This window comes from Acidithiobacillus sp., assembly GCF_023229925.1.
Classification (GTDB): Bacteria; Pseudomonadota; Gammaproteobacteria; order Acidithiobacillales; family Acidithiobacillaceae; genus Acidithiobacillus.
On the sequence record NZ_JALNYM010000002.1, the window covers coordinates 57,672 to 113,425 of the forward strand.

The 55,754-nt window shown below is 59.2% G+C and carries 61 protein-coding genes and 2 tRNA genes (2 of these 63 cut by a window edge); 14 read left to right on the top strand and 49 right to left on the bottom strand.

The genetic code is table 11. The annotated features are described in order from the left end of the window. The 15 genes from purC to M0P56_RS06890 all read right to left on the bottom strand — a co-directional run. Positions 1 to 537, bottom strand: partial view of a phosphoribosylaminoimidazolesuccinocarboxamide synthase gene (purC, locus tag M0P56_RS06820; RefSeq protein ID WP_291509303.1) — the 5' portion only. The gene continues 186 nt to the left of window position 1, outside the view; only the first 537 of its 723 coding nucleotides appear in the window; it begins with the start codon at positions 535 to 537; its stop codon lies off the left edge, out of view. Then, positions 534 to 1,841, bottom strand: a complete 1,308-nt coding sequence (gene purB, locus M0P56_RS06825) for an adenylosuccinate lyase (RefSeq protein WP_291509304.1) — start codon at positions 1,839 to 1,841, stop codon at positions 534 to 536. The genes purC and purB overlap by 4 nt, the downstream gene beginning before the upstream one ends. After that, positions 1,838 to 2,995: a hypothetical protein gene (locus tag M0P56_RS06830; RefSeq protein WP_291509305.1), complete on the bottom strand. Its 1,158-nt coding sequence runs from the start codon at positions 2,993 to 2,995 to the stop codon at positions 1,838 to 1,840. The genes purB and M0P56_RS06830 overlap by 4 nt, the downstream gene beginning before the upstream one ends. Positions 2,996 to 3,032: 37 nt before the next feature. After that, entirely contained in the window at positions 3,033 to 3,908 is an 876-nt protein-coding gene (gene dapA / locus M0P56_RS06835; RefSeq protein ID WP_291509306.1) for a 4-hydroxy-tetrahydrodipicolinate synthase, read from the bottom strand. 152 nt (positions 3,909 to 4,060) lie between these two features. Continuing rightward, positions 4,061 to 4,136, bottom strand: a tRNA-Glu gene (locus M0P56_RS06840). 56 nt (positions 4,137 to 4,192) lie between these two features. After that, entirely contained in the window at positions 4,193 to 4,846 is a 654-nt protein-coding gene (locus M0P56_RS06845) for a hemolysin III family protein (RefSeq protein WP_291509307.1), read from the bottom strand. Between the two features lie 72 nt (positions 4,847 to 4,918). Continuing rightward, positions 4,919 to 6,247: an N-acetylmuramoyl-L-alanine amidase gene (locus tag M0P56_RS06850; RefSeq protein ID WP_291509308.1), complete on the bottom strand. Its 1,329-nt coding sequence runs from the start codon at positions 6,245 to 6,247 to the stop codon at positions 4,919 to 4,921. Positions 6,248 to 6,305: 58 nt separating this feature from the next. Further along, the gene (gene trxC / locus M0P56_RS06855; protein WP_291509309.1) at positions 6,306 to 6,740 is read right to left on the bottom strand and encodes a thioredoxin TrxC; all 435 of its coding nucleotides are present in this window, start codon (positions 6,738 to 6,740) and stop codon (positions 6,306 to 6,308) included. Between the two features lie 30 nt (positions 6,741 to 6,770). Next, complete coding sequence (gene grxC, locus M0P56_RS06860) at positions 6,771 to 7,052, bottom strand: glutaredoxin 3 (RefSeq protein ID WP_291509310.1); 282 nt, start codon at positions 7,050 to 7,052, stop codon at positions 6,771 to 6,773. 2 nt (positions 7,053 to 7,054) lie between these two features. Then, a complete protein-coding gene (locus tag M0P56_RS06865) occupies positions 7,055 to 7,480 on the bottom strand; it encodes a rhodanese-like domain-containing protein (RefSeq protein WP_291509311.1) in 426 nt (141 codons plus the stop codon). A gap of 3 nt (positions 7,481 to 7,483) precedes the next feature. Further along, complete coding sequence (locus M0P56_RS06870; protein ID WP_291509312.1) at positions 7,484 to 7,705, bottom strand: DUF2892 domain-containing protein; 222 nt, start codon at positions 7,703 to 7,705, stop codon at positions 7,484 to 7,486. 6 nt (positions 7,706 to 7,711) lie between these two features. Continuing rightward, a complete protein-coding gene (locus tag M0P56_RS06875) occupies positions 7,712 to 10,987 on the bottom strand; it encodes an efflux RND transporter permease subunit (RefSeq protein WP_291509313.1) in 3,276 nt (1,091 codons plus the stop codon). Beyond that, positions 10,980 to 12,062 carry an efflux RND transporter periplasmic adaptor subunit gene (locus M0P56_RS06880; RefSeq protein ID WP_291509314.1) on the bottom strand — a complete coding sequence of 361 codons (1,083 nt, stop codon included), beginning with the start codon at positions 12,060 to 12,062 and terminating at the stop codon, positions 10,980 to 10,982. Before M0P56_RS06880 ends, M0P56_RS06875 begins: the two co-directional genes overlap by 8 nt. Beyond that, positions 12,059 to 13,480, bottom strand: coding sequence for a TolC family protein (locus M0P56_RS06885; protein ID WP_291509315.1), 1,422 nt, complete (start codon positions 13,478 to 13,480; stop codon positions 12,059 to 12,061). Before M0P56_RS06885 ends, M0P56_RS06880 begins: the two co-directional genes overlap by 4 nt. 272 nt (positions 13,481 to 13,752) lie before the next feature. Next, positions 13,753 to 14,055 (bottom strand): helix-turn-helix transcriptional regulator, encoded by a 303-nt coding sequence (locus M0P56_RS06890; protein WP_291509316.1) that lies wholly within the window; start codon positions 14,053 to 14,055, stop codon positions 13,753 to 13,755. Positions 14,056 to 14,159: 104 nt separating this feature from the next. Here M0P56_RS06890 and M0P56_RS06895 point away from each other — a divergent pair. Further along, positions 14,160 to 14,233 (top strand) — tRNA-Gly (locus M0P56_RS06895). Between the two features lie 143 nt (positions 14,234 to 14,376). On the opposite strand, the gene ubiD is transcribed toward M0P56_RS06895, so the two are convergent. The 5 genes from ubiD to M0P56_RS06920 all read right to left on the bottom strand — a co-directional run bounded on the left by ubiD (position 14,377) and on the right by M0P56_RS06920 (position 18,777). After that, the gene (gene ubiD / locus M0P56_RS06900; protein ID WP_291509317.1) at positions 14,377 to 15,849 is read right to left on the bottom strand and encodes a 4-hydroxy-3-polyprenylbenzoate decarboxylase; all 1,473 of its coding nucleotides are present in this window, start codon (positions 15,847 to 15,849) and stop codon (positions 14,377 to 14,379) included. A gap of 24 nt (positions 15,850 to 15,873) precedes the next feature. Continuing rightward, positions 15,874 to 16,746, bottom strand: coding sequence for a phosphate/phosphite/phosphonate ABC transporter substrate-binding protein (locus M0P56_RS06905; protein ID WP_291509318.1), 873 nt, complete (start codon positions 16,744 to 16,746; stop codon positions 15,874 to 15,876). A gap of 12 nt (positions 16,747 to 16,758) precedes the next feature. Further along, on the bottom strand, positions 16,759 to 17,151 hold the full coding sequence (locus M0P56_RS06910) for an SCP2 sterol-binding domain-containing protein (protein ID WP_291509319.1): 393 nt from the start codon (positions 17,149 to 17,151) through the stop codon (positions 16,759 to 16,761). A gap of 109 nt (positions 17,152 to 17,260) precedes the next feature. Beyond that, on the bottom strand, positions 17,261 to 18,007 hold the full coding sequence (locus M0P56_RS06915; protein ID WP_291509320.1) for a tRNA threonylcarbamoyladenosine dehydratase: 747 nt from the start codon (positions 18,005 to 18,007) through the stop codon (positions 17,261 to 17,263). Continuing rightward, positions 18,007 to 18,777 carry a TatD family hydrolase gene (locus M0P56_RS06920; RefSeq protein ID WP_291509321.1) on the bottom strand — a complete coding sequence of 257 codons (771 nt, stop codon included), beginning with the start codon at positions 18,775 to 18,777 and terminating at the stop codon, positions 18,007 to 18,009. Before M0P56_RS06920 ends, M0P56_RS06915 begins: the two co-directional genes overlap by 1 nt. A gap of 175 nt (positions 18,778 to 18,952) precedes the next feature. Between M0P56_RS06920 and M0P56_RS06925 the strand changes: the two genes are divergently transcribed. Genes M0P56_RS06925 through M0P56_RS06940 form a run of 4 tightly spaced genes read left to right on the top strand, consistent with a single transcriptional unit; the run spans position 18,953 to position 23,149 of the window. After that, positions 18,953 to 20,182: an FAD-dependent monooxygenase gene (locus tag M0P56_RS06925; RefSeq protein ID WP_291509322.1), complete on the top strand. Its 1,230-nt coding sequence runs from the start codon at positions 18,953 to 18,955 to the stop codon at positions 20,180 to 20,182. Continuing rightward, positions 20,172 to 21,359, top strand: a complete 1,188-nt coding sequence (locus M0P56_RS06930; RefSeq protein WP_291509323.1) for an FAD-dependent monooxygenase — start codon at positions 20,172 to 20,174, stop codon at positions 21,357 to 21,359. The genes M0P56_RS06925 and M0P56_RS06930 overlap by 11 nt, the downstream gene beginning before the upstream one ends. Positions 21,360 to 21,370: 11 nt before the next feature. Next, positions 21,371 to 21,634 carry an accessory factor UbiK family protein gene (locus tag M0P56_RS06935; protein ID WP_291509324.1) on the top strand — a complete coding sequence of 88 codons (264 nt, stop codon included), beginning with the start codon at positions 21,371 to 21,373 and terminating at the stop codon, positions 21,632 to 21,634. A 3-nt stretch (positions 21,635 to 21,637) separates the two neighbouring features. Next, positions 21,638 to 23,149 carry a YifB family Mg chelatase-like AAA ATPase gene (locus tag M0P56_RS06940; protein ID WP_291509325.1) on the top strand — a complete coding sequence of 504 codons (1,512 nt, stop codon included), beginning with the start codon at positions 21,638 to 21,640 and terminating at the stop codon, positions 23,147 to 23,149. 19 nt (positions 23,150 to 23,168) lie between these two features. Here M0P56_RS06940 and M0P56_RS06945 read toward each other — a convergent pair whose 3' ends face one another. From M0P56_RS06945 to M0P56_RS06965, 5 genes are read right to left on the bottom strand one after another with little or no spacing between them, the layout of a single operon-like run. Further along, a complete protein-coding gene (locus tag M0P56_RS06945; RefSeq protein ID WP_291509326.1) occupies positions 23,169 to 23,612 on the bottom strand; it encodes a sel1 repeat family protein in 444 nt (147 codons plus the stop codon). A 27-nt stretch (positions 23,613 to 23,639) separates the two neighbouring features. Beyond that, positions 23,640 to 25,259 (bottom strand): peptide chain release factor 3, encoded by a 1,620-nt coding sequence (locus tag M0P56_RS06950; RefSeq protein WP_291509327.1) that lies wholly within the window; start codon positions 25,257 to 25,259, stop codon positions 23,640 to 23,642. 6 nt (positions 25,260 to 25,265) lie between these two features. Next, entirely contained in the window at positions 25,266 to 25,736 is a 471-nt protein-coding gene (gene rimI, locus M0P56_RS06955) for a ribosomal protein S18-alanine N-acetyltransferase (protein WP_291509328.1), read from the bottom strand. After that, positions 25,733 to 26,407: a tRNA (adenosine(37)-N6)-threonylcarbamoyltransferase complex dimerization subunit type 1 TsaB gene (tsaB, locus tag M0P56_RS06960; RefSeq protein ID WP_291509329.1), complete on the bottom strand. Its 675-nt coding sequence runs from the start codon at positions 26,405 to 26,407 to the stop codon at positions 25,733 to 25,735. Before tsaB ends, rimI begins: the two co-directional genes overlap by 4 nt. Beyond that, the gene (locus M0P56_RS06965; protein WP_291509330.1) at positions 26,407 to 28,323 is read right to left on the bottom strand and encodes an ATP-dependent DNA helicase; all 1,917 of its coding nucleotides are present in this window, start codon (positions 28,321 to 28,323) and stop codon (positions 26,407 to 26,409) included. Before M0P56_RS06965 ends, tsaB begins: the two co-directional genes overlap by 1 nt. A gap of 78 nt (positions 28,324 to 28,401) precedes the next feature. Here M0P56_RS06965 and M0P56_RS06970 point away from each other — a divergent pair, with 78 nt between their 5' ends. From M0P56_RS06970 to M0P56_RS06980, 3 genes are all read left to right on the top strand, one after another. Continuing rightward, complete coding sequence (locus M0P56_RS06970; protein WP_291509331.1) at positions 28,402 to 28,761, top strand: hypothetical protein; 360 nt, start codon at positions 28,402 to 28,404, stop codon at positions 28,759 to 28,761. A gap of 108 nt (positions 28,762 to 28,869) precedes the next feature. Next, positions 28,870 to 29,064, top strand: coding sequence for a hypothetical protein (locus M0P56_RS06975; RefSeq protein ID WP_291509332.1), 195 nt, complete (start codon positions 28,870 to 28,872; stop codon positions 29,062 to 29,064). Between the two features lie 12 nt (positions 29,065 to 29,076). After that, positions 29,077 to 29,298 carry a hypothetical protein gene (locus tag M0P56_RS06980; protein ID WP_291509333.1) on the top strand — a complete coding sequence of 74 codons (222 nt, stop codon included), beginning with the start codon at positions 29,077 to 29,079 and terminating at the stop codon, positions 29,296 to 29,298. 59 nt (positions 29,299 to 29,357) lie between these two features. Here M0P56_RS06980 and M0P56_RS06985 read toward each other — a convergent pair whose 3' ends face one another. After that, the gene (locus M0P56_RS06985; protein ID WP_291509334.1) at positions 29,358 to 30,233 is read right to left on the bottom strand and encodes a C40 family peptidase; all 876 of its coding nucleotides are present in this window, start codon (positions 30,231 to 30,233) and stop codon (positions 29,358 to 29,360) included. 741 nt (positions 30,234 to 30,974) lie between these two features. Here M0P56_RS06985 and M0P56_RS06990 point away from each other — a divergent pair. Then, a complete protein-coding gene (locus M0P56_RS06990) occupies positions 30,975 to 31,751 on the top strand; it encodes a polysaccharide deacetylase family protein (protein ID WP_291509335.1) in 777 nt (258 codons plus the stop codon). Positions 31,752 to 31,904: 153 nt separating this feature from the next. After that, positions 31,905 to 33,056 (top strand): putative glycoside hydrolase, encoded by a 1,152-nt coding sequence (locus M0P56_RS06995; RefSeq protein ID WP_291509336.1) that lies wholly within the window; start codon positions 31,905 to 31,907, stop codon positions 33,054 to 33,056. Positions 33,057 to 33,088: 32 nt separating this feature from the next. Here the strand turns inward: M0P56_RS06995 and M0P56_RS07000 are convergent, their stop codons facing one another. The 3 genes from M0P56_RS07000 to M0P56_RS07010 form a co-directional block, all read right to left on the bottom strand. After that, positions 33,089 to 33,613, bottom strand: a complete 525-nt coding sequence (locus M0P56_RS07000; protein ID WP_366110331.1) for an RNA pyrophosphohydrolase — start codon at positions 33,611 to 33,613, stop codon at positions 33,089 to 33,091. Positions 33,614 to 33,697: 84 nt separating this feature from the next. Then, on the bottom strand, positions 33,698 to 34,141 hold the full coding sequence (locus M0P56_RS07005) for an NUDIX hydrolase (protein ID WP_291509338.1): 444 nt from the start codon (positions 34,139 to 34,141) through the stop codon (positions 33,698 to 33,700). Beyond that, a complete protein-coding gene (locus M0P56_RS07010) occupies positions 34,138 to 34,851 on the bottom strand; it encodes a pseudouridine synthase (RefSeq protein ID WP_291509339.1) in 714 nt (237 codons plus the stop codon). The genes M0P56_RS07005 and M0P56_RS07010 overlap by 4 nt, the downstream gene beginning before the upstream one ends. Positions 34,852 to 34,935: 84 nt before the next feature. Between M0P56_RS07010 and M0P56_RS07015 the strand changes: the two genes are divergently transcribed. Then, a complete protein-coding gene (locus tag M0P56_RS07015; RefSeq protein ID WP_291509340.1) occupies positions 34,936 to 36,012 on the top strand; it encodes an agmatine/peptidylarginine deiminase in 1,077 nt (358 codons plus the stop codon). An 86-nt stretch (positions 36,013 to 36,098) separates the two neighbouring features. Next, a complete protein-coding gene (katG, locus tag M0P56_RS07020; protein ID WP_291509341.1) occupies positions 36,099 to 38,285 on the top strand; it encodes a catalase/peroxidase HPI in 2,187 nt (728 codons plus the stop codon). A gap of 81 nt (positions 38,286 to 38,366) precedes the next feature. On the opposite strand, the gene M0P56_RS07025 is transcribed toward katG, so the two are convergent. The 5 genes from M0P56_RS07025 to M0P56_RS07045 all read right to left on the bottom strand — a co-directional run bounded on the left by M0P56_RS07025 (position 38,367) and on the right by M0P56_RS07045 (position 41,397). Then, positions 38,367 to 38,987 carry a class I SAM-dependent methyltransferase gene (locus M0P56_RS07025; RefSeq protein ID WP_291509342.1) on the bottom strand — a complete coding sequence of 207 codons (621 nt, stop codon included), beginning with the start codon at positions 38,985 to 38,987 and terminating at the stop codon, positions 38,367 to 38,369. 92 nt (positions 38,988 to 39,079) lie between these two features. Continuing rightward, positions 39,080 to 39,493: a GFA family protein gene (locus tag M0P56_RS07030; RefSeq protein WP_291509343.1), complete on the bottom strand. Its 414-nt coding sequence runs from the start codon at positions 39,491 to 39,493 to the stop codon at positions 39,080 to 39,082. A gap of 157 nt (positions 39,494 to 39,650) precedes the next feature. Next, complete coding sequence (locus tag M0P56_RS07035) at positions 39,651 to 39,974, bottom strand: hypothetical protein (protein ID WP_291509344.1); 324 nt, start codon at positions 39,972 to 39,974, stop codon at positions 39,651 to 39,653. A 127-nt stretch (positions 39,975 to 40,101) separates the two neighbouring features. Beyond that, the gene (locus M0P56_RS07040) at positions 40,102 to 40,512 is read right to left on the bottom strand and encodes a hypothetical protein (protein WP_291509345.1); all 411 of its coding nucleotides are present in this window, start codon (positions 40,510 to 40,512) and stop codon (positions 40,102 to 40,104) included. Positions 40,513 to 40,671: 159 nt separating this feature from the next. Next, the gene (locus M0P56_RS07045; RefSeq protein ID WP_291509346.1) at positions 40,672 to 41,397 is read right to left on the bottom strand and encodes a CTP synthase; all 726 of its coding nucleotides are present in this window, start codon (positions 41,395 to 41,397) and stop codon (positions 40,672 to 40,674) included. A gap of 166 nt (positions 41,398 to 41,563) precedes the next feature. Between M0P56_RS07045 and M0P56_RS07050 the strand changes: the two genes are divergently transcribed. Beyond that, entirely contained in the window at positions 41,564 to 42,508 is a 945-nt protein-coding gene (locus M0P56_RS07050; protein ID WP_291509347.1) for an integron integrase, read from the top strand. Between the two features lie 21 nt (positions 42,509 to 42,529). Here the strand turns inward: M0P56_RS07050 and M0P56_RS07055 are convergent, their stop codons facing one another. The 10 genes from M0P56_RS07055 to M0P56_RS07100 form a co-directional block, all read right to left on the bottom strand. Then, entirely contained in the window at positions 42,530 to 42,910 is a 381-nt protein-coding gene (locus tag M0P56_RS07055; protein ID WP_291509348.1) for a hypothetical protein, read from the bottom strand. Positions 42,911 to 42,974: 64 nt separating this feature from the next. Beyond that, a complete protein-coding gene (gene ppa, locus M0P56_RS07060; protein ID WP_291509349.1) occupies positions 42,975 to 43,496 on the bottom strand; it encodes an inorganic diphosphatase in 522 nt (173 codons plus the stop codon). Positions 43,497 to 43,517: 21 nt separating this feature from the next. Continuing rightward, positions 43,518 to 44,279, bottom strand: coding sequence for a 3-deoxy-manno-octulosonate cytidylyltransferase (kdsB, locus tag M0P56_RS07065; protein WP_291509350.1), 762 nt, complete (start codon positions 44,277 to 44,279; stop codon positions 43,518 to 43,520). Beyond that, on the bottom strand, positions 44,276 to 44,452 hold the full coding sequence (locus M0P56_RS07070) for a Trm112 family protein (protein WP_196491171.1): 177 nt from the start codon (positions 44,450 to 44,452) through the stop codon (positions 44,276 to 44,278). Before M0P56_RS07070 ends, kdsB begins: the two co-directional genes overlap by 4 nt. Before the next feature lie 5 nt (positions 44,453 to 44,457). Next, entirely contained in the window at positions 44,458 to 45,456 is a 999-nt protein-coding gene (gene lpxK / locus M0P56_RS07075; protein ID WP_291509352.1) for a tetraacyldisaccharide 4'-kinase, read from the bottom strand. Further along, positions 45,453 to 46,598, bottom strand: a complete 1,146-nt coding sequence (locus M0P56_RS07080) for a glycosyltransferase N-terminal domain-containing protein (protein WP_291509353.1) — start codon at positions 46,596 to 46,598, stop codon at positions 45,453 to 45,455. The genes lpxK and M0P56_RS07080 overlap by 4 nt, the downstream gene beginning before the upstream one ends. Beyond that, positions 46,595 to 47,254, bottom strand: a complete 660-nt coding sequence (locus M0P56_RS07085; RefSeq protein ID WP_291509354.1) for a lysophospholipid acyltransferase family protein — start codon at positions 47,252 to 47,254, stop codon at positions 46,595 to 46,597. Before M0P56_RS07085 ends, M0P56_RS07080 begins: the two co-directional genes overlap by 4 nt. A gap of 30 nt (positions 47,255 to 47,284) precedes the next feature. Then, on the bottom strand, positions 47,285 to 47,689 hold the full coding sequence (locus M0P56_RS07090; protein WP_291509355.1) for a biopolymer transporter ExbD: 405 nt from the start codon (positions 47,687 to 47,689) through the stop codon (positions 47,285 to 47,287). Next, positions 47,686 to 48,306, bottom strand: coding sequence for a MotA/TolQ/ExbB proton channel family protein (locus tag M0P56_RS07095; RefSeq protein WP_291509356.1), 621 nt, complete (start codon positions 48,304 to 48,306; stop codon positions 47,686 to 47,688). Before M0P56_RS07095 ends, M0P56_RS07090 begins: the two co-directional genes overlap by 4 nt. Before the next feature lie 93 nt (positions 48,307 to 48,399). Then, positions 48,400 to 50,610, bottom strand: a complete 2,211-nt coding sequence (locus tag M0P56_RS07100; RefSeq protein WP_291509357.1) for a ComEC/Rec2 family competence protein — start codon at positions 50,608 to 50,610, stop codon at positions 48,400 to 48,402. Between M0P56_RS07100 and M0P56_RS07105 the strand changes: the two genes are divergently transcribed. Further along, entirely contained in the window at positions 50,595 to 51,155 is a 561-nt protein-coding gene (locus M0P56_RS07105; protein ID WP_291509358.1) for a DUF2062 domain-containing protein, read from the top strand. The two genes, M0P56_RS07100 and M0P56_RS07105, sit on opposite strands and share 16 nt — an antisense overlap. Here the strand turns inward: M0P56_RS07105 and M0P56_RS07110 are convergent. The 5 genes from M0P56_RS07110 to M0P56_RS07130 form a co-directional block, all read right to left on the bottom strand. After that, on the bottom strand, positions 51,152 to 51,847 hold the full coding sequence (locus M0P56_RS07110) for an ABC transporter ATP-binding protein (RefSeq protein WP_291509359.1): 696 nt from the start codon (positions 51,845 to 51,847) through the stop codon (positions 51,152 to 51,154). The genes M0P56_RS07105 and M0P56_RS07110 overlap by 4 nt on opposite strands. Next, a complete protein-coding gene (locus tag M0P56_RS07115; RefSeq protein ID WP_291509360.1) occupies positions 51,840 to 53,084 on the bottom strand; it encodes a lipoprotein-releasing ABC transporter permease subunit in 1,245 nt (414 codons plus the stop codon). Before M0P56_RS07115 ends, M0P56_RS07110 begins: the two co-directional genes overlap by 8 nt. Continuing rightward, positions 53,081 to 54,571, bottom strand: coding sequence for a lysine--tRNA ligase (gene lysS / locus M0P56_RS07120; RefSeq protein ID WP_291509361.1), 1,491 nt, complete (start codon positions 54,569 to 54,571; stop codon positions 53,081 to 53,083). The genes M0P56_RS07115 and lysS overlap by 4 nt, the downstream gene beginning before the upstream one ends. A gap of 36 nt (positions 54,572 to 54,607) precedes the next feature. Next, positions 54,608 to 55,706 (bottom strand): peptide chain release factor 2 gene (prfB, locus tag M0P56_RS07125; protein ID WP_291509362.1). Its coding sequence is split into 2 segments (ribosomal slippage): positions 54,608 to 55,630 and positions 55,632 to 55,706, totalling 1,098 coding nucleotides; the frame shifts between segments, so codons are not numbered across the junction. After that, positions 55,629 to 55,754, bottom strand: partial view of a hypothetical protein gene (locus M0P56_RS07130; RefSeq protein WP_291509875.1) — the 3' portion only. The gene runs 93 nt beyond the window's last position; the window shows 126 of its 219 coding nt (coding positions 94-219); its start codon lies beyond the right edge, outside the window — the gene reads right to left on this strand; it ends in the stop codon at positions 55,629 to 55,631. The genes prfB and M0P56_RS07130 overlap by 78 nt, the downstream gene beginning before the upstream one ends.

Consider the following 55,754-nt stretch of genomic DNA (forward strand, 5'->3'; position numbering starts at 1 on the left):
CTCCAGCTTAAAGTCCACCAGAATTAGATTCGCCTTTGCAAATAGTGCGGACAGCAACATATTGACCCGCATCGTCCAACGGCGCATGGCCTCTACTTCTTCTGCCGTCGCCCAACCAAAAGTGCGAATATGGGACGTGTTGATCATGGGATCGTGCAGCGCATCGTTCTTCAGAAAGAATTCCAGCGTCGGCGGCTCCAGAATCCGACCCTCCTCGATGCCCAGGCGCTTGGACAAGGACCCCGCGGCCCGATTCCGCACCACACACTCTACCGGGATCATCTCCAGACGGTGCACCAGACTTTCTCGCGCATTGAGGCGGCGGATAAAATGGGTCGGCACCCCCTCACCCTGCAAATACTCCATGATGAAGGCATTGAAGGCATTGTTTATCTCGCCTTTATGGGCAAGCTGCTCGACCTTTTCGCCGTCAAAAGCCGAAGTATCATCCTTGAAATACAGGACCAACTCATCGGGTGATTCGCTGGCATAGACAATCTTGGCCTTGCCCTCGTAGAGGACAGTGCGTTCACTCATCGGGGTTGTCCTTCCGGAAAGACACGGGCGAAAATGGCGTCGATATTGCGGGTGTGATAGGCGAGATCAAACAACGCTGCCAGTTCCTGCGCGCTCAGGTAAGGCTGGATCTGCGGGTCCGCTGTCAGCAGCGATTTAAAATCTGCATTCGCCTCCCAGACCTGCATTGCGTTGTGCTGCACCACCCGATACGCGTCTTCGCGCAGCATGCCCTTCCCGGTGAGCGCCAGCAGCACCCGCTGGGAGAAAATCAGGCCATGCATCTTGTGCAGGTTATCCAGCATCCGCTGCGGATAAACCACGAGCCGTTCCAGCAGAGCGCTCGCCCGATGGAACATGAAGTCCATGACGATGCAGGCATCGGGGCCGATCACCCGCTCCACACTGGAGTGAGAAATATCGCGCTCATGCCAGAGGGCGATGTCCTCCAGCGCCATACCCGCATAACCGCGCAGCAGGCGGGCGAGACCGGTCAGATTCTCGGAGAGGATAGGATTGCGCTTGTGGGGCATGGCGGAACTGCCCTTCTGCCCGGCGGTAAATGGCTCCTCCGCCTCCAACACCTCGGTGCGCTGCAAATGACGAATTTCCACGGCAATCTTTTCAATGGAACCGGCAATCACCGCCAGGGTGCCGAAAAACTCGGCGTGACGATCCCGGGAAATGACTTGCGTGCTGGCCAGTTCCGGGGCCAACCCCAGCTCCGCACAGACCGCATCTTCGACACTGGGGTCGATGTTGGCGAAAGTGCCCACGGCCCCCGACAACATGCCCGCCGACACGGCGGCGATGGCACTGACCAGACGTTGCCGATTGCGCTGCGCCTCGGCACACCAGACCGCCACTTTCAGGCCAAAGGTGATGGGCTCCGCATGAATGCCATGGGAGCGGCCGATCATCACTGTATCCTTGTGCTTCCAGGCCAACTCGACCAAAGCCCGGTACAGGCGATCCATCCCTTCCAGCAGCAGTACCCCGGAACGCTTCAACTGCAGCGCAAAACCCGTATCCACCACATCCGAAGAGGTCAGGCCGAGATGGATGAAGCGGCTGGACGGCCCGACATACTCGGCCACAGACGTCAGAAAGGCAATGACGTCGTGTTTGACTTCCAGCTCAATTTCCGCAATACGGGCGCTATCAAAAGCGGCTTTCGCCTCGATGTCGGCCAGGGCGTCGGCAGGAATCTGCCCCTGTGCCGCCAGCGCCCGGCAGGCTGCCAGCTCCACATCGAGCCAGGCCTGATATTTGGCATCCTGCGTCCATAAGGCACCCATTTCCGGGCGCGTATAGCGCTCGATCATGCTATGTCTCCATTTTTGGGAGACAGGCCCGACTGCAGCTTGTCGAGAATATCTGCGGACCATGTGGCGGCATTCTTGCCAACCCCCGGTGTCGTCTCCAGTACGCTGCCCTCATTGTTTTTCATGCGCAGCAACTTCACCTGCACCGAGACGGGTTTCTGCTTTTCCGGACTGCTCCAGATAGCCTTGATGTTGTCCCAGGTCCGCTGAAAGATGCCGCCGATGAAGCTCTGTTTCTGAGCCGCCTGCGCACCACCGCCCTGCACTTGGACATTCCACACCCCCATGCCCTCACTTTGCACGGGATAACCCAGCCCCTGCAAAACCACTTGTACTGCTGGCTGCGCCTTGGCGGGAACCGCGTTCAACACCAGATAAGGACCGCGATCATCCTGGTAGCGGGTCACTTTGATTTTCGGCATTTCTGCGAGGAGTGACCCCTGGCTCAGACGCTTCTGCACCGCTTCCATGATCCGCCGGCTGTGTCCTGCGTCGGCGGGCACCTTCTTCCACTCCAGACTGCTACCGTTGGGATCATTCCGGACGCGCTCCTGCTGGACAGAAAGCTGTTCCGCGCCATTTTCGCCAGCGCTCAGGTGAAAGGTGTATTTCTCCCGATAAGTAGGTGCTACGGTGTTCCCCAGCACGAAGGCCAGACCACTACGGAAATCCCGCCAGTTGGTAACCAGTTCACCCTGTTCAGGAGAGAATTTCGCCACCGTAGTCTTGTCTGCGGCCAGTGTCGCTTTCAGGGCAGCCCAAATCTGCGCGGGCTTCGCGGTCGTGCTCAAACGCAAATCCGCGCCGGTACCCAGCATCTGCGCGCTTACTTCCGGCAGGGTTTTTTCTTCTACCGGCTGCTGTCCGGCCGCCTCGTGGGGTTGAAACAGTCCGTAACCACCGGAGGCGGCACTATTCGCGTTCGTCGGCAATTCGCCGGAAGTCGCCGCCCCCCCAGGTGAAGTCACCGCCCCGCCCGGTATGGTAACCCCCGGCTGGGGCGCCTGGGCCAGCAGGTCCGGCGGGATCTTCAGGGGTTCCATCACCTTGGAATCCTGGTATTTAGGTCCGTTGTTGGCCTTGAAGAAGGGAATGTAGGAACACCCCCCCAAACCCAGACTGGTAACCACGGCGAGAGCTACGTAACGGCGCATGCAAGACTCCACTAAACGCGACTAGGCGCGAGAATGATTAGATACACTGCGCCCGGCGCAAACTTTCGCGCAGACGCTCATGATGGGCAGACGAAAAAGGGGTCAGGGGCAGGCGCAGAGCGGGTCCCATGCGGCCCATCTCGTGCAGGGCCCATTTGACCGGGATGGGGTTGGACTCCAGAAAGAGATCCCGGTGTAACCCCACCAGTTGCGCGTTGACCGCACGGGCGCCGACAAAATCACCAGCCAGCGCCAGATCACACATCCGCGCCATCAGCCGGGGTGTCGCATTGGCGGTGACTGAGATCACGCCACGCGCACCCAATGCCATGGCAGCAAGGGCAGCACCATCATCGCCGCTATAAACCTGCATCTGATCCCCGCACAGGGCCAGAATTTCAGCAACCCGTTCGACTTTGCCACTCGCTTCTTTGATGCCGACGATATCAGCACGCGGCGCCAGACGTGCTACCGTCTCGGGCAAAATATCCCCAGCAGTACGGCCAGGGACATTATAGAGGATGATGGGAAAGTGGCATTGCTCAGCGACCGCCGAGTAGTGTTGGAACAAACCTTCCTGAGTGGGCTTATTGTAATAGGGGGAAACCAGCAAGGCTGCGTCGGCTTTGACTTCCATGGCCGCGCGAGTGAGTTCTATAGCCTCATGGGTCGCGTTGGCCCCCGTTCCGGCGATCACCGGGATACGCCCTTTGGTCTGCTCCACGACGGCCCGAATCACCGCCACGTGCTCCCCCATTTCCAGGGTGGCGGATTCTCCCGTGGTACCGACGGCGACCAGTGCGTGCGTCCCTTCGGCGATGTGCCATTCCACCAGATCGCGGAGCGCGGTGTCATCCACCGCACCGTCCGCCCGCATGGGCGTCACCAAAGCTACCATACTGCCATGAAACATGATCCAGCTCCCGCTTTAACGCATTCCTTTTCTGCTAGGGATGGTACTTGCCCGACGGCGGGCTTGGCAAGGCAAGAATCACCCGCACCGCCCACGCTCTGGCCAAGGATGGCTTTCAGCGTATTCGGAATGGGACGATCAGAGTGAAAAAATGGCGCTCCCAAGGGGGTTCGAACCCCTGTTACCGACGTGAGAGGCCAGTGTCCTAGACCGCTAGACGATGGGAGCGAGAGCGCAAATTATAAGCCCTTTCGCTTTAAAAGCAAGAAGGGGCCGGTGATCAATCAGCCAGCGTACTGAAGAATCGCCCAGAATTGCAGGGCGGTACCGGCAATGACAAAAACGTGCCAGATGGAATGAAAGTATTTCCAACGATCCAGCACAAAAAAAAGGACCCCCATGGTATAAGCCAGCCCACCAGCGGCCAACCACCATAAAAACCAGCCCGGTGCAGCATCATAGAGTGGCACCGCTGCGAAGAGCGCCAACCAGCCCATGAGAAGATACAGCCAGAGAGAGGCCGACTGAAAGCGCGTCCCGCCCACGGCCAGCAGGGTAATGCCCAGCGCTGCCAAACCCCACTCCAGTACCAGCAGTGCCCAGCCCCACGGATCATGAAGCACCATGAGCGTCACCGGGGTGTAAGTACCCGCAATAAGCAGGTAGATGGCGGAGCGGTCGATCAGCTGAAAGGCGCATTTGAGTCGCCCAGACGGCAGAATGTGATAGATGGTCGAAGCCAGATAGAGCATCAAGATGGTGGCCACAAAGATGCTGACACTGGCTACCGCAAGACGCGTGCTATGGAGACCAGCGCCAGCCAACCATAAGATGAAGACCAACAGAGCGCCCACCGCGCCCGCACCATGCAGCAGGCCGTTGATCCATTCTTCAACGCGGGTTTGACCCCGCACCATACCGACTGAGTCTTCCCCCATCACCTGTCCGCCATTCCGCACTCCCTGCCGGAACAGTTATAACATAACCGCCCGAGCCGTCGCCATGCCAACTCAGGCGCCCATCATGGGTACACGCAGAGGTTCTCCGGGCTGCCCCTCCCCGCGCGGCAGATTATTGGCCAGGCGCAAGGCTTCTACACTCAGTCCGTAACGGCGCGCCACGCTCGCCAGATTTTCCCCTTTGCTCAACACATGCCGTGTCGCCGACCAGGCGCTATGCGCGGGTGGCGCCTTCACGAAATGGGCAACAACCGCATCGTGCAGGGTGCGCGCCAGTACTTGACGAAAATCCGGATCGCGCAAGCGCTGTTCTTCTTCAGGATTAGAAATAAAAGCGGTCTCCACGAGCACGGAGGGCACATCCGGGGCACGCAGCACTACGAAATTAGCATGCTGCACGGTGGCATTATGCAAATCCTCCACCCCGGCCAATCCGCGAATCATGACGTCCGCTGCCGCTGCCGCCGAATTCATGGCGGCCGTCTGGGTCATATTGATGAGCACCTCACTGAGCATCGGATCGTGAATGCCCGACTGCACCCCTCCAAGGAAGGGATCTGCGGCGTTTTGTGTTTTGGCCAACCAGCGGGCTGCCGCATTGCTCGCCCCCGTCTCCGATAACGCCCATACCGTCGAGCCGCATACCGTGCGCTCCGGGAAGGCATCAGCATGGATAGAGACGAAGAGATCGGCACGCTGCTCCAAGCCCAAATGCATGCGGTCCATGAGCGGCACATAGCGATCCGTGTTGCGGGACATGACCAGACGCATTCCAGGGGTGCTGCGGATCAGTTGTGCCAGAGACAGGCCGACATCCAGCACGACATCTTTTTCGCGGGTCCCTTTGGCGCCGATGGCGCCCGGATCATGGCCGCCATGACCAGGATCCAGACAGACCACAATGGGCCGCCCCGCTCCGGCAACCGGCTGCAAACAGGGAGATTCTACTGCGGTCGTCGCGAGCGGCATCAAGTCCAGCACCAAACGATGTGATGCTCCCCCACCAGGACCAAGAGAGAAACTACGCCAGCGCACCGATTCCCGTAAAGGCAAACGCAGAACCAACCCGGCGGAACTTTCATTCATTTCCGCGCCACCTTGCAGGGGACCCAACGCAGGCACTACGGGACGATTCAGCCCGTGCTCTATCCCCGGCAACTCAATATGCAGCACTTCACCCACGCTGCGGATCACCGGCGCAGCCGACAACCGCCGATCCAGATCAAAGACCAGACGCACACCCTGTTGATAGCGGCCCACCCGTAGCGCGCGGAGTTGCGCGGCGGCAGCCATTTCCCAGGTACACAGCAGTGCACCTCCCAGCGCTGCTTGTCGCAGGAACTGCCGCCTTGTGGAACGCTCACCGGGTTTCCCGACCACTGCTCCCCCCTAGTACTCGTTTATAAATATTGAGTCGTGAAGGAGATACCAGGTTATCTCAGACACCCTGCCCAGCCAGCCAGCGCTGCAGTTCCGCTGTCCCCATGGCGCCGCTGACCCGCGCCAGTTCTTTTCCTGCCTTGAAAAGCACCATGGTAGGGATGGAACGAATCTGAAAGCGGCCACCGATTTGCTGTTCGTCTTCGGTATTCACCTTGGCGAAGAGCACACGCCCTCGCATAGCCCGACCGGCCTGCTCAAACTGCGGCGCCATCGTTCGGCAGGGTCCGCACCAGGGGGCCCAGAAATCAACCAGCACCGGCAATTCGTTTTTCTGAATGTAAGTAGAAAAACTGCTGTGGCTGAGATTGACGGGGTGATCAGGGAAAATCCGTGCATGGCATTTGCCGCACTTGGGGTTCTCCTCCAGACGCTCTTTGGGCACCCGATTGATGGCGCCACAGGCAGGACAAAGCAATATCATGGACGTCATAATTCTCCCCGATTCTACAATGAACCGTTATTATCCAGGCTCCCGACTTTCTTCCTGTAACAGGGGATCCAGGGCCCCGCGACGATCCAGGGCGGCGATGTCATCATAACCACCCACATGCTGGCCGTTGATAAATATTTGCGGGACGGACCACCGCCCGTGGGCGAGCCTTTGCATGGTCTGGCGTTGCGTAGGGTCCCGGTCCACCCGAATAATCTCGGGGGTGACCCCCTTGCTGCGCAGAAGCGCTTCGGCCCTGTGGCAATAAGGGCAAACGCCAGTCGCGTACATCCGTACCGCCGCCCTTTTCATAATCACTTCTCTACCGGCAATCCGGCACTCCGCCAGGCGCCGATTCCACCTTTCAGGCTATAAATCTTATCAAAACCGGCTTTTTTCAGGCTGGCCGCGGCACGCGCCGAACGCATACCACTCGCACACTGACAGATAACATGATGGCCGCGATGCTTCTCCAGGTCCTGCATATACTTGGGTAAGTCACCGAGCGGAATGTGCCGGGCACCGGGTAGATGCCCTTGGGACCACTCGCTTTGCTCGCGCACATCAATGATCACGGCATCTTCGTGATTGATCAACTGCACTGCGGCGGCCGGATCCACTTCATGAATACCCGCCATCCCGCGCGTCAACGGCCCCTTAAAAATCATAGCAATCAAAGCGCCTGCACTCAGCAACAACGGCCATTGGGACTCTATAAAAAAAAGAATTTTATGTTCCATGGCTTAGCGTCCGCAGGCCCCGGAACCCGGCACCCCGAGCTGCAGCAGGATGCGGTCCAGTGGGCAAAAGCAGGTGAAACCGCTTTGCAGCAGGTTAAAACCCACAAAAAGGGTGAAGGCCAAAAACCACTCGCTCACAAATATAGGGCTGGCCGGAGCGCCCAATACCACAGTTACCAGCACAAAAAAGCCGGCAACCACCCGCACCCAACGTTCGGTATTCATCTGCAATCAAACTCCTTGTGTCTGTTTTTCCAAATGCCGTTCCCAAAGGAAATAAAGCAGTGGGATCACGATCAGTGTCAGCAGTGTGGAGGCGAAAGTGCCAAAAATCAAGGACACAGCCAGCCCGCCAAAGACCGGATCGGTCACCATGATGGCAGAGCCAAACATGATGGCGAGTGCTGTCAGCAAAATGGGGCGAAAACGCACCGCACCGGCCTGCAACACCGCCTCTTCCAGTGTGTAACCCTGGCGCCGGTAATCGATAATGAAGTCAATCAGCAACAGGGAGTTGCGCACCACGACACCCGCCAGCGCAATGACTCCGATCATGGAAGTGGCATTAAACGGTGTATTTAACAGCCAGTGTCCAGGGAAAACCCCGATCAACGTCATCGGAATAGCGCCCATGACGATCACCGGCATCACGAAAGACTGGTAATAAGCCACCAGCATCAGATAGATAAAGACCAGGGCGACAATAAAAGCAGCGCCGAGATCACGAAATACATCGAGGGTCAGGCGCATGTCACCGCCCCAGAGAATCTGGTAATGGGTAATATCGTCGGGCTGCGCTGGCGAAAAACCCAGATTACCTGTGCTGAGAGGCACACCGTCGATGGTCTTGCCATCCAGCCAGTGATTCAGCGACAACACGGCATAAACTGGGCTGGAACCCATGAGATCTCCGGTCACATACACCACAGGGTGTTGATCACGATCGTAAACCGGCTTGGCCAGCGTCGTCCGCTCAATCTGCGCGATGCTCGCCAGCGGCACCGACTGCCCGTTCCGGCTCTGCACCCGTAAGTCGAGTATCTGCTGACGCCAGGCGCGATCCGCCGGGGGAACGCGGAGAAGGATATCTACCGGTTCGCGGGCATTTTCCACGTGCAGGGCACCCAGTCTGGTACCCGCCACATAATCATGCACCAGCGCGGCCACCTGCGCCGGCGCGACACCAGCGAGCATCGCCTTCTGCTGATCCACATGCAGCAGATACTCAGGCACTGTAGCGGTCACCGAGTCGTCCACATTGATCATGTCATAGTCTTTGCGGAAATACTGTTCGACCATACCCGCCACCTGGCGCAACTTGTCATAGTTTGGTCCGTAGAGCTCGGCCACCACCTGAGCACGTACCGGCGGCCCCGGCGGCACCTCAAACATCTTGATAACGCTACCAGGGAAACGTGCCCGGACCGATTGCAACGCTTTGTAGACTTCCACGGAAACGGTGTGGGACATGGGGCGCTCATCCCGCGGCACCAGGTTGACCTGAATCTGCGCGTAATTACTGCCTTGGCGCATCATATCACCGCGCACCAGCCCGGCGAAATCCACCGGTGCTGAACGCCCCAGATAAGTCTGGAAATTTTCGATATAGCGATTCTGGCTGAGCACGTTACCCACCGCTTCGGTAACCCGCCCGGTTTCATCCAGCGCGGTCCCCGCAGGGGTATCTACCTGAATCATGAAATCACTGACGTTCCCCTCGGGAAGCATTTTCAGATTGACGCCCAGTGCACTGAGGGGTCCATTCATGCCTTGCGGGCGGATGAACTGCCACATCGGCATCAGCATCGCCAGCAAGAGCAGCACAATGACCACGATGAAAAAGACGTTACGGCGCCCCGGAGATTTCAGCAGCGGCTTGAACACCCGAATGTATCCCCACTGCAAAGCGTCCGATCGCGGCTCATGGGCACCTTCCTCACGGCCAGCCTGCTTGGCCGCTTTGCGACGCAGAAAACGATAAGCACCCCAGGGCACCACCGTATAGGCGAGCAACACCGACGCAATCATTGCAATCGGTACAAAAATAGGGATGGGCAACATGAAGGGCCCCATCATTCCGGTCACAAAAGCCATGGGCACGAAGGCGAGAATCACCGCCAGCGTCGCTATATTTGTCGGATTACCAATCTCATTGCTGGCGATGATGATACAGCGGGCAAAATCATCCTTGCCGCAGCCATGCAGATGACGATGGATGTTTTCGATGACGACAATACCGCCGTCCACCAGCAGCCCCAGCGACAAAATGAGCGCAAACAGGGTGATCCGGTTGATCGTCTGCCCGAGCAGCCAGCCGATGCCCAACACGGCGCCCAGGGTGAGCGGCACCGTCAGAATAACGATACCCGCCTCGCGCCATCCGAGAAAAATCATCAGGATGACAGCAACCACTCCGACAGCGATACTGAGGTGCTCAAAGAGCGCACTGACTGCGTCATCGGCACGGGCACCATAATCGCGGGTAATGGAAACATGCACCCCCTCCGGCAGGACCTCCCGCTTCAGACGATCTACTTTCGTCTTGATCGCGTTTGCCACCGTCACGGCATTCGCACCAGGACGCTTGGCGAGGGTGATGGTGACTGCCGGCATGGTCGTACCCGCTGGTACACCGATCCGGTTTGCACGCCCGGCCGTATCACTGGTCGCGATGTTGTTTTCCGCGGCGCCTTCTTCTACCCGGGCCACGTCTTTGAGAAATATCGGTTGCCCATCATGGCTGCCGATAATGAGGTCACCGACACCCCGTGCTGACCCTATCGCCCCATTGATGCGCAGAGGGACTTCCTCGTTGTTCCGCACCAGGTTGCCGCCCGGAAGAATGACATTGCTCCCTTTCAGCGCCTGCTGAATATTTTCCAGGCTGAGACCAGCGCTCGAGAGCTTGGCCGAATTCAGCCAGACATTGATCGCTAGAGGACTACCGCCAATCACCTCAGCGTTCGCCACATCCGGCACACTCTGCAACTGATCCATGAGCCGCACCCCGACCTGACGCAACGCCAAAGGCGTCAACCGGCTGGAGCTCAGGGTCAGCGACATGATCGGAACGTCGTTTATGCCTATGGATTTAACCAGGGGCTGCGCCGTACCGGGGGGCATCTTGTCCATATTCCGGCTGAGCTGGTTGTAGACTTCGAGCAGGCTTTTCTCTTCGTTGGCACCGACCTGAAACTCGACGGTGACCATACCCATGTCATTGACGGCATAACCATAGGTGTGATGGACACCGGGCAAGGACGCCATCAGGGCTTCCAACGGGCGTATCACCAGATGCTGAATTTCCTCGCTGTCAGAGCCGGGCCGCATGATGAAAATTTCGGCAGCGGGTACCACAATTTCAGGATTATACAGGCGCGGGGTGACGAGAATGGCCAAGGCCCCAAACAGGGCAATGGTCACCATGATCAGCACCGTGATCTTGGACTGGTAAAAAGACCGGGCAAGCCGCCCCGCCAGGTTTTGCCGCTGCCCTGGTTCAGCCATGCGTGGCTCCGACTGGCTCAATATGGTCGCCATTATTCACCGCGGCGAGGTTACCCACGACCACCGTCTCACCCGCACTCAGACCGGAAAGAATTTCCACCCCCTCTGGCGTGCTCTGCCCCGGCCGCACCATGCGATAGCGCGCGATGCCATGCGCATCAACAACGAACACACCCGGAATACCAGCCCGATCCAGCAAGGCAGACGCCGGCACCACCATCACTTGCCGCTGGGTAACCGGCACTTCTACACGGACATAGTCACCGGCCTGCAGGGTACTGTCTGCGGGCAAGCCGAGCTTGACCAGGTGGGTATGGGTCACCGCGTCCGCGGCTCCGACCATGTCCAGAACCCTTGCGGAAACGCTTTTCCCATCGGAGATGACAGCGACCTCCTGACCGATGTGGAGACTGCGGTACAGGGTCCCGCTGACACTACACCGGACCTCCAATCGGGAGGTGTCCGCCAAGACCAGGATGGGCTGGCCAGGCGACGCGAGGTCGCCGTTCTGCATGAACTTGCGCGTGATGATTCCGGAGAACGGCGCCGTCACCCGGGCATAACGCAGTTGCGACCGCGCCGTGCTGATACCCGCCCGTGCCGCAGCGGCACGGGCCTGAGCCATGGCATAGGCCGATTTCACCTGATCCCACTGCTTCTCGGGAATGGCCTGCTGAGCATAGAGGGCCTTGAATCGATCATAATTGGAGCGGGCGTTCGTGAGCGCAGATTCGGCCTCGGCCAAGCCAGCCTGCGCCTGCTGCACCTGTCCCAGCACCTCCGTCGGATCGACCTCAAAAAGCAGTTGTCCCGCCTTTACAGCCTGTCCATCACGCACGCTCATGGCGCGAATATAGCCACTCAGACGGGAACTGAGTTGTACCTGCTGATGGGCAGTGACCGTACCCGGAACGTGGGCAAAGGTGGCCATGCTCTGGCTCCCCATCCGCATGACTGGCGCCGTGATTTTACTCGGTACCTGTAGCGCATCCGGGGGCGATTTGCTGCAAGCCGCAAGACTTGCCGAAGAGAATGCCAGAGCGGCGACTAACACGGTCCGCTTCCATGTGTTCATTGGGGGGCTCCTTCTGCGGCGGGCACATGACCCACACTGACGACTTCTTGAGGATTCAGTTTGCCGATGGCCAGCAACAGGGCACCGCGGTCTACCGCCTCCGCATAATAGGCAGAGGCAAGCTCAGCACGCGCCTGATCCAGTTCTGCTTGTCCGTGCAGCAGGCCGGTCACGGTTTCTACACCATTTTCGTAACGCAGACGCACCAAACGTTGCGCCTCGTCCATCTGCTTCACCGCGAGTGCACGCATTTTGACGCGCACCGTGGCCTCCCGGGCACTGCGCCACACCTGCGCCACCTGCAAACGCAGCTTATCCTGCGCCTCCTGCAACGCAGCCATGGCCCGTTCACGCTCAGCCCGGGCGCGGTCCATTCCGCCACCGCGTGCGAAGTCCAGCGCATTCCAGGTCACGTCTCCACCGATGGTATAAGACGGTGCCGCGTTGCCGAGTGTCCTGCCATTCCATTCCTGATTGGCCATGGCGTTAACGTGGGGGAGATAAGCGGCACGGGCGACACGGATACCATCCTGTGCCGCCTTGACCTGGTGACGGAGGGCAGCGATACCGGCGTTCTGGGCCATCGCGTCGCCCTGCAGGCTGGTGAGCGGCGCCGCAGGCAATGTGGGCTGAACGGGGCCAGCTACAGTCAGGGTCTTCCCTTCCGGCCAGCCAATAAGCATGGCGAGATTATCCAGGGCATTGGCCTGGGCATTCCGGGCACTTTCCACAGCCAGTTCAGCTTTTTCCCAATGCACTTCCGCAGAGAGCAGATCGCTCTTTACCAGCACCCCGCGCGCCAGCAGGGATCGACTCGTTTTGACATAAGCTGCGGCCGCCAGTTTGGCTTTATCCGCCACCTCGACACCCGTGTTAGCAGCAATGACACCGTCATAGGCCTGCAAAACGGCGAAAGTCAGCCTCTGGCGTGCCATGACGTCACCACTCTGAGCGGCCTCCAACATGGCTCGCGCCTGACCCAGACGTCCCCGAATTTCCCCGCCATTCCAGATCGGAATCTCCAGTTGCAGTTTGGTGCCGAAATTGTGGTAACTACCCGGTTGATCCAACCCTGTCGGTGCTACACCCAGCGCGTCAGGGTTGAATTGTCCCGCGCCAAAGTCGTTGAAGGTCGCCTGCCGCTGCGATAGCTTCATACCGAAAACGGTCAAGGCGTTGTTCGATTGGCTGGCAGAAAAAGAGGCCGCGAGTTTGGGAAGCAGGTGACCACGCGCTTCGGAGACAGCGCCCTTGGCTTCTGCCTGGCGGGCATGCGCCAGAAGCATCTGCGGATTTTGCTTGAGAGCGAGATCAAGGCACTGATTAAAATCCAAGGCTGCGGCTGGCAGTGAGGCACCGGCGCCCATCAGCAGAACGATTACAACGGCGCGTGTTTTTTTGTGCGGACGAAAGGACATGTTCTTCCTCGCTGCGACAGGCGACACCAATTAAGGAACTGGACGACCTTGCAAAGTGTTCATAGCATTGTTCATAGCATTTGATGACATGGATTCATTGTAGATGACACAATAACCCCACGTACGACTGGTGAATCAGTCCCTGCGAATCCATGGCAAGGCGGCGCCAACATCAGCATATTATTATATACAACAGTTGGGGCATTCAAGCCTTTTTTGCCGGAATGCCCCAAGAACCATGCCGCGAATTGCCTGAAACTAAGTCTCGGCGCTTACCGGACGCTGCAAAAGACGTCACTCATCATGGCAATCAAACGTAGGGTACGGGGATCACCCACGCGGTAATAGACTTTGTTGGCGTCTTTACGAGCGCGGAGAATGTCTTTTTCACGCAATATAGCGAGATGCTGAGAGATGTTGCTCTGGGTGGTACCAACGGCGGCTACGATATCCTGTACACTCATTTCTTCTGAGCCCAATACGCATAAAACCTTGAGACGCAACGGATGCGCCATAGCTTTCAGGGAACGGGAGGCCTGTTCAATATCCTCTTCCCGGGTTGGTAACTGATCCATAATCATGCCTCTTAGTATATTATTGACTTTGTTTATAAACCGGAAATCGCAGTGCTTGCGGTCACCTTGCCTTTTTTAGTACTTCCGCATAGAATCCGCCACATGCGGGTGTAGTTCAATGGTAGAACCTGAGCTTCCCAAGCTCATGGCGTGGGTTCGATTCCCATCACCCGCTCCATTTTAAAACAAGGGCTTAGGCTAACGCTTAGGCCTTTTTTTCGGTCCAGAGAACCGCCAAAGTACCGACTTACTCATCATCAGTGATTGAGAATAACCCTATATGGGTATTTTAGGAACCCCGCGCGCGCCACAGTGCATATTTTAGAACAATGGCCGCTCCAGCGTTGCCAAAAGATCATCTACCCGTTTGCGCAGCACGTCAGGCATATGAATGGGACGGCCCCATTCTCTGGCCGTCTCGCCAGGCAATTTGTTGGTGGCATCCATGCCCACTTTTCCGCCCAGCCCGGCAACCGGCGAAGCGAAGTCGAGATAATCTATGGGCGTATTTTCGATGAGGGTCATGTCACGCACCGGGTCCATCCGGGTCGTCATCGCCCAGATCACGTCCTCCCAGCGGCGCACATTGATGTCTTCATCCACCACGATGATGAACTTGGTGTACATAAATTGTCGCAAAAATCCCCAGATACCGAACATGATTCTTTTGGCATGACCGGGATAACTTTTACGAATACTGACGACGGCCAAGCGGTAAGAGCAACCTTCCGGCGGCAAATAAAAATCGACGATTTCCGGGAACTGTTTTTGCAGCAAGGGCACAAAAACTTCGTTGAGAGCCGCGCCGAGTATGGCGGGCTCATCGGGCGGGCGGCCCGTGTAAGTGCTGTGGTAGATAGGGTTTTCACGGTGACTGATAGCCTCTACGGTGAACACCGGAAAGCGCTCGGTCTCGTTGTAGTAGCCCGTGTGATCTCCGAAAGGCCCTTCCACCGCCATATCATCGGGATAAATATGCCCTTCCAGCACAATCTCAGCACGCGCGGGCACCTGTAGCGGGACGCTCAATGCGTTGGCGAGCTCGGTACGTCCGCCGCGCAGCAGGCCGGCGAACTGATGCTCGGAAATGGTGTCGGGAATAGGGATAACCGCAGCCAGGATGGTAGCCGGATCGGCACCATAGGCCACGGCAACGGGGAATGGCTCGCCGGGGTGTACTTTCTGAAACTCGCGCAGGTCTTGAGCGCCGCCCCGGTGCGCCAGCCAGCGCATGATCACCCGGTTACGACCGATGACCTGTTGCCGGTAGATACCCATGTTGGCCCGCCGCTTGTGCGGCCCCTTGGTGATGGTCAGGCCCCAGGTCATCAGTGGGGCCGCATCCTCGGGCCAGCAGGTCTGCACCGGAAGGGCGGCGAGGTCGACCGCTTCTCCGCGCTGGACAATTTCCTGACAGGGTGGGCGGCTCAGGGTCGTCGGCGCCATGTAGAGGACCTTACGCAGCGTGGGCAATTTCTCCCAGAGGTCGCGCCAACCGCGGGGCGGATCGGGCTCCTTGAGATAGGCCAGTAATTGACCGATCTGCCGGAGATCAGCCAGCGATTCGCCCCCCATCCCCAGCGCCACCCGCTCCGTCGTTCCGAAGAGATTGCCCAGCACCGGCATGTCATAGCCCACAGGCTGGGTAAACAAAATGGCGGGGCCAGCTGCACGCAAGGTGCGATCGCAAATTTCCGTCATCTCCAACTCGGGCGAAACGGGCAAGTTCAGTCGGCGCAATAAATCACGCCTTTCAAGATCGGCCACGAAGGCCCGCAGATCACGGTAGCTCATGCGGTTATTGTAAACATAGGCACGCTAATTTGTCCCGCTGTCCGGATCCTCGCGGGCGACCACAAAGGCACTGTCATCAATGGCCAGAGTTGAAGTCGCACGCAGATCGATGGCCTCGTGGCCACTGATGTATTCATCGGCAAGCATAGTCAGGCATGCCACCTCGTCGTCGGTCACCGGCGCAAAGCCGGAAAAACCGATATCCTGTAACAACACCTGTCCACGCGCTTCCTGATCCATCTGGCAGAGCAGCTGAGTAAGCAGCTCCTGCTGCGGCAACAATCGCGGACCAATACAAAAGGCATGAAAAGCGAAAGCGTCATCGGAACGATCAATAATATGCAGTCGATCGCGGATCAGGCCACTCGCACCGACATACACTTCGTCAAACAGAAAACCCACATCGGCCTGCCCTTGTAGTATGGCCTTGAGTACGCCCTGATAACTGCCGGTGAACACAAATTCCAGGCGCGCCCGATCAATATCTGCTTTATCCAGCAGAAACAGGCCTACCATGTGAATCAGCGTGGCCGGGTGGGCGGAGGCGACGCGGATCCGCGTCGGCAAATCCGCAACGGTCTGTATCGGCATAGCCGCCGAAGTGCATAGATACACCTCATCAAAATGATTACGCGGTTTGGCAATAGGCACAAAATCCAGTTTCTGAACGTACTGCACCCAATCAAAGGGGTTTGCATAAACCAGATCGTATTGATTGGCGAGAACCGCCGCACGACAGGCATCAAAACCATCATAGGGCTGAAAATGCATCACCTGCCCGAGATGACGCTGTAGATAGGTATTCATCAAAAACCACCCCGGAAGATTTTTCCCGGAATAGTTTGGATCTACCGTAAAGTTCAGGGTGGACTCCCCTGCTGTGTTAGAGGACGGCATATTTCAAGGCCCTCAGATATTAAAATCCACCGGTATCTCACCGAGAATGTTGAGATGAATATTAAACGGCGTCATGTATTTCATGGCCGTCATCATAGATCCCTTGAATTTGAGCCGTCGAGTCATCAATGCCGATTTTCCGCTAATCTCCCCGGACAGAATTTTTTTCCAGTGGTCCATATTCGTCCACATGATGAAGTCGCGGCGCCTCCCGTCAGAAGGTCCGGCATAGATGACTTTCCCCGCCTTGCAGAACAGCATGACATGCGGGATGTCCGGGCGATCTTCAATGTAATACTCCCAGGTGGCATTGAAGTTTTTTAGATCTTTCTGGATTTCCGGGTGCGTGTCCCACTGTTTGCCCACCAGACGAATCCACTCCGCACTCATAAATTTTGCTGCCATAATCAGAGCCCTCGCCCTCAATATCTTGATTATCAAGCCCAACAAGAACACCATCATTTTAATATACTGTTATATATCAACCATGAGATGGCTTCCATTGTATCCCTATTTAGTCGCTATTGGGATTTTCGCCAGTGGCTAACAGATGCTGGAGAATAATACCGGACAACACCACCCCGAAGAGCGCAGGCATAAAGGAAATGGTGCCATTAACCGTTTTGGCCCTTCCACCCGGACTGGGCACTTCTGCCGGAGGGGCTGCCGGGCGCGGTGATTCATCTGAAAAGACCGTTTGCACGTCGAGGGACGCGCCATTCTTACGCAGCAGGGCACGTAACTCACGGGCCAGCGGGCATTTTTCCGTCTGGTTGAGCCTGGCGACGCGAACCCGGCGGGGGTCAAGACGGTTGCCCGCCCCCATGCTGGAAATGACGGGTAAACCCAGGGTCTGCGCCGTCTGGATAAGGATCGCTTTGCAGGCGATGGCATCAATGCAATCCGCAACCACTTCAGCACCGCTGCCCGTCAGTAGGCTTTGGGCGTTGTCCGTGTTGATAAACTCCTGACGGGTTTGGAGCAGGCAATCGGGATGAATATCACGAATCCGTGCGGCCATCACCGCCACCTTGGGCTGATCCAGCGTGGAATGCAGGGCGACGAGTTGACGATTGATGTTGGAAATACTGACCACATCGTGGTCAATGAGGGTGATATGCCCCACCCCGGCACGGGCAAGGTTTTCTGCGACATAGCCTCCGACCCCACCGACGCCGGCAATGAGCACATGGCGATCACGCAGGGTCGCAACAGCAGGTGCACCTAGCAGAATCTCGGTGCGGGCAAAAGGATGAGGCATTATGGCGCGTCCTGAATATGAAATAAGGTAAGGGCATTTTGCGCAGTGACCTGCGCGATTTCCTGAGCTGGAGTATGCCGCAACTGTGCCAGGCTGGCGATAATTTCGCTGAGATACGCGGGTTCATTGCGGGTACCGGGGTGCGCATGGGGTGTTTGCCACGGCGCGTCCGTCTCTACCAGCAGGGATTCCGCGGGAAGCATGGCCGCCGTCGCCCGTAGACGCTGGGCGCGCGGGTGCGTGAGCGCACCACCCAACCCCAACAAAAATCCCATATCTATCAATCGCTGTGCTTGTACGAGACTACCGGAGAAGCTGTGTAGCACGCCACGCAAACCAGAAAAGCGACGCAGCGTCAGGATCACCTCTTCCAGGCTCCGCCGGGCATGGAGAATGACCGGCAGTCCCAATTGCTGTGCCATGGCGAGTTGAGTCGCGAAACCGTCCCGCTGGCGGGCAATGTCAGGAGCCCCATCGCCAGCATCGAGCCCGATTTCTCCCAGAGCGACCGCCTGGGTCAGGAGGGTAGCCAAGGTCGCTTCCCATTGGTCATCCCGATCATCCAGATAGAGGGGATGCACACCATAGGCCGGGTAAAGTCCGGGGTGACGGCGGCAGCCTTCCTTGAGCCGGCCCCAGTACTTCGGGGTAGAGGCCGGGACGATGATTTTGCAGACACCCGCCGTTTCTGCGCGGCGCAGAACCGCATCACGATCATCGTCGTAGGCGGCATCATCCAGGTGACAATGACTGTCTATCAGACCATGCACAGGCAACTCCGCGACATTTTCAGCGCTGGCAGTTAAGAGGAGACGCCCGGCAATTTTACGGTAACAAAAATCTCGGGTAAACGTGCATGCCATGCCGGAGTAACCGGTTCAGCACTTGCTGAACAGGGCATCTTGGTCTTAAATGGCCGCATATGGAGACCGCGCGGGAGAAATCATGCGTACGATGACGGCAGACCTGGCCATTCTGGGTAATGGTCCAGTGGCGCGCAGTCTGATTCTCGCGCTGGCGGGCAGCCCGCTGCGCGTGTTGATGCTGGATACCCATCCCCTGGCGCAGGCGAGGCCGCGGCTGACAGACCGCACTATCGCGCTGGCCTTGGGTAGTCGGCGCCTGCTCAGCCGGTTGGGGGTAGCCATGCCTCTGGCGGATGCCGCCGCTATCCAGACCGTGCAGATCACCCAGCAAGGCATCAGTGGGCAGGTGCGCCTGGAACACAGCCTGCTGAACGCGCCGGAACAAAGACTAGGGGAAGTCGCTGGTCTGGAGACCTTAAATGATGCCCTGGCCGTGCCGCTGGCGCTTTGTCACACCCTTCAGCAGGAATCACCGGGGCCGTTGCAGGCCCTGCAATGGTTTCCGGACCGGGTGCAACTGGACTGGCCTGATTTGCGGGTCGAGACGGCGCTGGCGGTGATTGCCGATGGCGGCCATGGCGAACTGACACGCCTGGCCAGTCTGCGGCGCATGGGCTGGGACCATAACCGCCATGCCATCATCGCCACAGTGACCCCACGGCAGCCCCTGCCCGGCATCGCCTTCGAGCATTTTCTGGAGAGCGGACCGCTGGCTTTCCTGCCTATCGGCAACAACCAGTTCTCCATTGTCTGGAGCCTGCGCCCCGGCGATGCCAGCCGTGTACTGGACCTGTCTGATGCAGAGTTTGTGGAGGCCCTGAACCGTCAGAGGCCGCCGCAGCTGCCGCCACTCGTCAGGACTGGCCCGCGCAGTGCCTATCCCCTGTTTTTCCAGCGGCTCTGGGCCGAGCCCAGTCAGCGTTTGGCCTTGGTAGGTAATGCCGCACAAACACTGCATCCTCTGGCCGGACAGGGTTATAACCTGGGATTGCGGGATGTGCTGACTCTGGGCGCCCTGCTGCGGGAAGCAGCACAGCGCGGCGATGATCCGGGGAATACATCGCTACTCAGCGACTATGCCCGCATCCGTCGCCGTGACCGGCTGGAGACCGTCGCCTTTACTGAAACGATGAACCGTCTGTTCAGCAGCCCGCGTCTGCCACTGCGCCTGGCACGGGCCGCGGCTCTGACACTGCTGGATCAGATACCACTGGGGAAGCGGGAACTCGCGGCGCGCCTGGCTGGCATTCATCTCCCGGCGCAAAGCGCCATCCCGGATTTGGCTGTGGGCGGAACCTATGTCGGATAGTAACCACTACGATCTCCTCATTTCTGGCGCCGGCATGGTCGGTGCCAGCCTCGCCCTGGCAGCCCAGCAGGCGGGGTTGCGCGTTGCGGTGTTTGAAAAACGCAGCGCCGCGGTATGCGCGCTGGCGGATCCCCTTGATCGCGCCAGTTTAATCGCTACCGGGTCCGAGCGTTTTCTGGCCCCCCTGGGCATTGATCTCACGCTATTGGGCAGTGCCGTGGAACGCATGCGGGTCTGGGATGCGGAAGGTTCCGGTAGTATTCATCTGGACGCCGAAGAAGGTGGAGAAGACCGGCTCGGGCACATTGTCGAGAATCGACGGCTGGAACAAGCCCTGCACGCTGCGCTGGAAGACGCCGGGCTACACATTCACCATGGACGGGAAATCACTAGCGCCTTTGCCGACAGCAAAGGCATGTACGCCACCGATGCCTCGGGGATGGAGTTCCGCGGCACCCTGCTGGCCATTGCGGAGGGCCGGCAATCGCCTTTGCGCAAAACGCTCATTCAGGCACCGATCTTCCGGGAAGATTATGGGCAGGACGCCATTACCGCCACGGTCTGGATTGAAAAACCACATCGCCACATCGCCTATCAGCGCTTCCTCCCCACCGGCCCGTTGGCGGTATTGCCCTTTAACGACGATGCCGATGGTAAAGCCCGCGCCTCCATCGTCTGGAGTGCAAAACATGCCCGTGCGCGGCATCTGATGACCTTGGATGACGCCCAGTTTCTCCGCGAACTGCATCAGGCGTTCGGGCCACAACTGGGACATTTCCAACACATCGGACGACGCAGCAGTTATCCGCTCTCGGGACTGCACAGCAGCCGTTACATCGGGGAACGTAGCGTGTTGCTGGGGGATACCGCCCACGGCGTCCATCCGCTAGCGGGCCTGGGGGTGAACCTGGGATTCCGGGATGCCGAACAACTGATGAAGGTCATTACCGCTGCCCGCCAACACCATGAGGATTGGGGCGAAGCCACCACACTGCGTCGCTATCAAAGTGCGCGGCGGCCTGATAATCTCGTCACCGTACTGGCTTGCGGCGCCCTCAGTCATCTGTTTTCCAACCGCAGTCGTGGTCTTGCCCAACTGCGCGACTTGGGAATGCTGGGGACGGGGGCGGTCACTCCGGTCAAACGTTTTCTCATCCGTCAGGCCATGGGCCTTTAAGGAGACTGTAGATGCAACACCGTATTGCTGACGATATCGCCGCCGCCATTGGCGACACCATCGCCCGTTTAGGGACGGTCAAGGAAGATGTGGACAAGCAGGCGCGCGCCATGCTTTCCAATGCGCTGGATCGCCTGGATCTCGTCACTCGTGATGAATTTGATGTGCAGCACGAACTGCTCTCCCGCCTCGCCGCGCGGGTCGCCGTGCTGGAAGATCGCGTCGACGCCCTGGCACCCAAGGCTACTGTAGACGAAGACGCCAGCAAGGACTGAGCGTTGCCGCTGGCGATAGTCCATAGCCGTGCCCTTACCGGGGTACAGGCGGCGGGCGTCACCGTGGAATGCGATCTGGGTCCCGGTCTGCCCACCTTCGCCGTCGTCGGCCTCGCCGAAACGGCGGTCAAGGAAGCCCGGGACCGGGTGCGCTCGGCCATTCAAAACAGTGGCTTTGAGTTTCCGGCACGGCGTATGGTCGTCAATCTGGCCCCCGCCGATCTGCCGAAAGAGGGTGGCCGCTTCGACCTGCCCATGGCCATAGGTATTCTCGCCGCCAGCGGACAACTTCCTGCGGCCGCACTGGAAAAACTGGAGATGATTGGCGAATTGGCGCTGGACGGCAGCCTGCGTCCGGTGACGGGCACGCTCTCCAGCACACTGGCAGCGGGACAAGCCCATCGTGCCATTCTGGTGCCGCAAGGCAATGCCCAGGAAGCCGCTTTCGCCCAAAACACTCCGGTTTTTGCCTGCGCGAATCTGGCAGAGGCCATCGCCCACCTGCGCGGCACGGAGCGCCTGCCTGAGGTCATCTCCGATGCGGAGGCCCAGGAATCCGCCATTCCTTACCCCGATCTGCGTGACGTACGCGGTCAGGAATCAACCAAGCGGGCGCTGATTGTCGCAGCGGTAGGCGGCCATCACCTGCTCTTGTCCGGTCCGCCGGGCACCGGCAAAAGCATGCTGGCGGCGCGGCTGCCTGGCCTGCTGCCCCCTCTGCGCCGCAGTGAGGCGCTGGAAGTGGCCGCTATCCACAGCCTGCAAGGAGGCGGCTTCGATATTCGTCATTGGGGTAGGCGCCCGTTCCGTAGCCCCCACCATAGTGCCTCGTCAGCGGCGCTGGTAGGCGGGGGTTCGCACCCGCGTCCCGGCGAAATCAGCCTGGCGCACCACGGTATTCTTTTTCTGGACGAAATGCCCGAGTTCCCCCGTGCGGTATTGGAAGTGCTGCGGGAGCCGCTGGAGTCTGGAGAAATCCATATCGCCAGGGCGGCGCGGCGGGCCACTTTCCCGGCCCGTTTTCAATTGGTCGCGGCGATGAATCCCTGTCCCTGCGGCCATCTCGGTGATCCGCAGCAGATGTGCCGCTGTACCCCGGCACAGGTCAGCCAATACCGTAGCCGGCTCTCCGGCCCACTGCTGGACCGCATCGACATCCAGATGGAAGTGCCCGCGCTGCCGGTGAGCGCCTTACAAGAGGCGGCACAGGGCGAAAGTTCTGCCTACTGGCGCGAACGCATAGCTCAGGCCGTTGATCGCCAGTGGCAGCGCCAGCAGGTGCGCAACGCACAACTTCAGGGCGAACTGCTGGATCAGTGTTGCGCCCTGGATGCGGTGAGCACCCGCCTGCTCAGCCGCGCCACCGAGACCCTGCACCTCTCCGCGCGAGGCTACCATCGGGTGCTGCGCGTCGCCCGCAGTATCGCGGATCTGGAAGGGCGTGATTCGATCAATACCCAGCATCTGGCGGAAGCCATCCAGTATCGGCGCCTGGCGCAGACACTGGCCCAATAATCTATTATCGACCCTTACCCTAGTCCTTATGGGTACCCGTATGCCGCCCCACCGCAGAACTCGCCGATGACGGCAATGCCGTCTCGATACGGGCTATATCTGCCATCCGGGAGAAATACACCGCCGCACGTTGCGGATTTTTGGCGACGCCTAAGCCCTTTTCATAAACCAGGCCGAGGTCAAAGTTCGCTCGGGCGCAACCGAGGCGAGCCGCCAGACGGTACCAGTGCAGCGTCTCCGGCCAGCCTTTTACGACCGTGCTTTCCTGACGAGTAATCAGTGGAGAATAAAGGGTACCGAGGTAGAAGGCGGCCTGGGCATCCGGCGCTGATGCGGCCTGCCGCAAACGCGCCAGCGCGGCGGGGTTCTGTTCGGCCTGATTACGCAGGGATTCCAGATCTTGTGCCATGGCCGCAAGAGGCAACAGGCCAGCTATCAACGAGAGTGTCGCACGTAGAAGCACTTCTTCTCCTCCGGTTCATCAAAGGCACTATGATCCCGCATGCTCCCGGGTAGCGTGGAATACGACCTGCGGCCAGCGCTCCATGGTAAGGTCCAGATTAACGCGGGAGGGCGCCAGGTAGGCGAGCCGATTCCCCGCATCTTCGGCGAGCTGTTCCTCATGCTTGCGGGTAAATTCGGCGAGTATTTTGGGATCATCACACTGAATCCAGCGCGCCGCCTGCACCGCCGCCGGATCAAAGATCGCGTCGACGGCATATTCGGTTTTCAACCGTTCCGCCACCACATCAAATTGCAGTACGCCCACCGCACCCAGAATCATATCTCCGCCTTGCAGTGGTTTGAAGACTTGGGTAGCCCCCTCTTCCGCCAGCTGTTGCAGCCCTTTTTGCAGTTGCTTGGTCTTGAGCGGGTTACGCAGACGCACCCGGCGAAACAGTTCCGGCGCAAAGTAGGGAATCCCGGTGAACTGCAATGCCTCACCTTGACTGAAACTATCACCGATCTGAATACTGCCGTGATTATGCAGGCCGATGATGTCGCCGGCGAAGGCCTCCTCCACCAACTCCCGCTCCTGGGCAAGGAAGATAATCGGATTATGCACCTGAATATCCCGACCCAGGCGCAGATGTTTGATCTTCATGCCCCGCTGAAAGTGGCCGGAGCAGACCCGGAGAAAGGCCACCCGATCGCGATGCTGGGGATCCATATTGGCCTGAATCTTGAACACGAAACCGCTGAAAGCCTCTTCTTCCGGCCGCACTGTCCGCCCCGTGGTGGGACGGGGGCGGGGCGAAGGCGCCCAGTCGATAAGGGCACCCAGCAATTCCCGCACCCCGAAGTTATTGATGGCCGAGCCAAAAAATACTGGCGTCTGCTGCCCCTCCAAAAAATCCTCCAGAGAAAAAGGATGGGAGGCACCACGCAGCAATTCTACCTGTTCCCGCAATTCAGCCATTTCATCCGGAAAGCGCCGGTCCAGCTCCGGGTTATTGATCCCGGCAATACGCTCCACCGTTTGCTCCCGGGTTTCCTCACCAGCGGTGAAGACCAGCACCTCGTCGCGCAGCAGGTGATAGACGCCGCGAAAACGCTTACCCATCCCAATAGGCCAAGTGACGGGCGCGCACCGGATACCCAGCACCGACTCTACCTCATCCAGCAACTCCGTCGGATCGCGGCTTTCGCGGTCGAACTTGTTCATGAAAGTGATGATGGGGGTATCGCGCAGACGACAAACCTCCAACAGCTTGATGGTCTGCGCCTCAACACCATTGCCGCCATCAATCACCATCAGCGCCGAATCCACAGCGGTCAGTACCCGGTAAGTATCTTCGGAAAAGTCCTGATGCCCCGGTGTGTCCAGCAAATTGATGACATGCTCGTCATATTCAAACTGCATGACCGAACTGGCGACGGAAATACCGCGACTCTTTTCAATGGCCATCCAGTCGCTGGTGGCGTGACGATTGCTTTTGCGCGCTTTGACCGTCCCCGCCAACTGAATCGCGCCCCCGAAGAGCAGGAGCTTTTCAGTCAGCGTCGTCTTGCCGGCGTCGGGATGGGAAATGATGGCAAAGGTACGGCGACGCTGAATGGCATCAATAAACGCGCCGACCGGGGCCTCCGCAACAGGGGATAACGACATAAACGATTAACCTTCTCTGAGTTGATTTACGGACGGCAGTAACGACAGGGACAAGACCAGCGCATCCTCCCGTCCCTCCGCGTTGCAATAATAATTCAAACGCACCCCGATTTCATGGAAACCCTGGGAACGGTACAGGTCCTGCGCGCCGAGATTGGACACCCGCACTTCGAGAAAGGCCCTTTGCGCACCCAGTTGCCCGGCCCGGCCCAGGAGATGTTGCAGCATGCACCGCCCGAAACCGCGCCGACGCAGGGTGGGCGCCACACCAAGATTAAGGATATGTGCCTCGGCGGCTCCCGTGGACAAGACCCCAAAGGCCACCAGCGCACCCGCATCATCCTCCATAATCCAGGCATCATAACCCGCTTGCATGCAGTCACGGAAAATATTCCGCGTCCAGGGTCCCGGTGAAATGTGCGATTCCAGCGTCGCCACCGCATCCAAATCCCCTACCTGCATGGGACGCAGATTCATTTTTGTTTCTCCTCCGGCAGGGAGGGACGGATATAGTGCGGCTCCAGCAGTGCCGGGATGATACCTCGATCTCCCGCCTGGTAGCGCGCCTGCGCAAGGCGTAATACGGCCTCGGCCCGCGGAAAACTATCGCCACTCCAGCCGAGGATGCTGGGACCCTGCCAGTGGGCATGGTAGGCCTGCCAGCCAGTACCGAGCCCCCACCATTGACCCTCCGCTGGCCAGGCCACGGCATCGGGAGCACCAACTTTCTCCGCGCCTTGCAGTTGGGGTATGCCCCGCATATCCTGACGGAATATTCCGGCGTAGACCTCCCCTTTGCGGGCGTCCAGGGCCGCCAGCACCTGCGGTTGGGATACCGTCGCCGCCAGTGCCTGCAGGCTGGAGACCGGATAGACTGGCAGCCCGCATGCCATAGCCAGTGCCTGCGCCGTACTCACGCCAATACGCACCCCAGTGAAGCCCCCCGGCCCCACCCCGCAAGCAATGGCCCCTATATCGGCGAGGGTCATGCCGGCGCGATCCAGCACTCGCTGAATCATGGGGAGCAGCAACTGGCTGTGGGCATTAGCCGCCACGACAAACTCTTCAAGCACCCCCGCCGGGGTGCTGACCGCCACTGAGCAGGCCTCAGTGGCGGTATCCATAGCCAGGAAACGCAGCAGCCCCATCAAGCCTCACTTCGCCAGAATGCATGGACCGCGTCGAGGCTGGAAACGCGCCGCATGGGCGGCAGACTGTCGAGGAATATCCGTCCATAGCCCTTGCTGCGCAGACGCGGGTCACAGAGCATCAGCACGCCACGATCCGTCTCCGAGCGAATCAGCCGCCCTACGCCCTGGCGCAAGGCAATCACCGCCTGCGGGATCTGTAGCTCACGGAAGGGTTCACCGCCCGCCGCCTGGCACTGCTCCGTGCGAGCCCGCAGAATCGGGTCCGAGGGATTGGCGAAAGGCAGCTTGTCGATAATGACACAGGAGAGGGCCTCACCCTGCACGTCTACGCCCTCCCAAAAGCTGGCCGCGCCCAGCAGCACCGCATTACCCAGGCTACGAAAACGGTCTAGAAGACGGGGCCGCGGCATGCTCCCCTGCACCAGAATAGGGAAGGACAGCCGCTGCGGCAGGGATGCCGCCGCCTCCTGCAAGGCCCGGTGACTGGTGAAGAGGACAAAAGTCCGTCCGCCGCTCGCCTCGATGACCGGCGCCGCGGCTTCCAGACAGGCCTGGGTGTATGTGGGATGATTGGGCTCCGGCATCGCGGGCGGCAGGTAAAGTAGGGATTGCCGCGCATAATCAAAGGGAGAGGCGGCTGTAAAAGTGCTGGCTGCCGTCAAACCCAGAGCACGCTCGGTGCTGGCGAAACTATCGCCTACCCGCAAAGTCGCACTGGTGAGCACCACGCTTTCCATCGGCTCCAGCAGATGCCGCTGCAACGGTGCTGCCACATCCAGCGGGGTGGCGTGGAGCTGCACCGTACGTGCTTTCTTTTCGTGCCAGAACACCATATTCGGGGTGTTTTGCGCGGTAAAAAAATCCACCGTCGCCAGCAGCGCTGCCCCCCGCGCCGCACATTGCTCCAAGCCCTTGCCACGTGCCGCAGCCGCAGTCAGGGCCTGGGTCAGATCCACCACGGCCTGACGCAAACGGGCAAAGGCAGCGCTTTGCGCGCTATCCGGGTTCAAGGTCCAGGACCCGCGCTCCTCACCCGGACCCAAGGCCGTCCGCCATGCCGTCGTCTGGATTTCCACTTGCGCGGCCGCTGCCAGCAGCCGCGCATCGTCCCCTGCCTCGGCCAGGGTTTCGGCCCGGCTGTCCCGCCCCCAATCCCAGAGCTGATGACTGCTTAAGTGCTGACCAAAGTAGCGCCCGGCCAAATCCAGCATCTGATGGGCCTCATCCAGCACCATGGCCTCGACCCGCGGCAACAAGTCCCCCATACCGTTGGCCTTCAGCGCCAAATCTGAAAAAAGCAGATGGTGATTCACCACCAGAATCTCCGCTTCCTGCGCCTGGCGCCGCGCTTCAATAACATGGCAGCGCCCATACTCGGGGCAATCGCTGCCGAGGCAGTTGTCCCGGGTCGAGGTCACCAGGGGCCAGACCGGCGAATCCTCGGGTACCGAGGTCAGCTCGCCAACATCCCCCTCCCGGGTCTGTCCGGCCCAGTCCGCCACCCTCGCCAGGGGTACAGCCAGAGCGGGCGCCACCCCCTCAGCGCTGAAGCGTTGCAAACGATGCCGACAAAGATAATTAGCCCGCCCCTTGAGACGGCTCACCCGTAGCGGCCTTCCCGTCGCCCGCAACAGTAACGGGATGTCTTTCTCCAGTATTTGATCCTGCAGCGCCTTGCTGCCGGTAGAAACCAGCACCTTGCGTCCGGAAAGCATAGCGGGCAGGAGATAAGCGAAGGTTTTACCCGTGCCCGTCCCCGCCTCGATCAGCGCCACCCCCCCGTCGTGCAGGGTATGAGCGACCTGCGCGGCCATGGCCTGTTGCTGCTCCCGCGCCCGGAATTGCGGCAACACCCGCGCCAATGCGCCAGCCTCGCCCAACAACACAGACCAGTCCTGGCTCTCCCCAGTCACGCCCGACACCTCATCGCTGCTCCCGTTTTATCGTCAGTCCTGCTATTTTTACACAAATTGCGGGGGAAGAGGGCATTCATGTATAAACGGCGAGCGCGCATCCTGTTCTGGCATCCGACCGATCCGGCGAAGGCCCGCTATGCCGCCACATTGGCTGAAGCCTTGGGTGCTGACTGGCTGGAGGCGAGGGCAAATGAAACCGACGACGATTGGCCCGATCTCCTCATCGCCCTCGGCTGCGACGCCGTGCCAGACACCCCCCGCGCGACACATACCCAATGCAAATACTGGCCCCTGGCTCAGAACCTCTGGGAGGATGCCGTTCACAAACGCATCCTCGGCATCATCGGCGGTCTGCGTTTGCTCGCCCGCATGGACCAGAGTGGGGCACCCGGCGCTGCGGCCACGCCTTTTGACAAAGCACCCAAGCTGAACTAAACCTCTAAAAGTTGATCACAATACATGCGCCATAGAAATGCATTATAGACAAGCGCAATCATTTACCGACAGAACGCGCTGCCTATTGACTTCAAAAAGGAGAGCACTATGGAAGTCATCCATAAAGACGAGCAAGGTATCACCATCCGCTTCGACAAAAAGGACCTTGCCAAAATAGTCGAACCCATCGTTAGAGATGCCGAAAGCTTTGCCAAGGACACCTTGGATATTGTCTACCTGCTGGCCGAGCAAGACTACCGAACAGATGATCACTTCAAACAACCACCCCATGTTTTTGACTAAAGGACGGCATCCATGCAAATTCGCGAAGAGAAGGAGCAGAGCGTAGAAGTTATTCTGACCGCCCATGAGGCGGTGCGAATCGCCAGCAACATCCTGGAGAACCAAAAAGCGGCTGGTCCAGGAGCGGTGGCACTGGCCGAACTGCTCCAGAAGGAAGGCTTCATGGCCACCCAACCTCAGGCACCCGATCGTTACGAGTGGAAGACGCCGGATGATATGGAGCACAACGCCTAGGCACCCATATGCGTCGCGGCGCATCTGCGCCAACCACTTTGCAGGTATTTACTTCGTCATCAGGAAGCGTTGAATACCGGCAAGCTACGCGCCCCGTCAAAACGTGCCGCCCAGTAGGGGTCATTCAGGCTCGCCACCTGAACGCCCGTGCTGGGTGTCTGAGCACTGACAAAGTGCTGATGACCAATGTAGATTCCTACATGGGAATAAGGCCGATGCATCGTATCAAAAAACACGAGATCACCGGGCCTCAGATTGACCCTGGAAACTTTCCGTAACTCAGCTGCCTGGGCATAAGAGGTACGCGGCACCTGAATATCAAACTTCGCCAATATATACTTAACAAAGCCACTACAGTCGAAGCCCGAGGCCGGGCTCATACCACCCCAGCGGTAGGGAGCACCAATAAACTTAAGTGCGGAAACCACCATTGAGCGAGGTGACAGCCAAGAATTGGAATCAGAATCGCTTTCCGTCTCTGCATACTGCCCTTCTTGCGCAATATCATTGGCTAGCTCGGCTGCGGCTTGTGACCCGGCAGCGGCATTGCCGCTGGTTTCCAGCGCCTGCAAAGGGTGGCGCGCCCAATGATAGGCATGGCTCGCCAACATCTCCAAGGCGAGTCGTAAATGAGACTGCTCTGGTGCCGAAGTGGCGACTACCGCGTCAACCTGCGCCGCTATGGGTTTTTCTGGAAGAACAACCGGTACGTCATCCGTCGCCATGCCCGCCTTGACCAGCACCAGCGACTGATCGACAAAAACTGGGCTCGTTACACCATCTACATCGGTTGCAGGAAAAGGCTGTATTTTATAGTCATAGGTCGAAACGGTCTGTGGTGCCGCACCTACCCCGGCGAACTCGACAGGCGCAAGATCCATCAACCGCAACGCCGTCGGCGTCAACGCCATATAATCGTTTTTCGGCGCACGCAATATTGTCTTATGGGCAGTTCGAAAAACCCCTCTTTTCGCCTGTCTGGCAGACACTAACCTTTTGTTACGTGTGAACCGTATTCGCACCGTTTTCGAGTTTTTCGAAGCACCCTTATAAGAGCGCCGTGCGTGGATATGGTGACTGATCCTATGCAGAGCCTTATGGCCCGCCTCGTGCGGCGCCGCCTGGCACACACTGATCCCACCTAGAAACGTCAATACCGCCACAGCAACCCGCCAGCGATGTCTCTTCTGCATTCATTATCTCCCGAATTACCTGGGAATCGCCGCTGCATAATCTGCCCTCCGGCTGATTATGCAGCGCCATTGCCATCTCTCATCAAGAAGAGAAACTTCGAGGCTACCCTCTACCCACAATAAAAAAGCCGAACAAGTTCGGCTCGACATGCGTACTGCGCTCTGGACGCGGAAGCACCGCGACGACCCAGCGCATCGGGCAGGTGGGTACCCCCACGATAACGCGCTCCCAAATCGGGTCGAATATTAGCCATTAGTAAAATCGATGCTCCATAGTCCATGTTTGGGACTATAGGTGGTATCCGTGCCCGAGGCAAGACCCCATCGCTAGCCGTCCGCCGGACTTTGAAATCTTCTCGTAATTGAGCTATACCCATTTACAGTTCAATGTGATGAGAGACATTTTGCGCGGTGGAGGGGGCGATCTCCAGGGTGTAGAGGATGGAAAAGCCAGTCACGCGTGTTGTTTGGCAAAAGGGGCATATGGGCACATTACGATTCTTTTTCTGGGTGCCTTTACTCGCCATATTTTTCGCCGTACCGGCTTGGGGGTCACAGACGGCGCGCGTCGTGCCCATCCTGCTCTACCATCGTTTTGGTCCCGTGGTGCGAGATGCCATGACCGTTCACACGGTGGTCTTCGCGGCACAGATTGAATACCTGAAGCGCCATGGCTACCGGATTGTACCGCTCAGGGAAGTCGTGGCCTATATTCGTGGCGTTGGACCCCCTCCCCCTCCCCATTCCGTGGTGATCACCACGGATGACGGGCATCAGTCGGTGTACACCGACATGTTTCCTCTGGTGCAGCGCTACCATATCCCGGTGACGCTCTTCATCTATCCCTCCGCCATATCCCGGGCGTCTTACGCCCTGACGTGGGACGAGTTGCGGGTCATGCACGGCTCAGGGCTTGTAAATATCCAATCCCACACCTACTGGCATCCGAACTTCAAGATAGAAAAAAAACGTCTCGCCCCCCGGGTGTACGACAAGTTTGTGGCCATGCAGTTGGAAAAATCCAGGGCGAAGCTCGATCAGGAGCTGGGAATCAAGGTGGACATGCTCGCCTGGCCATTCGGGATCTACAATGAGGATCTGATCAAGAGCGCTACGGCGGCGGGATATATCGCCGCCTTCACCATGGTAAGGGCGCCTGCCGGGCCATCGGATAAGGTGATGGCGCTCCCGCGCTATCTGGTCACGGACCAGGATACGGGCAAGACATTGGGAAAACTGTTGACCACGGACTCCAGATAAACGAGGTGGATTGTGAAGGCTTATAAAAATATAAAAAACATATGCGCTTCGTTACTTGCAGTCTTGTTGCTCGTCTCGGGGAGCGCTGCCGCCTACAGCGGGATGATCGTGGACGCCTTGACGTGCAAACCGATCCCAGGGGCATTTGTAACCTTGGGTAACTCGGTCGTACGCACGGTCCAGGATGGCCGTTTTGAAATCAGCGGACAAGGGACAGTGCTTGGCCTCAGGGCCTACGGCTACCGGCGCCGCGAGGTCCCCATCGGGGATCTCAAGGCGGATGAAACCCTGTCCCTCGCGCCTTTCAAACCCAAGGCCCTTTATTTGTCTTCCTACGGAGCGGCCAACACGCGTCTGCGGGAATCGGCTCTTGATATCATCGGCAAGACAGACCTCAACGCCATAGTGATCGATGTGAAAAGCGACCGCGGAATGATTGCGTACAAGACCGACATTCCTCTGGCGACAGAGATCGGCGCCCAAAGAACTATCACCATCAAACATATCAAGCGACTAATGGACGATTTGCACAAAGAAGGCATCTATACCATTGCCAGGATCGTGGTTTTCAAGGACAACGTCCTTGCATTGGCGCGACCGGATCTGGCCGTCAGGACCGCGGGCGGTGCCATCTGGAGGGATCGGGAAGGCCTCGCCTGGACTGATCCTTTCAGTAAACAGGTATGGGACTACAACATTGATATCGCCGTCGAGGCCGCCAGGGATGGTTTCGACGAGATCCAGTTCGACTACGTCCGCTTTCCGGACGCCAAGGGCCTGGTGTTTTCCCGGTCGAGCACCCAGGAAAGCCGGGTCTCGGCAATTTCTGGATTTCTCGCGGAGGCCCGCAAGCGCTTGATCCCGTATAATGTCTTTCTTTCTGCGGATATTTTTGGTTATGTGATCTGGAACCGCAACGACACCGGGATCGGCCAGAACCTGAAGGAGATGGCGCAGCAGGTCGATTATATCTCTCCCATGCTCTATCCATCGGGTTTTCAGTACGGTATCCCCGGCTACCCCAACCCCGTTAGCCATCCGCATCAGATAGTTTACCTCTCGCTGCGCAAGGCCGAGGAAAGAACGGGGTTGCCGGGAGTGCGCTTCCGCCCCTGGCTGCAGGCATTTCGTGACTACGCCTTTGGCGGGAAACCCTTCGGGGGTCAGGAGATTGCAGCGCAGATCGATGCGGCACAGACTTTCGGATCGGACGGATGGATGCTGTGGAACTCCCGTAATGTCTACACTACGGCAGGGCTTCCGCCAAAGTCGGCGCTGGTGGCAACGCTTCGCGAAGGCCACTGAGTGGATGGATCATCCGTCACGCAGTAACACGGTCAGCGGCTCCCACCGACCGGATATCGGCCCGCGGAACCGCAGGGGTTCGCCATGGGCGGTGGATCCATGTTGATTAACGGCGCCAATTCCTGCAAAGCCTGCCAGTACACGCGGCGCTTGAAGGCAATGATTTCATTCACCGGCATCCAGTAATCCACCCAGCGCCAGTCCTCAAACTCCGGCTGTTGGGTGCGCAGATTGATTTCCGCCTCTTCACCTTCAAAACGGAGTAAAAACCATATTTGCTTCTGCCCACGATAACGGCGCCGCGAGGCGCGATGACGGGCGCAGGGCACTTCATAACGCAGCCAGCCCCGCGTCCTGCCAAGAATACAGACCTTGGCGGTCCCCACCTCTTCTTCCAACTCGCGAAACATCGCCTGCTCCGGCGTTTCCGCATAATCGATACCGCCCTGGGGGAACTGCCAAGCATTTTCACCCCGGCGTTTGGCCCACAACACCTGATTGTATTTGTTACAAATGATCATGCCCACATTGGGGCGATAGCCGTCCGCGTCTATCATGTTCATCGTCTCTGCCGATGCGTTTATGCTGCAATATAGCACGCAGACGGGCCAGCGTCAGTCTACTCCAGCCCCCAGCGCCATTCAGACCGTGTGCAGCAAATCCAGTGGATAGCGCTTGCCCGCCTGGTAATCGGCCATACAGCGCCAGACCATGACGCTACGCATCTCCCCCCCACGCGCCGTCATCTCCTCCGGGGTCAGCCAGACCGGGCCGATGATGCCTGTATCCAGGGCACGCTGCATATCACGGGGGCCAAGGCGTCCGCCGAAGGCGAAGCGCAGGTAAGTCAGGTTTTTCGCAGGATATTCCCAGTGATAGATACCGGTCAGATATTCCGGCTGGAAGACGTAGCCCGTTTCCTCCAGGGTCTCGCGGACGACCGCATCCAACAGCGTTTCACCGGGGTCCCAGTGGCCGGCGGGCTGATTGAAGCAACGCCGCCCATCCACCATCTCTTCTACGAGCAGAAAACGGCCGTTATCCTCTACGACAGTGGCTACTGTCACATGCGGCGTCCAAATCATGGAATTTTCTCCGTCATACGCTCTGCTTCTGTAAGTTCACGCCACTGACCGGGAGGCAGATCGTCCAGCACAAAAGGCCCGAAGGCCTGCCGATGCAGGGTCAGCACCAGATTATCCAGAGCGGCAAACATCCGGCGAACCTCGTGGTAACGCCCCTCCGTCAGGGTCAGCAGCACCTCGCGATCTGTCAGGCATTGCAACACTGCGGGGCGACAGGGCGTGTCTTCGCCTTCCAGCATCAGGGTTCCCGCGGCCAGGATGTTCGCCGCGTCACCCCGCAACGGTTGCTGCAGAGTCACGCGATACACCCGGGGAATGGCACGGCGAGGGCTTGTCCAGTGGTGCAGCCAGTCACCGTCATCAGTGAGCAGCAGGACGCCACTGGTCTCCCGGTCAAGACGACCGACACTGCTCAGCGACGGTCGCCGGTAGCGCCAACGCAAGGGAAAATCCTGATAAATGGTACGCGGATCATCGTGAGCACAAACCTTGCCCAAGGGTTTGTGATAGAGCAGATAGAGGGCATGGGGGTGATCAATGGGCTCTTCATCCACCCAGACCAGCGCCGCATCCACTTTAGCGGAGGCTTTGCGCAGCGCTTCCCCGGCTACTCGCACCCGCCCCTCGCGCACCAGATCACGCACTTCGGAGCGGCTACAATATCCAAGACGGGACAATAAATGATCCATACGTTCGGCAGATTTTTGCATAAGGCGCAGTTTAGCCTGCCGGACAGGCTGACGAAAAGCCGTTAAACCCCTATGATGTTGGAGTCACCAACAACGGAGTGCATCATGGCGACTGGATACATCCTCCCCCCGGAATGGACCCCGCAGCAAGCGGTACAACTCACCTGGCCGCACCCCGATACCGACTGGGCGCCACGGCTGGATACGGTGCTCTCGGTATTTGCCCGCATTGCCCGTGAGATCAGCTTCCGCGAAGATGTGCTCATTGCCTGCCATGACGCGGCCAGCGTCGAGGTCTGCAGGAAATATCTGCACCGCGCTGGTGCCGAGCTCGCGCGCTGCCATCTCCACACCGTCCCCAGCAATGACTCCTGGGCCCGCGATCACGGTCCCATCACCCTGCAGAACCCTGCTGGTCAGTGCAAACTGATGGACTTCGCCTTCAATGCCTGGGGTCTCAAATTCCGCGCCGACCTGGATAATCAGATTACCCGCCATCTGTATGCCCAAGGGGCTTACGGGAACGCGGCACTGGAGATTTCCGGGATGGTTCTGGAGGGCGGCAGCATTGAAGTGGACGGCGCCGGCACCCTGCTGACTACCAGTGCCTGCCTGCTCTCGCCCAACCGCAATCCGCAATGGTCCGCCGTGCAAATCGAGGACGCCCTCCGTACCCAGCTCGGCGTAGAACGCATCCTCTGGCTGCATAGCGGCCATCTGGAAGGCGACGACACGGATGCCCACATCGACACCCTCGCCCGCTTCTGCAACCCCCATACCATCGCCTACCAGAGTTGCGACGATCCCGACGACAGCCACTTCGCCCCGCTCCAGCAGATGGCCGCTGAACTCAGCGCTTTCCGCAACCGCGATGGCAAACCTTATCACCTGATTCCTTTACCCTGGGCACAAGCGCAATGGGACGAGGACGGCACCCGCCTGCCCCTGAGTTACGCCAACTTTCTCATCCTCAATGCCGCCCTGCTCCTGCCGACTTACGACGATCCGGCCGACGGGGTGGCGCAAGAGCGCCTGCAGCGCGCTTTCCCTGACCGGGAAGTGATCCCGATCCCCTGCATCGAACTGGCCCGTCAGCACGGCAGTCTGCATTGCGTGACCATGCAGTTACCGCGCTCAAGAGACCGGCCTTTTACAAAAGGCACTGCCAGTGCGCTTGTATAATACATAGATAGACTAAACTGGGTGTCAGAAATCTTTGCTGAAGCGATATCAATCCCGGATGGGGTTTCCTATAAGGAGGATGCATCATGTCAGCTGAAATGACTTGCCCGTTTCATAAAACCATGGCCACTGACGACGTACAGTCTATTCGTGACTGGTGGCCTAACCGATTGAATCTCCGTCTTTTACGTCAGAATTCGGCGATGTCGAATCCCATGCCTGCAGATTTCGATTACGCTAAGGCCTTCAGGGAACTGAATATGGAGGCTGTAAAAGCAGATATTCGCGCATTGATGATCGATTCTCAGGATTGGTGGCCTGCAGATTTTGGGCACTATGGCCCTTTTTTCATCCGCATGGCCTGGCATGCCGCCGGAACTTATCGCACGGGGGACGGCCGGGGTGGCGCAGGTTCGGCCCAGCAGCGTTTTGCGCCGATTAATAGCTGGCCGGATAACGTCAATCTGGACAAGGCGCGCCGTTTGCTTTGGCCGATCAAACAGAAATATGGACACCGTATTTCCTGGGGGGATCTGATGATGCTCACCGGCAATGTGGCGCTGGAGTCCATGGGCTTCAAGGTCTTTGGCTTTGGCGGCGGGCGTAAGGATGTTTGGGAACCTGACGAATCTGTCTATTGGGGCGCAGAAAATACCTGGCTTGGAGATCAGGATCGTTATTTCGGCAAGCGCGATCTTGAAAACCCCTTGGCTGCCGTGCAGATGGGATTGATTTACGTGAATCCCGAAGGCCCTGGCGGCAATCCGGATCCGGTAGCGGCCATTCAGGATGTGCGGGAAACCTTCGCGCGTATGGCAATGAATGATGAAGAGACCGTAGCATTGATTGCAGGGGGGCACTCTTTTGGTAAAACCCATGGCGCAGGCCCTGCCACGCATGTCGGTCCAGAGCCGGAGGCCGCGCCCATTGAAAGTCAGGGTTTGGGATGGAAAAGCAGTTTCCGTAGCGGCAAGGGCGGTGACCAGATCGGCAGTGGGCTGGAAGTCACCTGGACCAAAACCCCCACCCAATGGAACAACAACTTTTTTGAAAATCTGTTTGCTTATGAATGGGAGCTCACCCAAAGTCCGGCGGGTGCGCACCAGTGGGTGGCCAAAAATGCGCCCGAAATCATTCCCGATGCCCACGATCCCGCCAAACATCACCGTCCGACCATGCTGACTACCGATCTGGCACTTCGCTTTGATCCGGTGTACGAGAAGATTTCACGGCATTTTTACGAACATCCTGATGCTTTTGCAGACGCTTTTGCCCGCGCCTGGTTCAAACTGACGCATCGGGACATGGGCCCGAAAAGCCGTTATCTGGGCGCAGAGGTGCCGGTGGAAGACCTGATTTGGCAGGATCCCATACCGAAAGTTGACCATCCCGTGGTTGATGTTAAGGACATCGCCGCTCTCAAAGCTAAAATTCTCAATTCCGGTCTGACGGTGCCGGAACTGATTGCTACCGCATGGGCATCGGCTTCCACTTTCCGTGGGTCGGACAAGCGCGGCGGAGCGAATGGGGCGCGCATCCGTCTGCTGCCCCAGAAGCAATGGGAAGTCAATCAGCCTGAGCAATTGGCAAAGGTTTTGAACACGCTCGAAAGCATCCGTGCGGATTTCAATGGGGAGCAAAGCGGGGGCAAGCAGGTTTCCCTGGCGGATCTCATTGTCCTCGCTGGCGGGGCGGCCATTGAAGCCGCAGCACTAAAGGCCGGTCATGAAGTGACGGTACCGTTCACCGCGGGACGTATGGATACGACCCAGGAGCAGACGGACATCGAATCCATTGGGGCTCTGGAGCCCGTGGCTGATGGGTTCCGCAACTATCGCGGTGCCCGATGCTTAGAGATTCCCGCTGAGGCGCTGCTGGTGGACAAGGCGCAATTGCTGACGTTGACTGCCCCGGAAATGACGGTGCTGGTGGGCGGTTTGCGGGTGCTCGGTGCCAATTTTGCGCAGGCCGAACATGGGGTGTTTACGGAGAGGCCAGGGGTTCTCAGTAACGATTTTTTTGTCAACCTTCTGGATATGCGCACGGAATGGAAGGCGAACCCGGAAGCGGCCGAAACCTTCTCGGGCTATGACCGTAAGACCGGTGCGCACCGATGGAATGCCACCCGTGTGGATCTGATTTTCGGTTCCAATTCGGAGCTGCGGGCGGTGGCCGAGGTGTATGCCAGTGGGGACGCGCAACCCCAATTTGTGCAGGATTTTGTGGCCGCATGGACCAAGGTGATGCATCTGGATCGCTTTGATCTGGCTTGATGAGCTCAAGCCAGAAATAATTTGGATCGAACCTGTCCCCCCGGGATGGCAGTGGAAGGAAATGCATTGTTAGACCACAGATCAGGATGCTGATTTGCGGCAAGAGCAATACGTGAATTGCTGGGTCGTCCCGAACGGAGTGTGGTGCGCCTCCCTCTCGTGCGATATGAGGGTGAAGGCCTCACCGAACTCAGCGTGGAGTTGAGTTGCACTGTAACGCATGACAGGCAGGCCGCTGCACTGGAGTGGACCATCCTCGGCGAAGGTAGCGACTATCACGTGCCCGCCGGGCTTTACCGAGCGAAGCACGGTTTGAACGTACGCGTGCCGCTCTTCCGGAGCCGTCAGGAAGTGAAAGACCGCGCGGTCATGCCATACGTCATAGGCATGCAGGGGAAGCTCCGTCCTGGTGATGTCGGACTCCAGCCAGGTAACTGACCCGGCACGAGCGCCAAGGCGCTCTTTGGCAGAGTGAAGAGCGGCGGCGGAGAGATCAAGCACCGTGATGTTCTGATAGCTCTTGGCAAGTAGGTCATCCACGAGGGTGGAAGCACCGCCACCCACATCAATGATAGATGACGTGTGCGACACGCCGGTTGCTTCGATCAACCGAAGCGAGTGGTCTGCGTGCTGTTGATACCAGCTAACCGCATCCACGGCCTTGGTGGAGTACGCGCGCTCCCAGTGCTCTTTTGATTGCATGGCCCCTCCGAATTGCTGTCCTGTAGTCTAACACCTGAGTGAAGCCACGCCGCGAAGCGGCGTCGGTCTGAGTGAATTGTTATGCACTATCGTTAGCTTTGTGCTGCCCCTTGCTTTTTTGGTAGCTCTGGATTCATAAAATCCCAAGGAGCGGCACTCGCTACATAGAAATCCAACTTTGGTATGTAATTCGATGAGTCGTTTAAGGTTCCAGCCTTTATGCCCATCATTCCTGGCATATTGCTGAACCGCGCGAATAATTGAGAACCACAATTCAGACAGAAACCTCTTTGGTGCGCATTTCCGCTGTCTGCAGGAGACTCGAAATATTTCACTTCACCTGAAACGACAACATCTTTTTCAGGAAAAATCATCGCCGGAATGAATGCACTGCCTGATGATCTTTGACAGTCCTTGCAATGACAATTGCCAGTGAACACTGGCTCAACATCAACTGAATAGTTGATTTCCCCACAAAGACACTGCCCAGAATACTTTGCATTCATAAAGGACTCCTAACTGATTATGGGTGCATAATCGGGATAGAAGAAAGCCTCACGACCTCCCCCTCCCACACCACCGTGTATACGGGATCGTCCTTGCGTGGACGCCGGATTTACAAAATGTACCCCAAGCGCAGCATGCCCGGCGCACACCGTTGAGTTAAGGGGCGCGCCGCTTTTGGCGCATCCCGCTTGAACGAGAGGTTAGACTGGGTGTCGGCTCAACAAGGCGCCCTGTGACAAACTTGTGGAGTACGCTAGCCATGAGTGTTTGATAAGGAATGGCTTCCTCTGCGGTCTTGGCTTGAATGTCTTCAAGATCGCGAGAGGAAATGCGAATATTGACACGCTTGTCTTTGACGAGCGATGCCGATGCTATTGACGTAAAGCGAGCAATTTCAGCCTTGCGATTTGGCACGGACTGCCATTCTCCTCGCTCAAAGGAGGCCAGAATTTCCTCTTCAAGTTTACTTTCTTTATCCATTTTAACTGCCCTCCGTCAAATAATTGCGGGTAGCCTTCCTGCTTGGGATGAACGTCTTCCTCGCGCGACGCGCGCTGAAGCTGAATAGAGGCGCAAAGCGCTTTCAGGCGTCGCCTGCAAGGATTGGTTATGCGCCAGCTTGAATGCGAGAGCCACGGTCTATTGCTCCTGATGCAATGATGTCCGCACGCAAACCGCCGCAGCCAACCCAACGTTTAATGACGGCTTCCGCCGAAAGCGACTCGCTTGAGAGGTTGCGGCCAAGAATTGAGCACGGTTCGCATAACTCCACGCCTCTGAGTCGCGCAGTACCAATTGTGAATTCTTTGCCAACGAGGTCATTTAGATGGATACCTCTTGTGACGATATTTCGCCGGGTTATTGATAGATCTATGGTTCGGGCGTTCTCCATGCAGAACCGCTCGATCTCTTCTGCCTCGACAAGGGTGGCATTTTGACCTGGATAGGTATTCTTTCCGAAATTTCGGTCACCCACCAAACCCAAACCAGATTCAAGCTTGAGGTTCTCGCATTCCATCTGCGTTCCGCCTCGCTCTCGACTGATGAAGATTCGGTCAACTACCAATGTTCTATCCTGGCGCATAACGTTTGAGTTCAGGGGCGGCCGGAGTCCGAAGTGCGGAGGGCACCTGCAAGCGTAGCTTGCAGGCCGCCCCCTGGAACGAAAGGTTGGGCGTCATGTTGCGCACGCCTGTAGAAAGGCTGCCGCCAGTGGTACGGGCTGGCCGGCGAGAGCCGCGCGCTCGGGCTGGAACAGCGTGGCAACGAAGAATGCGGGGCGGTCTAGCTCAACAGCACGAACATCGCCATTCTCGTCTTCGGACGCGACGCGTAGCGGGCCAGCCAAGAGCTGAGAGCGAAACTGCTCGTTGAGACCATAGCGGCACCGATATCCAACTGTAGCCTGGTTGGTTTCGTAGGCAGCCGCGATGCGGGAGCCGGGCGAGAACCGCACGAGCGCCGAGGCTTCGACCAGAGAACATTCGAGCTGCGTGATAACGGGACGAACCGCGTTAGGCGACACCTCAGCGTGCTCTGCGTCGAACCAGCCCAGCACGTTCCGCGCATACTCAATTACGGCATGCTGAAAGCCACCGCACGTACCAAGGAACGGAACTCCATTTTCGCGAGCGTGACGGATAGCCAGCAGTGCACCGTCTGTATTTCGGTAGGGACTTGCCGGAAGGCACCATAGGCCATTGAAATAAGAGATGCGAGAGGCAGTAGTGATTTCTTCGGTAGGAACCCACTCGAAGGCGAGTGCAAGCCGCAGCGACTCCGCTGCACTTCGTAATGCGAGCGGAATGGCCTGATGTGCTGGCACCGATGAGTCGTAGTCGCCGACGAGGCCGATGGTGATGTTAGGCTGCATGATCAGCGCTCCTATGGTGACGCCCAACATAATTTAGATTCCACAGCGCTACCACATGCATATTGTCTAACACAACATGGGCAACAATCAACATACTGTATCTACACAACACTGACCATTGCCTAAAAATTTAGGACAGCCTAAAATTTTTCGGATGGGAAATAACCAAGCAACTCCCAGCACCCCACCCTGACTCTTGGATCAAGTGCGTGCCCGAATCCGGGTGATGCACTACAGCATCCGCATTGAAGAGGCTTATACCAACTGGGCACGGCGTTTTATTCTCTTCCACCAGAAACGGCACCCCAAAAACATGGGTGCCGCCGAGGTGGAGGCCTTCCTGAGCCATCTCGCCACTGAACGCAAAGTCTCATCGTCTACCCAAAATCAGGCCAAGGCGGCGCTGCTCTTTCTATACAAGCAGGTTCTCGGCATCGATCTGCCCTGGCTGGATAACATCACTAGCGCGAAACCTTCGCAGCACCTGCCAGTGGTGCTGACACCAACGGAAACCCGTGCCTTACTGCATGAACTCTCGGCGGGTACGATGTGGCTTGTCGCCAGCTTGTTGTATGGCACCGGCATGCGTTTACTGGAAGGATTACGCCTGCGCGTAAAAGACGTGGAGTTCGAGCGCCGTGAAATCATTATCCGGGATGGTAAGGGGGCCAAAGACCGGGTAACGGTTCTACCCGAGAACATTCTGCTGCCACTAAAAAAGCAAATGGAAAAGGCAAAATTACTGCATGACACAGATTTAGAAAACGGTCTAGGGGCGGTCTTTATGCCGGATGCACTGACCGTAAAATATCCCTCCAGTGCTAAATCCTGGGGCTGGCAGTATGTGTTCCCGTCTCCGGCATTGAGTATTGATCCCCGTTCCGGGGCACAAAGACGACATCATATTTATGAGGCTACGGTACAGCGGGCAATACGTACTGCGGCAAGCCGGGCTGGCATTGTAAAGCCGGTGACACCGCATGTGTTACGCCACTCCTTCGCAACACATTTACTCCAGGCAGGCTACGACATTCGCACCGTGCAGGAGCTCTTAGGGCACAAGGACGTAAATACCACGATGATTTATACCCACGTCCTGAACAAAGGCGGTCGCGGTATTATCAGTCCGCTGGATATGTAACCCATCCATAACTGCCACCCATTACCGCCGCCAATAGGGCGCTAATAATAACGCCTCCGGCACCAGCGTTTTAATCGCTGCGGGAATTTCCAGGGTTAAACCAGGGCGTGGGCGAATACTTACCCAGAGCAAATTCGTGCGCATATTGAGATCGGCAAATACCACCCAGGAGCCGTAATGGTGCAATACGGCGTTGATGATACGCAGGGTGTGTTGCTGGCGAATACCGCTTTTCTGGCGGAGTCCGGGGAAGATCATCCGGAAATCAGAGAGGAGATGACCGGCATCGTCGCGACTGGGGACCCTTTTCCAGAGGGGCTCGTCGGGTTGCAGGCCGGCAAAGGCGGACGGCTTGAGGGACGTCGATTGGGGGGTCTTGGGCGCCAGCGGTGATGCAGACATGGGGCTCTCCTGCATAAGCGAGTCGCCCTCAGTCTGCCTGCTTCGCCGCTGGGCGGCAAGACCTTCAGGCGTGGCGCGCGGCGTCCGCTTCGATGATTCTGCGGGCCTCGGTCACACTGGCCCAGTCCTTGAGTTTGACCCACTTGCCGGGTTCCAGGTCCTTGTAGTGCTCGAAGAAATGGCGGATCTGGTTACGCAGTGACTCGGGCAGATCGCTGACATCCCGGATAGCGGAGTAACCGGCGGCGACCTTGTCGTGGGGGACGGCGACAATCTTGGCATCCATGCCCTTCTCGTCTTCCATCATCAGCACGCCGACCGGCCGAGCGCGGATCACGGCGCCGGGAGCGACGGGCTGGGGTGCCAGCACCAGACAATCGGTGGGATCACCATCGTCGGACAGGGTGTTGGGGATAAAGCCGTAATTGAGCGGGTAGTGCATGGCGGTGAAGAGGAAACGATCGACCACGATGGCGCCGGATTCTTTGTCCAATTCATATTTGACGGAGGAACCCTGGGGTACCTCGATCACGACATTGATGTCATCCGGCAGTGACTGGCCGGCCGGGATTTTTTTCAGGTCCATGCAAAAACTCCTTGTGGATGATCAGAGAAAAAGGTCGCGCACGCGGTCAAGGTCGGCGGCGGTGTCCACACCCGCTGCGGGCGCTTCTGCCGCGCAATATACCGCAATCTGCACGCCGCGCTCCAATGCGCGCATCTGCTCCAGCGATTCGATGACTTCCAGCGGGCTGGCGGGCCAGACGGCGTAGTCCTGCAAAAAGGCGTTGCGATAGGCGTAGAGACCGAGGTGCCGCCACCAGATGCCTGGGGTTTGCGGCAAAGTCTGCCCGCTGCTGAGCGGGAAATGGCTGCGATCCCAGGGAATAGGGGCGCGGGAAAAATACTGGGCGCAGCCGTCGGCATCGAGCACCAGCTTGACGGCGTGAGGATCGGCCAGATCATCCCAGTGGCTGATGGGGACGGCGGCGGTGGCCATCTGCCGCTGCGGATGGTCCAGCAGCAGCTGGGCGGTGGCGTGCAGCAGGGCGGGCGTCATGCCCGGCTCGTCACCCTGCAAGTTGACGATGATGGCGTCGTCGGCCAGTCCCAGCAAACGCGCGGCTTCCGCCAGGCGCTCGGTGCCACAGACATGCTCCGCGGCGGTCAACAGCGCTTCACCGCCATAGCTGCGGATACAGTCCACCACTTCGGGGTGGTCGGTGGCCACCACCACCTGCGCTGCGCCGCTTTCCAGCGCACGCCGCCGCACCTGTTCGATCATGGGGATGCCGCCCACGTCCAGCAACACCTTGCGCGGCAGGCGGGTAGAGGCCAACCGGGCGGGAATCAGGACGCAGAAGCTCACGCGGGCTTGTCCTCGTAGGGCTTGGCCTCATCAATAAGCAGCACCGGGATGTCGTCGCGGATGGGATATTGCAGGTGGCAACGCGGGCAGCAGAGGGCCTGACGCTGGGCACAGGGTTGCAGACTGCCTTTGCATTGCGGGCAGGCGAGCAGGTCCAGCAGGCGGTGGTCGATACGCATCAGCTTCTCCAGGGCAGCAATGATTGCTCCAGCCAAAGCGGAAAGGAGGGCTCCAGCTCCGCTTCGATGCGCAGGGTCCAGTCGTCGGCCTGCGCGAACTTCCGGCATTTTACGGCATCCTTGGCGGTCATGACGAGGGGGCGGGGCAAATGGGCGATGTCGCTGGCGCAAAAAGGATGGTGGTCGGGAAAAAATCGGGGGGCAGGAATGGCGCCCAGGTCCTCCAGGCTGGCGACAAAACGCTGCGGGCGGGCGATGCCGGTAGCGGCCGTTACGTGCTGTCCCTGCAGACTGTCGAGACCGCGAGAGCGGCTTGGATCGTTGACGGCGACGAGGTCCTTGGGCTGGATGCGGAAAAGAAAACGGGGTAGCCCGTTGCGCTCCGGGATAGCGGCTGCTGCTGCGGCGTCCATGAGCCAGGCGTCGGCATGGAGCATGGCGTCCGGGCACTCGCGCAGAGGACCAGCAGGGAGGCAATGGCCATTGCCCAGGGGACGGGGGCCGGAGAACACCAGCAGACGCAGGCTGGGTTGCAGGGCGAGGTGCTGGAAGCCGTCATCCAGTAGCGCGAGGTTATAACCATCCACCGCCGCCGCGGCGATGGCGCGATGGCGGTCGGGGCAAAGATAGACCGCTTGTGTCTGTCCCTGTTCCTGCGCCAGCAGCAAGGGCTCATCCCCCGCCTGTTGGGGGCTGTCGTCGCGTTGCACCCGGTAGGGCCAGTGCGGGGGTCGGGCACCATAGCCACGGCTAATGATGGCCACCCGCCAGCCCGCTACCGTGAGTTGCCGCGCCAGCGCCGCCACCAGCGGCGTTTTGCCGCTGCCCCCTACGCCCAGATTGCCGACGACAACGGTGGGGATGCTCGCTGCCCTGCCGTGTATGTGTTGCCGCCGCCACTGCGCCACCTTGCCGGTCAGCGCCCCCAGAGGCCGCAAGGCGGTGGCCAGTGCCCCGCCCTCCTGCCATTGCTGCTCCAGGGTCTGGCGGAGGGTCACCAGTCAAAAACCCGCTGTAAAAATTCTGGCAGGCGTTCGCCCGCATGGCGGCGCTCCTGCCAGAAAATGCGCCGGGTGGCGTCGCCGCGCTGGCGGGCGGCCATGGCATCCCCACGCAGGGCTTGCCAGTGGCCGAGGATTTGCGCGGGTTTCTCCAGGGTGAGTATGGTGTCTGCGTCCAATGATTCGGCGGCGTTCAACGTCACGCCGGGGCTGACGCTGATGGGCCTGGAACCGGCATAAGTCTGCCACTGCAACATCGGGGAGGCCCTCTGTAGATGCACCGCCTGCGCCGCCGCCGACAGGGCCGGATACCAGCGATCATTATCGACGACAACCACCGTTCCGGCGGGCAAAGGCGCGCGTTGCCACGCGGACAGCCTGGGCAAATCCGCAGGTGCGTCGGTGCCACCAAGAAACAGTAGGCCCTGTCGGGACAAGGGTGAAGCGGCCCAGGACCGCCGCCATCCGGCCCATTGGGCGGCGCTCAACCCCTGCGCCCACCACAGCAGGCCCTCGTCGGTACCGCTGATCATCGCCCGGAAATTAGGATCTACCTGGGCGATGGTGAACAAAGTGGCGAAGTCCACAGGCTCCTGAACGGCTTCGCTGACACCACGCCCGACCCAGGCCTCGGCCTGGCGTGCATCCCGCGGGTAGACGGCCTCCAGCGGCGCCGGAATCGGCAGGCCGGGATCAGCTGCCATCAGCACGGCAGGGATCTTTTTCCGGCCCAGGGCGGCGGCAAGCCGTGGTCGGGGCACCCGGCCCAATGCCAGATAACGCAAGGGGGTCAGGCGCTCCAGCATGCGCCCGACCGCCTGGGGATGGTCGCAAGGCCCAAAACCATAGCCGAGCCGTTCGACACCTTCGGTGTGTTGTTCCAGGAGGGCCGGATACTCCGTCTCAAAAGTCATCACCATGCGCAGGTCGCGACGCTTTTCGGCGATCGCTTTCGCCAGCTCAATACCCAGTCTTTGCTGGTCAACATCGCTGAAGCTCTGCATCCACAGGATCGGACCGCGCTCGCCTGGGGCTTTGATCCAGCCCCAGCGGGCATTGGCCTGCGCCGTTCGCCCGGCGCGGGCATCCCGCCAACTCGCCCAGCGCGCGCGCAGCAGGCCGTTTTCGTAATACGTCATGATGTTTCGCCTGTCGGTTCTGTCCGGCCAACCATGACATCAGCGCGTTGCCGCAGCGCAATCATGTCAGCCTCAAGCGCCTGCTGCAAAGCGATCAGGGTATCCATATTGGCGTCGCGCGGGATCCGCAGTGGTTCGCCCCAGAGGATCACCCCGCGCGCGCCCGGCAGGGGCAGCAGAAAGCCATCCCAACTGGCGAAGCGTTTCGCCCAGCGTGCCGAATAGGTGACCGGCACGATGGGCAGACCAGAAATGCGCGCCAATTCGATAACACCCTCTTGCAGCACTTCGCGGGGGCCGCGCGGGCCGTCGGGGGAGATGGCCAGGTCGTACCCCGCATGAGCGGCCCGCAGCATTCCCCGGGCGCCCTTGACCGCCCCGCTCCGGGTCGAACCGCGCACCGCACCATAACCCCAGTGGGCCATGGTGGCAGCAATCAGTTCGCCATCCCGATGTTCGCTGACAAGGATTTTTATCTTACGTCCGCCCACCCGCCAGTAGGCCTGGGCGACCATAACCCCCCGCCCATGCCAGAAGGCCAGCAGGAAAGGTTGTCCGGTCGCGATCAGGGCGCGTACACAGGCATCCCCCTCTTCGTGCCAGCGCACACTGAGGGCCATACCTTTGATAAGATAAGCCGCCAGTGCGGCCACCATGCGTAAGGAACGCCCTTCCAGCCGCACGGCTCAGCGATTGCTCAGGGTGGCGAAACTGATCCGGGTCAGGCCAGCTTCCTGCGCCGCGTCTAATACATCGATGACATACTGCTGCGTCGTATTTTTATCCGCGCGCAGGACAATCACCCGTTCCGGATCTTTGGCCGCTAGTGCTTTGAGTTGTCTGGCCAGGTCGGCCATAGACAAAGCCTGCTTATTCATACGCACCTGGCCGCTCGCGCTCAGATCGATGGTGATAGGCGATTTCGGCTCACCGGCGGCGGCCTGCTGGGCTTTGGGCAATTGCATGGAGAGATGGGACTGGTGCACAAAGCTGCTGGTAACCATGAAGAATAACAGCAGCACCAGCACGATATCGACCATCGAGATCACATTGATCTCCGGCTCTTCACTCACCCGCGGGCGCAGATTCATTTTTCAGTCCCGCGGGCTATGAGATTCACCAGTTTCAGGGCCTCTTTTTCGAGGGACAACACCAGCGTATCGACCTGCCCTTTGAAATAGCGATAGAACATCAGGCTGGGAATGGCAACGATAAGGCCGCTGGCGGTGGTGATCAACGCTTCGGCAATGCCGCCTGCCAACGCTTTGGGATCACCCGCGCCCACCATGCCGATAGCCGCAAAAGCGTGCATGATACCGAACACGGTTCCGAGCAGGCCCAACAAGGGTGCCACCCCGGCGATACTGCCGAGAAAGTTGAGATAGCGGTCGAGATGAGCCACCTCATGACGGCCGGTCTCTTCCACTGACTCTTTGATCACGTCGCGCGGCTGTCCCGCATCCTGCAGAGCCGCCAACATCATCCGAGCCAAGGGGGTGTCGTTTTCATAGAGTAGTTTGACCGCCTGCTGTACCTTGCCCACCTCTACCAGCTCCGCTACCCGGGCTGCGAGATCACGTGGCGCAACACGTCCCCGCCGCAAGACCCAGAGACGATTACCCGCGATGGCCAAAGCCACAATTGCCGCCAATATGAGAATCGGGAGAACAAATCCGCCCATTTTAAATAGCCCCAGCAACTCTTGCACATCGCCTCCAGAATCCATTCGATTGTGACGAAGCCGGAATATAGCATATCACCCAGGAAACAGCAGCGGCCGACCCGGTGCAGGCGTCTCCATTCAGGTGCCTGGTTGCCAGTAGGCGAGCGATGGCGACAGGGCGTGATGTAAGCGCCCGGCCTGCCAGGTCCATGTGCCCGGCTTGCCCTCGCCCAGATAAAAGACCCGTGCCTGTGCTGCGGCAGCCGCCAGCGCCGCTCTTTCGGCGTTGCCCAGGCTGGCAGGGGCAAAGATAGCCTGCACCCGATGCAACACGGCGCCGTGCTCCGCGACAAGACGATGAACCGTCGCGGCATCGGCGTCACCGAGAATAAGCACATCGGGTCCGGCGCCCCAGGTCACTATACAGGGCTGAACCGGTGCCTGCAGTGTCAGAAAATGCATTGCCGCCGGTGCCACGCCGCCCGCCCGACAGAAGGCCGGTGCCGGCGGTCCTCCGGGATAATTACGGGCCCCGCCAGGCCACCACTGACGGGCAGCCGCAGGCAGTGGCTGGGGTGCGGAAATGTCGCTGCGCAACCACGCATCCACTCGCGTCACGCCCTGCTGGCGCAGCGCCGCCGTAAGCGCGAGGCCGCCGCTGCGGCGGCTGGCAGCCTTCCAGAGATTTGCGGAGAAAATACCGCTCTGTGACCCCTTCTGCCAGAACAGCAACATGCCCGATCCCGCATCCACGGCACGCAGTTCCAGATCAGCGCTACCCCCGGCGGGAATCAGGAGCGGCACCATGCCCAGCAAAGCCAGCCACCGCCCCGGCCAACCCGCCGGCAGAAAAAAGATACTGAGTCCCAGCACCGCCGCCAGCAAGGCCCAGGTGCGACCAGTACCCGTGCTGATCCGGGCAAAGGGCATGTGCAGCAAAACACGGAGGAACGCCGTCACGGCGTCCATTTCCAGCGCCACCAGATGAAAAAACAGGCGACTGAGGAGTTCCATATCCAGCAGCGCGAACAGGGCGCCCAGCAAGGCCAGCGGCACGGCCAGCAATTCCACCAGCGGGATCACCAACACATTCGCAACGGGGGAAATCAGGGACACCTGCCCGAAGAGTCCCGCCAGCAGGGGCATCAAGGCGATGGAGACTGCCCATTGACTGCGCAACAGCGCGCGCCAGCCGGTTTCGCCGTAGCCAATTGCCACCAGCGCCGCCACCGCGCCCAGAGACAACCAAAAACCCACATCCACCAGCGCGCCGGGATTTTTCAGCGCAATCAGCAAGGCCGCCAGGGACAGCCCCTGCCAGGCGTTGTTGGGGCGTCCCAGCAGATGGGCGAGTGCCGCTGCCGTGATCATCCAGGCGGCGCGTTCGCCGGGAATCTGCATACCGGCAAAACTGGCATAAGCCCAGGCCGCCGGGATACTGCAGAGAACCCCCGCGGTCTGCGCCGGCCAGCGGGCGACCAGCCAGGGGATACGCCGCCACAGCCACTGACTGAGCCACAGGGCCAGTCCGGCAACCACGGCCACGTGGGAGCCGGAGATCACCAGCAAATGGGCGGTGCCGGTATCCCGGTACACCTGCCAGATCGCTGGCGGGAGCTGGTTACCGACACCAATACTGAGCGCCTGCACAAAGCCTGCCGCTTCGCGGTCCAGGGCCATATTGCTGGCATGGAGCACCGCCTCGCGGGCCGCCGCGATATGGTCCTGGAGATTCCCGTGGGAAACCGGTAACGGCCGGGCATCCTGCAGCCGCGCCACCCCGCCCTCCCCGGCCCAAAAGCGCTGCCGAGCGAGGTCAGCAAAGGGACTATCGGGCAGACTGGCAAGAGATTCGCTGTGCAACTGCAACTGCCAGCGCTGTCCGACTACCGGTACTTCCGGAAGATTACCGTGAACGAGAAGGGTATCAGGACGGGCGCCGGCAGGGGCCCCTGCCGACCAGTGCTCGGGTGTCACCAGAAAGCGATATTCCCGGCCCCCCAATTTGGGTATGGAGGCAATGCGGCCCCGGACACTGAAGTCCTGGCCCGCCGTCCACTGTACGGCGAGGCGCAGATCGGCCTGCCAGATGCCCCAGGCAAAAGCCCCCGCCGCGACAGTCAACAGCAGCGCGGGCCGCCATTTCCAAACCAGGAGCAGTCCGGGAAGCGCTATCGAAAGCGGAATCCACAAAGTCGGCAATTGACGGAAGCTGTGAAAAAACCCCAACCCCAGCCCGGCAGCGACAACCCAAAGCGGCAGCGACGGCCAGGATTTGGCCCAGGGCAGCGGCTTGGCTACACTAGCCCCCTTACAACCCAGGAAATATCGCATTGCGCCTACCTGCATTCTGTCGCCTTCCCACCCGCGAGGATATCCTCAGCAAACGTCCTTTGGGACGTTTTACCCATTATCTGGCCCGCCCGGTACTGTGGCATCCCCATCGTCACAACGTAGCGCGCGCCGCAGCCATCGGCACCTTTATCGGCAGCCTGCCTTTTTTTGGCCATGTGCTGAGCATCTTACTCATCAGTCTATGGCGTCGCGCCTATATTCCCGTCAGCGTCGTTATGCCTTTCGTAGTGACCGGCCCCCTCACCATCGTGCCCTTTTTTTTCGCATCCTATGAACTGGGGTTTTGGCTGCTCAACCAGTTGGGCCTAGCCCCGGCCATCACCATTCATTATGTGGATATCCACGCGATGGTCCATGGTCAGATCAGCGTAATGGCCATGGGAGACCGCCTCTGGCACGCCTATCTGCTCACCTGGCTGGGCAGCCTCATCCTCGGCGGCGGACTCGCCCTGATACTGTATTTTGGCGTACTCGGCGGCTGGCGGCTCTGGATACTGTGGCGACTGCGACGCCGTCGCCTGCACCGCAACCCTTCTTAGTGCACAGCGTCCAGGGGCTGCAAGACACCATCCTGCAGCCGGAGCACGCGCTCCATGTGTGCCGCCAGCGCTGGCTCATGGGTGACGATAACCAGTGCGGTACCCAGTTCCTGATTAAGGTCGAGCATCAGTTGATGGACGCTCTCCGCCGACTCACTGTCGAGATTGCCGGTGGGCTCATCGGCGAGGAGCAGCGCCGGACGCGTGACCAGAGCGCGCGCCAGGGCGACCCGCTGCCGTTCGCCACCGGAGAGCATGCCCGGTTTGTGGCCCAAACGTTCACCCAGCCCAACGCGGGTCAGGATTTCCTTACCCCAAAGCTCTACGGAATGGCGCGACACCCGACGTATCAGCAGGGGGAGCAGAACATTCTCCAGCGCGGTGAACTCGGGCAGCAAACGGTGTAACTGATAGACGAAACCGACACTCTGATTGCGCAAACGGCTGCGCGCCGATTCGCTGAGTTTGTAGACCTCCTGACCGAGAATCCGCACCACACCATCCGACGGGCGCTCCAATCCGCCCATGAGGTGCATCAGCGTGCTTTTGCCCTGCCCGGAGGCACCGACAATCGCCAGACGTTCGCCACGGCGCACCTGTAGATTGATATCGCGGATAACCTCCAGACGCTCGCGGCCAATGGCGAAGCTCTGCCGTAGATGCTCGACGGAAAGAATGATCTGCTCACTCATAACGCAGGGCCTCGGCAGGGGCGACGCGCGAAGCACGCCAGGAGGGATACAACGTCGCTATCCAGCTCATGATGAGCGCAGCAATGGCCACATGGATCACATCCCAAGGCTCCAGCTTGGAGGGCAACTGACTGATGGAATAAACCTCCGGCGAGATAAACTGGACGTGAAACAACTGTTCGATGGCCGGTACCAGGGTCGGAATATTCAACGCCAGCAACACCCCGAAGAAGACACCGAGCAGCGTGCCAAAGAGTCCGATGATCCCGCCCTGCACCATAAAAATCAGCATGATACTGCGCGGCGTTACGCCGATGGTGCGGAGAATGGCGATATCCGTTTCCTTGTCGGTGACCACCATCACCAGTGTCGCCACAATGTTGAAGGCGGCGACGGCGATGATGAGCGACAGGATCACAAACATCACCAGTTTCTCCATGCTCAGGGCCTTGAAGAAGTTCTCATGGGTCTGAGTCCAGTCCTGGATATAAAAGGCGGCACCAAGCTGTTGTTGCAGATGGGCAGCGAAGGCCGGGGCGGCAAAGGGGTCCTTGATCTGCATGCGCAGGCCCGTGACGCCCTGGTTCAGCCCGTAGAGGCGCTGCGCGTCGCCCAGATTGATATAAGCCATGCCGCTGTCATAGGCGTAAATACCGACGGAAAAGAGTCCAACCACCGTAAACTGGCGCAAGGCGGGGGTTACACCCAACGGGGTCACCCCGCCCTGGGGGGAAATCAGGGTGATCTTGTCACCTACGGTCACGCCCAGTTGCCGCGCCAGCGCACGCCCGAGGACGATACTCCAGGGATGGGTCTGCAGGGACTGCAATTCGCCCATTTTCATGTCCTTGGCCAGCTTGTTGACGCGGCTTTCCAGCGCTGGATCAATGCCCTCGACGACCGCACCGCTGACCAGCCCGTCGTGGGAAAGCATGGCCTGCGCCTGCACGTAGGGCGCCACACCCGTCACATCGGGAAGCGTGGAAAGGCGCTTTATCGCCGTCGGCCAGTCCAGCACCGGCACCCCGTTGCCCTGAATGATGACATCGGAGGTCACCGCCAGAATCCGCGAGCGCAGGGTGTGATCAAAGCCATTCATCACCGCCATAACCGCGATGAGTGCCGCCACACCGATGACCATACCCATGATCGCCGTGCCGGTGATAAAGGAGATGAAGTGATTGCGACGCTTGGCGCGGGTGTAACGCAGCCCGATCCAGAGCTCATAAAACCTCATGGCTGTTCCGGTCGCAAATGGGGGAAGAGAATCACCTCGCGAATGCTGGGCTGATCGGCGAGGAGCATGACCAGACGGTCAATGCCCAGCCCCACCCCTGCGGTCGGCGGCATGCCGTATTCCAGGGCGCGGATATAGTCGGCGTCGAAGAACATCGCCTCCTCGTCCCCGGCATCCTTGGCCTCGACCTGCGCCCGGAAGCGGGCAGCCTGGTCTTCGGGATCATTCAACTCGGAGAAGCCGTTGGCTAACTCGCGGCCGGCGATCATCAGCTCGAAACGATCCGTGACCTCGGGGTCGAGATCGTTACGGCGCGCCAGCGGGCTGACTTCCAGGGGATACTCGGTGATGAAGGTGGGCTGCTGGAGATGGCCTTCCACCGTCTTCTCGAAGATTTCGATGAGACGCTTGCCCCAGCCCCAGGCGGGCTGACAGGGCAAGTGCAACTGCGCGAGCTTGGCAGCCAGCACCGCGGGGTCCCGCAGATCGGCATCCGCCAGATCGGGGTTATGGGCGCGCACCGACTCCGCCACAGTCAAACGGTGGAAGGGTTTGCCGAGGTCGATCTCCAGCCCTTGGTAGTGTATCGCCGTAGTGCCCAGGGCCGCCTGTGCCGCGGCGCGGATCAGGGTCTCGGTGAGGTCCATGGCGCGCACGTGGTCGGCGTAGGCCTCATACCATTCGAGCATGGTGAACTCGGGGTTGTGGCGGGTGGAGATGCCTTCATTGCGAAAGTTGCGGTTGATCTCAAAGACCTGCTCAATGCCGCCCACCACGAGCCGCTTGAGGTACAGCTCCGGGGCGATACGCAGGTAAAGGGTCATATCCAGGGCATGGTGATGGGTGACGAAGGGCCGCGCCGTGGCACCGCCGGGAACGGGCTGCATCATGGGCGTCTCCGCCTCATAAAAGCCGCGCTGGCGCAGACCATCGCGCAGGGCTGCCACCGTTTCGGCACGAATCTGGAAAGTGCGACGGGTGGCTTCGGTGACGATCAGATCGACATAGCGCTGGCGGAAGCGGGTTTCCGGGTCGGCGAGTCCGTGCCATTTTTCCGGCAGCGGGCGCAGGGCCTTGCTCAGCAGTTGGAGGCCATGCACCTTCAGGGACAATTCACCGGTCTTGGTGCGGAACAGGATGCCATCCACACCGATGATGTCGCCGAAATCCAGGCCCTTGAAGCGCGCGTAGACCTCTTCGCCCAGGTTATCGCGGCTGACAAAGAGCTGAATGCGCCCGGACTGATCCTGAATGTCGGCGAAACTGGCTTTACCCATGACCCGGCGGCTCATCAGCCGCCCGCCGAGCCGCGCCGCGATGGGTTCCTGCTCCAGGGCCGTAGCATCCATATCGCGATAACGCTGATGCAGGTCGCCCGCCAAGGCATCGCGACGGAAGCCGTTGGGATAGGCATGGCCTTCGCTGCGCCAATGTCCCAGCTTGTCGCGCCGCACCTGCATCTGGTCGTTGAGTTCCTGATCCACCATCCATCCCCTTCCTGCAAAATACTGAGTGACTACCGCTTACAATCCGGCCTTCAACGCCGCTTCAATGAACATATCCAGCGCCCCATCGAGCACCTTCTGGGTATCGCCCACTTCGACCCCGGTGCGCAGGTCTTTGATCCGCGACTGGTCCAGCACATAGGAGCGAATCTGATGCCCCCAGCCGATATCGCTCTTGCTGTCTTCCAGCGCCTGCTTCTCGACGGCACGTTTCTGCATCTCCATCTCATAGAGTTTGGAACGCAACATGCGCATGGCCTCGGCCCGGTTCTTATGCTGCGAGCGGTCGGTCTGACAGGCGACGATAATGCCCGAAGGTACATGGGTAATACGAATCGCCGAGTCGGTCTTGTTGACGTGCTGACCACCCGCCCCGCTGGCCCGGTAGGTGTCCACCTTGAGGTCCGCAGGATTGATATCTACCTCGAAACTATCGTCAATCTCGGGATAAACAAAGACGCTGGCGAAGCTGGTATGACGGCGATTGCCGGAGTCGAAAGGCGATTTGCGCACCAGGCGATGGACGCCGGTTTCGGTACGTAGCCAGCCGAAGGCATGGTCACCGCGCACATGGATGCTGGCCGACTTGATGCCTGCCACTTCGCCTTCGGAGACCTCCACCAGCTCCGCCGCAAAGCCATGGGACTCGGCCCAGTGCAGATACATGCGCAGAATCATTTCCGCCCAGTCCTGCGCCTCGGTGCCGCCCGCGCCCGCCTGAATATCCACAAAGCAGTTTGCCGCATCCTGCGCGCCGGAGAACATGCGCTGGAATTCCAGCTTCTCGACCATGGCCAGGGCGGTATCGAGATCCGCATCGACAGCGGCGAGGAGTTCTTCGTCCTGCTCGCTCAGGGCCAACTCCAGCATCTCGCCGCCATCGGCGAGGCTCGCGGTGAGCTTGTCCATGGGCGTGATAATGGCTTCCAGAGCAGACCGTTCGCGACCCAGTTCCTGGGCCTTTTCGGCATTGTTCCAGATGGTCGGGTCTTCCAGCTCCCGTTGAACTTCCTCTAAGCGACCGCGCTTTTCTTCGAGGTCAAAGATACCCCCTCAGGCCCGCGACACGGACCTGGAGATCTTCGTGCAGCGCACGCATCTCATTCACTTCTCTCATGATTCTTCCTTTTCCATCAGGCTGCGTCAGGACCATACCCGCGCGGAC

Coding starts and splice junctions, on each gene's coding strand:
- M0P56_RS07005 (WP_291509338.1), bottom strand. CDS start 34,141: ATGATTTGGACGCCGCATGTGACAGTAGCCACTGTCGTAGAGGATAAC.
- M0P56_RS06830 (WP_291509305.1), bottom strand. CDS start 2,995: ATGCGCCGTTACGTAGCTCTCGCCGTGGTTACCAGTCTGGGTTTGGGG.
- M0P56_RS07085 (WP_291509354.1), bottom strand. CDS start 47,254: ATGGTGGCCGCACTGGCGGCTTATCTTATCAAAGGTATGGCCCTCAGT.
- M0P56_RS06935 (WP_291509324.1), top strand. CDS start 21,371: ATGCAACACCGTATTGCTGACGATATCGCCGCCGCCATTGGCGACACC.
- trxC (WP_291509309.1), bottom strand. CDS start 6,740: ATGACGTCCATGATATTGCTTTGTCCTGCCTGTGGCGCCATCAATCGG.
- M0P56_RS07035 (WP_291509344.1), bottom strand. CDS start 39,974: ATGGATAAAGAAAGTAAACTTGAAGAGGAAATTCTGGCCTCCTTTGAG.
- M0P56_RS06910 (WP_291509319.1), bottom strand. CDS start 17,151: ATGGCAGCAAAATTTATGAGTGCGGAGTGGATTCGTCTGGTGGGCAAA.
- M0P56_RS07025 (WP_291509342.1), bottom strand. CDS start 38,987: ATGCAATCAAAAGAGCACTGGGAGCGCGCGTACTCCACCAAGGCCGTG.
- ppa (WP_291509349.1), bottom strand. CDS start 43,496: ATGGACCTGAAAAAAATCCCGGCCGGCCAGTCACTGCCGGATGACATC.
- M0P56_RS06990 (WP_291509335.1), top strand. CDS start 30,975: ATGGGCACATTACGATTCTTTTTCTGGGTGCCTTTACTCGCCATATTT.
- M0P56_RS06930 (WP_291509323.1), top strand. CDS start 20,172: ATGTCGGATAGTAACCACTACGATCTCCTCATTTCTGGCGCCGGCATG.
- M0P56_RS07115 (WP_291509360.1), bottom strand. CDS start 53,084: ATGAGGTTTTATGAGCTCTGGATCGGGCTGCGTTACACCCGCGCCAAG.
- M0P56_RS06950 (WP_291509327.1), bottom strand. CDS start 25,259: ATGTCGTTATCCCCTGTTGCGGAGGCCCCGGTCGGCGCGTTTATTGAT.
- M0P56_RS06875 (WP_291509313.1), bottom strand. CDS start 10,987: ATGGCTGAACCAGGGCAGCGGCAAAACCTGGCGGGGCGGCTTGCCCGG.
- M0P56_RS06890 (WP_291509316.1), bottom strand. CDS start 14,055: ATGGATCAGTTACCAACCCGGGAAGAGGATATTGAACAGGCCTCCCGT.
- M0P56_RS07045 (WP_291509346.1), bottom strand. CDS start 41,397: ATGTTGGGCGTCACCATAGGAGCGCTGATCATGCAGCCTAACATCACC.
- M0P56_RS07010 (WP_291509339.1), bottom strand. CDS start 34,851: ATGCAAAAATCTGCCGAACGTATGGATCATTTATTGTCCCGTCTTGGA.
- ubiD (WP_291509317.1), bottom strand. CDS start 15,849: ATGAGCTACCGTGATCTGCGGGCCTTCGTGGCCGATCTTGAAAGGCGT.
- M0P56_RS06865 (WP_291509311.1), bottom strand. CDS start 7,480: ATGGAACATAAAATTCTTTTTTTTATAGAGTCCCAATGGCCGTTGTTG.
- M0P56_RS06970 (WP_291509331.1), top strand. CDS start 28,402: ATGTATAAACGGCGAGCGCGCATCCTGTTCTGGCATCCGACCGATCCG.
- M0P56_RS06880 (WP_291509314.1), bottom strand. CDS start 12,062: ATGAACACATGGAAGCGGACCGTGTTAGTCGCCGCTCTGGCATTCTCT.
- M0P56_RS07100 (WP_291509357.1), bottom strand. CDS start 50,610: ATGCAGGTAGGCGCAATGCGATATTTCCTGGGTTGTAAGGGGGCTAGT.
- M0P56_RS07090 (WP_291509355.1), bottom strand. CDS start 47,689: ATGAATCTGCGCCCGCGGGTGAGTGAAGAGCCGGAGATCAATGTGATC.
- katG (WP_291509341.1), top strand. CDS start 36,099: ATGTCAGCTGAAATGACTTGCCCGTTTCATAAAACCATGGCCACTGAC.
- M0P56_RS07040 (WP_291509345.1), bottom strand. CDS start 40,512: ATGGAATGCGAGAACCTCAAGCTTGAATCTGGTTTGGGTTTGGTGGGT.
- M0P56_RS07110 (WP_291509359.1), bottom strand. CDS start 51,847: ATGAGTGAGCAGATCATTCTTTCCGTCGAGCATCTACGGCAGAGCTTC.
- M0P56_RS07000 (WP_366110331.1), bottom strand. CDS start 33,613: ATGATAGACGCGGACGGCTATCGCCCCAATGTGGGCATGATCATTTGT.
- M0P56_RS06885 (WP_291509315.1), bottom strand. CDS start 13,480: ATGTCCTTTCGTCCGCACAAAAAAACACGCGCCGTTGTAATCGTTCTG.
- grxC (WP_291509310.1), bottom strand. CDS start 7,052: ATGAAAAGGGCGGCGGTACGGATGTACGCGACTGGCGTTTGCCCTTAT.
- M0P56_RS06845 (WP_291509307.1), bottom strand. CDS start 4,846: ATGGGGGAAGACTCAGTCGGTATGGTGCGGGGTCAAACCCGCGTTGAA.
- M0P56_RS07015 (WP_291509340.1), top strand. CDS start 34,936: ATGGCGACTGGATACATCCTCCCCCCGGAATGGACCCCGCAGCAAGCG.
- M0P56_RS06925 (WP_291509322.1), top strand. CDS start 18,953: ATGCGTACGATGACGGCAGACCTGGCCATTCTGGGTAATGGTCCAGTG.
- M0P56_RS06975 (WP_291509332.1), top strand. CDS start 28,870: ATGGAAGTCATCCATAAAGACGAGCAAGGTATCACCATCCGCTTCGAC.
- M0P56_RS06980 (WP_291509333.1), top strand. CDS start 29,077: ATGCAAATTCGCGAAGAGAAGGAGCAGAGCGTAGAAGTTATTCTGACC.
- tsaB (WP_291509329.1), bottom strand. CDS start 26,407: ATGGGGCTGCTGCGTTTCCTGGCTATGGATACCGCCACTGAGGCCTGC.
- lysS (WP_291509361.1), bottom strand. CDS start 54,571: ATGGTGGATCAGGAACTCAACGACCAGATGCAGGTGCGGCGCGACAAG.
- M0P56_RS06870 (WP_291509312.1), bottom strand. CDS start 7,705: ATGAATACCGAACGTTGGGTGCGGGTGGTTGCCGGCTTTTTTGTGCTG.
- M0P56_RS07030 (WP_291509343.1), bottom strand. CDS start 39,493: ATGAATGCAAAGTATTCTGGGCAGTGTCTTTGTGGGGAAATCAACTAT.
- M0P56_RS07080 (WP_291509353.1), bottom strand. CDS start 46,598: ATGACGTATTACGAAAACGGCCTGCTGCGCGCGCGCTGGGCGAGTTGG.
- dapA (WP_291509306.1), bottom strand. CDS start 3,908: ATGTTTCATGGCAGTATGGTAGCTTTGGTGACGCCCATGCGGGCGGAC.
- M0P56_RS06915 (WP_291509320.1), bottom strand. CDS start 18,007: ATGCCTCATCCTTTTGCCCGCACCGAGATTCTGCTAGGTGCACCTGCT.
- M0P56_RS06905 (WP_291509318.1), bottom strand. CDS start 16,746: ATGCCGTCCTCTAACACAGCAGGGGAGTCCACCCTGAACTTTACGGTA.
- purB (WP_291509304.1), bottom strand. CDS start 1,841: ATGATCGAGCGCTATACGCGCCCGGAAATGGGTGCCTTATGGACGCAG.
- rimI (WP_291509328.1), bottom strand. CDS start 25,736: ATGAATCTGCGTCCCATGCAGGTAGGGGATTTGGATGCGGTGGCGACG.
- M0P56_RS07055 (WP_291509348.1), bottom strand. CDS start 42,910: ATGTCTGCATCACCGCTGGCGCCCAAGACCCCCCAATCGACGTCCCTC.